General features: G+C 71.1%; 51 protein-coding genes and 3 pseudogenes (2 of these 54 running past the window's edge). 29 read left to right on the top strand and 25 right to left on the bottom strand.

What is annotated here, in order from left to right; translation table 11 throughout:
- The 4 genes from MOTC310_RS11395 to MOTC310_RS11380 form a co-directional block, all read right to left on the bottom strand.
- A protein-coding gene (locus MOTC310_RS11395) for a 2-hydroxycarboxylate transporter family protein (protein WP_331301819.1) crosses the window boundary here: on the bottom strand, positions 1-1,147 show its 5' portion. The gene continues 248 nt to the left of window position 1, outside the view; the window shows 1,147 of its 1,395 coding nt (coding positions 1-1,147); it begins with the start codon at positions 1,145-1,147; the stop codon falls past the left edge of the window.
- A 309-nt stretch (positions 1,148-1,456) separates the two neighbouring features.
- The gene (locus tag MOTC310_RS11390; RefSeq protein ID WP_331301818.1) at positions 1,457-3,052 is read right to left on the bottom strand and encodes a porin; all 1,596 of its coding nucleotides are present in this window, start codon (positions 3,050-3,052) and stop codon (positions 1,457-1,459) included.
- Between the two features lie 963 nt (positions 3,053-4,015).
- Complete coding sequence (locus tag MOTC310_RS11385) at positions 4,016-5,668, bottom strand: porin (RefSeq protein WP_331293211.1); 1,653 nt, start codon at positions 5,666-5,668, stop codon at positions 4,016-4,018.
- A 446-nt stretch (positions 5,669-6,114) separates the two neighbouring features.
- Entirely contained in the window at positions 6,115-6,804 is a 690-nt protein-coding gene (locus tag MOTC310_RS11380; RefSeq protein WP_331301817.1) for a metal ABC transporter permease, read from the bottom strand.
- A gap of 220 nt (positions 6,805-7,024) precedes the next feature.
- On the opposite strand from MOTC310_RS11380, the pseudogene MOTC310_RS11375 reads away from it, so the two are divergent.
- A pseudogene (locus MOTC310_RS11375) lies at positions 7,025-7,222 on the top strand (D-alanyl-D-alanine carboxypeptidase); the annotation flags it as partial.
- A gap of 19 nt (positions 7,223-7,241) precedes the next feature.
- On the opposite strand, the pseudogene MOTC310_RS11370 reads toward MOTC310_RS11375, so the two are convergent.
- Together MOTC310_RS11370 and MOTC310_RS11365 are read right to left on the bottom strand one after the other, a co-directional pair.
- Positions 7,242-7,847 (bottom strand): annotated as a pseudogene (locus MOTC310_RS11370) (HupE/UreJ family protein); the annotation flags it as partial.
- A 119-nt stretch (positions 7,848-7,966) separates the two neighbouring features.
- Positions 7,967-8,506 carry a PilZ domain-containing protein gene (locus tag MOTC310_RS11365; RefSeq protein ID WP_331293199.1) on the bottom strand — a complete coding sequence of 180 codons (540 nt, stop codon included), beginning with the start codon at positions 8,504-8,506 and terminating at the stop codon, positions 7,967-7,969.
- A gap of 408 nt (positions 8,507-8,914) precedes the next feature.
- On the opposite strand from MOTC310_RS11365, the gene MOTC310_RS11360 reads away from it, so the two are divergent.
- From MOTC310_RS11360 to MOTC310_RS11335, 6 genes are all read left to right on the top strand, one after another.
- The gene (locus tag MOTC310_RS11360) at positions 8,915-10,402 is read left to right on the top strand and encodes an ABC transporter substrate-binding protein (protein WP_331293198.1); all 1,488 of its coding nucleotides are present in this window, start codon (positions 8,915-8,917) and stop codon (positions 10,400-10,402) included.
- A gap of 13 nt (positions 10,403-10,415) precedes the next feature.
- Positions 10,416-11,360, top strand: coding sequence for an ABC transporter permease (locus MOTC310_RS11355; protein ID WP_331293197.1), 945 nt, complete (start codon positions 10,416-10,418; stop codon positions 11,358-11,360).
- On the top strand, positions 11,357-12,286 hold the full coding sequence (locus tag MOTC310_RS11350; protein WP_331301816.1) for an ABC transporter permease: 930 nt from the start codon (positions 11,357-11,359) through the stop codon (positions 12,284-12,286). Before MOTC310_RS11355 ends, MOTC310_RS11350 begins: the two co-directional genes overlap by 4 nt.
- Entirely contained in the window at positions 12,283-13,299 is a 1,017-nt protein-coding gene (locus MOTC310_RS11345) for an ABC transporter ATP-binding protein (RefSeq protein ID WP_331301815.1), read from the top strand. Before MOTC310_RS11350 ends, MOTC310_RS11345 begins: the two co-directional genes overlap by 4 nt.
- Entirely contained in the window at positions 13,296-14,219 is a 924-nt protein-coding gene (locus MOTC310_RS11340; protein WP_331301814.1) for an ABC transporter ATP-binding protein, read from the top strand. Before MOTC310_RS11345 ends, MOTC310_RS11340 begins: the two co-directional genes overlap by 4 nt.
- A 195-nt stretch (positions 14,220-14,414) precedes the next feature.
- Positions 14,415-16,016 (top strand): gamma-glutamyltransferase family protein, encoded by a 1,602-nt coding sequence (locus MOTC310_RS11335; protein WP_331301813.1) that lies wholly within the window; start codon positions 14,415-14,417, stop codon positions 16,014-16,016.
- Positions 16,017-16,212: 196 nt separating this feature from the next.
- Here MOTC310_RS11335 and prfB read toward each other — a convergent pair.
- Positions 16,213-17,341, bottom strand: a protein-coding gene (prfB, locus tag MOTC310_RS11330) for a peptide chain release factor 2 (RefSeq protein WP_331293192.1) whose coding sequence is annotated in 2 segments (ribosomal slippage) — positions 16,213-17,271 and positions 17,273-17,341 — 1,128 coding nt in all. Because the reading frame shifts where the segments join, the coding sequence is not laid out codon by codon here.
- Positions 17,342-17,540: 199 nt separating this feature from the next.
- Between prfB and MOTC310_RS11325 the strand changes: the two genes are divergently transcribed.
- Positions 17,541-17,876: a DUF3140 domain-containing protein gene (locus MOTC310_RS11325; protein WP_331293191.1), complete on the top strand. Its 336-nt coding sequence runs from the start codon at positions 17,541-17,543 to the stop codon at positions 17,874-17,876.
- Between the two features lie 21 nt (positions 17,877-17,897).
- On the opposite strand, the gene MOTC310_RS11320 is transcribed toward MOTC310_RS11325, so the two are convergent.
- The 4 genes from MOTC310_RS11320 to MOTC310_RS11305 all read right to left on the bottom strand — a co-directional run bounded on the left by MOTC310_RS11320 (position 17,898) and on the right by MOTC310_RS11305 (position 20,396).
- A complete protein-coding gene (locus MOTC310_RS11320) occupies positions 17,898-18,257 on the bottom strand; it encodes a hypothetical protein (protein ID WP_331293190.1) in 360 nt (119 codons plus the stop codon).
- Positions 18,258-18,370: 113 nt separating this feature from the next.
- Positions 18,371-18,583, bottom strand: a complete 213-nt coding sequence (locus MOTC310_RS11315) for a hypothetical protein (protein ID WP_331301812.1) — start codon at positions 18,581-18,583, stop codon at positions 18,371-18,373.
- A gap of 134 nt (positions 18,584-18,717) precedes the next feature.
- Entirely contained in the window at positions 18,718-19,935 is a 1,218-nt protein-coding gene (locus MOTC310_RS11310; RefSeq protein WP_331293188.1) for an LL-diaminopimelate aminotransferase, read from the bottom strand.
- A 68-nt stretch (positions 19,936-20,003) separates the two neighbouring features.
- Positions 20,004-20,396 carry a hypothetical protein gene (locus MOTC310_RS11305; RefSeq protein WP_331301811.1) on the bottom strand — a complete coding sequence of 131 codons (393 nt, stop codon included), beginning with the start codon at positions 20,394-20,396 and terminating at the stop codon, positions 20,004-20,006.
- 282 nt (positions 20,397-20,678) lie between these two features.
- Between MOTC310_RS11305 and MOTC310_RS11300 the strand changes: the two genes are divergently transcribed.
- Positions 20,679-22,448, top strand: a complete 1,770-nt coding sequence (locus MOTC310_RS11300; RefSeq protein WP_331302223.1) for a PHA/PHB synthase family protein — start codon at positions 20,679-20,681, stop codon at positions 22,446-22,448.
- A 181-nt stretch (positions 22,449-22,629) separates the two neighbouring features.
- Here MOTC310_RS11300 and MOTC310_RS11295 read toward each other — a convergent pair whose 3' ends face one another.
- A complete protein-coding gene (locus MOTC310_RS11295; RefSeq protein ID WP_331301810.1) occupies positions 22,630-23,919 on the bottom strand; it encodes an OmpP1/FadL family transporter in 1,290 nt (429 codons plus the stop codon).
- Between the two features lie 437 nt (positions 23,920-24,356).
- Between MOTC310_RS11295 and MOTC310_RS11290 the strand changes: the two genes are divergently transcribed.
- From MOTC310_RS11290 to bioB, 3 genes are all read left to right on the top strand, one after another.
- Positions 24,357-25,241 (top strand): fumarylacetoacetate hydrolase family protein, encoded by an 885-nt coding sequence (locus tag MOTC310_RS11290; protein ID WP_331301809.1) that lies wholly within the window; start codon positions 24,357-24,359, stop codon positions 25,239-25,241.
- Between the two features lie 191 nt (positions 25,242-25,432).
- Positions 25,433-25,702 (top strand): hypothetical protein, encoded by a 270-nt coding sequence (locus tag MOTC310_RS11285; RefSeq protein WP_331301808.1) that lies wholly within the window; start codon positions 25,433-25,435, stop codon positions 25,700-25,702.
- The gene (gene bioB / locus MOTC310_RS11280; protein ID WP_331293182.1) at positions 25,699-26,712 is read left to right on the top strand and encodes a biotin synthase BioB; all 1,014 of its coding nucleotides are present in this window, start codon (positions 25,699-25,701) and stop codon (positions 26,710-26,712) included. The genes MOTC310_RS11285 and bioB overlap by 4 nt, the downstream gene beginning before the upstream one ends.
- A gap of 96 nt (positions 26,713-26,808) precedes the next feature.
- On the opposite strand, the gene MOTC310_RS11275 is transcribed toward bioB, so the two are convergent.
- From MOTC310_RS11275 to mnmA, 4 genes are all read right to left on the bottom strand, one after another.
- The gene (locus tag MOTC310_RS11275) at positions 26,809-28,296 is read right to left on the bottom strand and encodes a sensor histidine kinase (protein ID WP_331293181.1); all 1,488 of its coding nucleotides are present in this window, start codon (positions 28,294-28,296) and stop codon (positions 26,809-26,811) included.
- 209 nt (positions 28,297-28,505) lie between these two features.
- A complete protein-coding gene (locus MOTC310_RS11270) occupies positions 28,506-29,300 on the bottom strand; it encodes a TVP38/TMEM64 family protein (protein WP_331301807.1) in 795 nt (264 codons plus the stop codon).
- Positions 29,297-29,950, bottom strand: a complete 654-nt coding sequence (locus MOTC310_RS11265) for a class I SAM-dependent methyltransferase (protein WP_091774963.1) — start codon at positions 29,948-29,950, stop codon at positions 29,297-29,299. The genes MOTC310_RS11270 and MOTC310_RS11265 overlap by 4 nt, the downstream gene beginning before the upstream one ends.
- 25 nt (positions 29,951-29,975) lie before the next feature.
- The gene (gene mnmA / locus MOTC310_RS11260) at positions 29,976-31,130 is read right to left on the bottom strand and encodes a tRNA 2-thiouridine(34) synthase MnmA (protein WP_331301806.1); all 1,155 of its coding nucleotides are present in this window, start codon (positions 31,128-31,130) and stop codon (positions 29,976-29,978) included.
- 501 nt (positions 31,131-31,631) lie between these two features.
- On the opposite strand from mnmA, the gene MOTC310_RS11255 reads away from it, so the two are divergent.
- From MOTC310_RS11255 to flbD, 8 genes are all read left to right on the top strand, one after another.
- Positions 31,632-32,180: a flagellar hook-length control protein FliK gene (locus tag MOTC310_RS11255; protein WP_331301805.1), complete on the top strand. Its 549-nt coding sequence runs from the start codon at positions 31,632-31,634 to the stop codon at positions 32,178-32,180.
- 89 nt (positions 32,181-32,269) lie between these two features.
- Positions 32,270-32,956 (top strand): flagellar hook assembly protein FlgD, encoded by a 687-nt coding sequence (locus MOTC310_RS11250; RefSeq protein ID WP_331293177.1) that lies wholly within the window; start codon positions 32,270-32,272, stop codon positions 32,954-32,956.
- A 91-nt stretch (positions 32,957-33,047) separates the two neighbouring features.
- Positions 33,048-33,323 (top strand): CtrA inhibitor SciP, encoded by a 276-nt coding sequence (gene sciP, locus MOTC310_RS11245; RefSeq protein WP_007569077.1) that lies wholly within the window; start codon positions 33,048-33,050, stop codon positions 33,321-33,323.
- Between the two features lie 369 nt (positions 33,324-33,692).
- A complete protein-coding gene (gene fliF, locus MOTC310_RS11240; RefSeq protein WP_331301804.1) occupies positions 33,693-35,324 on the top strand; it encodes a flagellar basal-body MS-ring/collar protein FliF in 1,632 nt (543 codons plus the stop codon).
- A 25-nt stretch (positions 35,325-35,349) separates the two neighbouring features.
- Positions 35,350-36,408, top strand: coding sequence for a flagellar motor switch protein FliG (locus MOTC310_RS11235; protein ID WP_331301803.1), 1,059 nt, complete (start codon positions 35,350-35,352; stop codon positions 36,406-36,408).
- Between the two features lie 64 nt (positions 36,409-36,472).
- Positions 36,473-37,006, top strand: a complete 534-nt coding sequence (locus MOTC310_RS11230) for a FliH/SctL family protein (RefSeq protein WP_331301802.1) — start codon at positions 36,473-36,475, stop codon at positions 37,004-37,006.
- A 10-nt stretch (positions 37,007-37,016) separates the two neighbouring features.
- The gene (fliN, locus tag MOTC310_RS11225; protein WP_012321962.1) at positions 37,017-37,349 is read left to right on the top strand and encodes a flagellar motor switch protein FliN; all 333 of its coding nucleotides are present in this window, start codon (positions 37,017-37,019) and stop codon (positions 37,347-37,349) included.
- 58 nt (positions 37,350-37,407) lie between these two features.
- The gene (flbD, locus tag MOTC310_RS11220; protein ID WP_331293174.1) at positions 37,408-38,769 is read left to right on the top strand and encodes a sigma-54-dependent transcriptional regulator FlbD; all 1,362 of its coding nucleotides are present in this window, start codon (positions 37,408-37,410) and stop codon (positions 38,767-38,769) included.
- A gap of 175 nt (positions 38,770-38,944) precedes the next feature.
- On the opposite strand, the gene MOTC310_RS11215 is transcribed toward flbD, so the two are convergent.
- Together MOTC310_RS11215 and MOTC310_RS11210 are read right to left on the bottom strand one after the other, a co-directional pair.
- On the bottom strand, positions 38,945-39,229 hold the full coding sequence (locus MOTC310_RS11215; RefSeq protein WP_020090837.1) for a hypothetical protein: 285 nt from the start codon (positions 39,227-39,229) through the stop codon (positions 38,945-38,947).
- A 102-nt stretch (positions 39,230-39,331) separates the two neighbouring features.
- Entirely contained in the window at positions 39,332-40,642 is a 1,311-nt protein-coding gene (locus MOTC310_RS11210; protein WP_331293173.1) for a KpsE/RkpR family capsule polysaccharide export protein, read from the bottom strand.
- A 191-nt stretch (positions 40,643-40,833) separates the two neighbouring features.
- Between MOTC310_RS11210 and MOTC310_RS11205 the strand changes: the two genes are divergently transcribed.
- The 3 genes from MOTC310_RS11205 to fliP are packed head-to-tail and all read left to right on the top strand — an operon-like array spanning position 40,834 to position 43,185.
- The gene (locus tag MOTC310_RS11205; RefSeq protein ID WP_331301801.1) at positions 40,834-41,265 is read left to right on the top strand and encodes a hypothetical protein; all 432 of its coding nucleotides are present in this window, start codon (positions 40,834-40,836) and stop codon (positions 41,263-41,265) included.
- A 55-nt stretch (positions 41,266-41,320) separates the two neighbouring features.
- Positions 41,321-42,388, top strand: coding sequence for a flippase-like domain-containing protein (locus MOTC310_RS11200; protein WP_331301800.1), 1,068 nt, complete (start codon positions 41,321-41,323; stop codon positions 42,386-42,388).
- 14 nt (positions 42,389-42,402) lie between these two features.
- On the top strand, positions 42,403-43,185 hold the full coding sequence (fliP, locus tag MOTC310_RS11195) for a flagellar type III secretion system pore protein FliP (RefSeq protein WP_419539889.1): 783 nt from the start codon (positions 42,403-42,405) through the stop codon (positions 43,183-43,185).
- 19 nt (positions 43,186-43,204) lie between these two features.
- Here the strand turns inward: fliP and MOTC310_RS11190 are convergent, their stop codons facing one another.
- The 4 genes from MOTC310_RS11190 to MOTC310_RS11175 form a co-directional block, all read right to left on the bottom strand.
- Entirely contained in the window at positions 43,205-43,684 is a 480-nt protein-coding gene (locus MOTC310_RS11190; protein ID WP_331301799.1) for an AAA family ATPase, read from the bottom strand.
- A complete protein-coding gene (locus MOTC310_RS11185) occupies positions 43,681-47,037 on the bottom strand; it encodes a hypothetical protein (protein ID WP_331301798.1) in 3,357 nt (1,118 codons plus the stop codon). Before MOTC310_RS11185 ends, MOTC310_RS11190 begins: the two co-directional genes overlap by 4 nt.
- A gap of 137 nt (positions 47,038-47,174) precedes the next feature.
- Positions 47,175-47,882: an invasion associated locus B family protein gene (locus tag MOTC310_RS11180; protein WP_331301797.1), complete on the bottom strand. Its 708-nt coding sequence runs from the start codon at positions 47,880-47,882 to the stop codon at positions 47,175-47,177.
- Positions 47,883-47,981: 99 nt separating this feature from the next.
- Positions 47,982-48,158 (bottom strand): hypothetical protein, encoded by a 177-nt coding sequence (locus MOTC310_RS11175; protein ID WP_331293167.1) that lies wholly within the window; start codon positions 48,156-48,158, stop codon positions 47,982-47,984.
- Between the two features lie 376 nt (positions 48,159-48,534).
- On the opposite strand from MOTC310_RS11175, the gene MOTC310_RS11170 reads away from it, so the two are divergent.
- A complete protein-coding gene (locus MOTC310_RS11170) occupies positions 48,535-49,980 on the top strand; it encodes a homospermidine synthase (RefSeq protein WP_331301796.1) in 1,446 nt (481 codons plus the stop codon).
- Positions 49,981-50,207: 227 nt separating this feature from the next.
- On the opposite strand, the gene MOTC310_RS11165 is transcribed toward MOTC310_RS11170, so the two are convergent.
- The 3 genes from MOTC310_RS11165 to MOTC310_RS11155 all read right to left on the bottom strand — a co-directional run bounded on the left by MOTC310_RS11165 (position 50,208) and on the right by MOTC310_RS11155 (position 52,732).
- On the bottom strand, positions 50,208-51,101 hold the full coding sequence (locus MOTC310_RS11165) for a transporter (protein ID WP_331301795.1): 894 nt from the start codon (positions 51,099-51,101) through the stop codon (positions 50,208-50,210).
- A gap of 141 nt (positions 51,102-51,242) precedes the next feature.
- Entirely contained in the window at positions 51,243-52,094 is an 852-nt protein-coding gene (locus MOTC310_RS11160; RefSeq protein ID WP_331301794.1) for a metallophosphoesterase, read from the bottom strand.
- Positions 52,095-52,126: 32 nt separating this feature from the next.
- Positions 52,127-52,732: a cation efflux transmembrane domain-containing protein gene (locus MOTC310_RS11155; protein WP_331301793.1), complete on the bottom strand. Its 606-nt coding sequence runs from the start codon at positions 52,730-52,732 to the stop codon at positions 52,127-52,129.
- A 189-nt stretch (positions 52,733-52,921) separates the two neighbouring features.
- Between MOTC310_RS11155 and croR the strand changes: the two genes are divergently transcribed.
- From croR to MOTC310_RS11130, 5 genes and pseudogenes are all read left to right on the top strand, one after another.
- On the top strand, positions 52,922-53,395 hold the full coding sequence (gene croR, locus MOTC310_RS11150; protein WP_091775021.1) for a 3-hydroxybutyryl-CoA dehydratase: 474 nt from the start codon (positions 52,922-52,924) through the stop codon (positions 53,393-53,395).
- Between the two features lie 64 nt (positions 53,396-53,459).
- Positions 53,460-54,246, top strand: a pseudogene (locus tag MOTC310_RS11145) (TrmH family RNA methyltransferase).
- Between the two features lie 228 nt (positions 54,247-54,474).
- The gene (crtI, locus tag MOTC310_RS11140) at positions 54,475-56,064 is read left to right on the top strand and encodes a phytoene desaturase family protein (RefSeq protein WP_331293160.1); all 1,590 of its coding nucleotides are present in this window, start codon (positions 54,475-54,477) and stop codon (positions 56,062-56,064) included.
- Positions 56,061-56,528, top strand: coding sequence for a DUF2141 domain-containing protein (locus MOTC310_RS11135; RefSeq protein ID WP_331293159.1), 468 nt, complete (start codon positions 56,061-56,063; stop codon positions 56,526-56,528). The genes crtI and MOTC310_RS11135 overlap by 4 nt, the downstream gene beginning before the upstream one ends.
- Positions 56,529-56,532: 4 nt before the next feature.
- On the top strand, positions 56,533-56,664 hold the beginning of the coding sequence (locus MOTC310_RS11130) for an ABC transporter ATP-binding protein (RefSeq protein WP_331301792.1). It continues 846 nt past the right edge of the window; the window shows 132 of its 978 coding nt (coding positions 1-132); its start codon is at positions 56,533-56,535; its stop codon lies beyond the right edge, outside the window.

The following is a 56,664-nucleotide window of genomic DNA, read 5'->3' as shown; positions in this document are numbered from 1 at the left end:
TGATCAGGTTCACCAGCGTGAAGGCGGCCATCAGCTCGTGCCAGGGGGTGAGCGCCACGCCGATGGCGAACAGCAGCGGGTAGGTCATCGAGACCTGCACGAACTTGTAGACCACGAAGCCGCCGGCCTGGAGATGGGGCGATACCGCGCTGGCGAGCTTCGCCAGGACGGCGAGGAACAGCATCGCCACCGGCGCCGGCAGGCCGACGAGGTGGTGGGCCATGACGCCGAGCAGGTAGAGGGTGATCGCCGTGAGCCCGGCCGCGCCGATCGTGGCGGGGTCGATCTGGCCCTTGGCCGCCTCGGTCTTGGCCTGCGCGTCGCTCGACGTGATGCCGTCCGAGTCGGGCTGGAGGCGGCCCTCGCCGGTGAGGTGCGGATAACGCTTCCCCACGGAGTTCAGGGTCCCCGACAGGATGATCGCGGTCAGGGAGCCCAGCATCACCGGCGGCAGCACCTGGGCGAAGACGACGCCCTGTTGCAGGCCCAGGATCGCCGCGTATCCGATGGAGAGCGGGATCGCCCCCTCCCCGACGCCGCCGGCCATGATCGGCACGACGATGAAGAAGAACGTCTTGTAGGGGCCGAGGCCGAGGAGCGTGCCGACCAGCGTGCCGACCAGGGCCGCCGCCACCGAGCCGAGGGCGAGCGGCGCGAAGATCTTGAGGAAGCCCTTGATCAGGACCTCCCGGTCCATGCCGAGGATCGAGCCGACGATGATCGTGGCGATGTAGATGTAGAGGAAGTTGGTGAACTTGGTGAAATCGGTGATCGCCTTCACCATCTGCGGCGGCACCAGGGCGTAGTAGACGAGCGCCGAGGGGATGAAGGTCGCGAAGATCGCCCCGGCGCCGATGTTCCTCAGGATCGGGATCCGCTTGCCGATCTCCGCGCAGGTGAAGCCGCCCATCACCAGCACGGCGATCATGGTCGGCCCGTCGGGCTTGATCTCGCCCTCCTGAACCAGAACGGTGAGGAGGATCGCCAGGACGGCGAAGATCGGCAGCGGTATGATGCCGATCTTGAAGTCGATCAGGCGCCACCAGACGTCCGGCCAGATCCGGGTCGCGCGCCCGTCCTCGACCCGGCTCCCCGCGGCGGCTGGAGCCGGCGCTGGAAGCGGGCTCGGCGAAGCGGTGCTGGTCATGGCGTCCCCCGGGTATCTGACCGCTCGCGGGCCGTTTCGCCGCGCCCTCGCGGCCGCGTCCTGAGCCGCGGTCCGTCGAGTCCCGCACGATCGGCGGAGATAAAGTGACATCCGGCGTATCAGCGCGGATGAGGGGCGGCAACGCGATCCGGGGAACAAAGGGCGCGACCTGTCCCGCGGGCCGGGATTAAGACCGCGCCTGCGTCGTGGCACGGCACATAAAAAAGGGCCTGGCGCTGAACCGGGCCTCGCAGGTGTCGTGCACGGGGACAGGCGGCGGGATCGAGACCCCGCCGCCGGTACCGTCGATCAGAAGTCGCGCTGGACGCGGAAGCGGACCTGCGAGACCGAGTCGTGCGTCACGGTGTGCGGGACGAACGTGCCGTTGTTGATGCCGGCGACGTTCGCGTAGGCGGTCGGGCTCTTGTCGGAGTCGATCGCGCGCCCGCGCTTCACGCCGATCTGCGTGTAGAAGGCCTCGACGCCGATATCGAGGTCGCGCACGGGCGACCAGATGATGCTGCCGCCCGCCGCGAACTGGTAGGTGTCGCGCAGAGCTTGGCTCAACTGGTAGAAGCGTGTTCCGGGCGCGCCGACGGCGTTGGAACCGAGATTGGCCGCGCCGTTGACATTCAGGACGTTGTAGAGCGCGCCCTGGGCGAGGCGGGCGTTGCGGGAGAAATCCTGCTCGCCGTAGGAGCCGAAGACCGCCGAGCGCCATTCCGGCGTCCAGTAATGCAGGAAGGAGGCGACCGCCGAGAAGGATTGCGATGTCTGCAGCTGGCCGGTGAACGGATTGATCGTCGCGTCCGAGAAGCTCTGGGATATCTTCTGGCCCTGGAAGCCGTTGTTGAGCTGCGTGTAGCAGCCGGTGAAGGCGCAGTACCCGGTGTACATCTGCGCGCCGTCGGCATAGGCGCTCTGGAGATAGAGGGCATCACCCGGCGCGATGAAGGGCGTGTTGATCTTCAGGCCGCCCTGCACCGCCCAGCCCTCGACGCTCCTGGTATGCGCGATCCTGACGTCGGCGCCGGCCGCGTGCGTCGCCGCGCTATCGCCCACGTTCAACTCGTGCGCCGCGGCGGAGAGTTGCGCCGAGCCCCAGACCTGATCGACGCGCAGGACGCCGACGACGTCGGGCAACCGCTCGCGCTGGATGCTGTCGATGCTGCCGACACTGATCGGCGCGCCTTCGAAGTAACCGACGAAGACGGGGCTCACCGGCGACGCGGTGCCGGCCGGCGCGTAGATCGGGCTGCGCCGGAAGACCGGGTCTTCGATCGACAGCGTGGCCGAGAGGCCGGCGCCGGCCGCGACCGTGTAGGCGAGAAGGTTGGTGGAGGAGACATCCGAGCCCGCGGTCGCGCCGTAGATCTCGAAATCGTGGGCGTAGAAGTCGAAGAACGACGCGGCGCGGCCGGCGGTCAGGCCGGCGAACTGGATGAACGCCTTGTCGACGTTCATGAATTGCTGCGCATGCCCGGCCTGATCGACACCGGTGGCGTCGTAGGCCTGACCGATGCGCGCCTGCGTGCCCGAGCGCGCGTACCCGGTGCGGGACCCGGCATCGAGGCGCACGAAGGCGCGCAGCGTGCCGTAGGCGGTCTGGGTGCGGGCATCGAGGTTGATGCGCAGGCGGGCCTGATAGCCCGCACTGTCGCCGGCGTTGGTGCCGGCCTGCCGCGTGAACGCCGTCATGTAACCGCCCTCGTACCGGGCGCGGCCCGAGATGCGCAGGCAGGTGTCGGTGCCGGGAATGTAGAAGAAGCCGGCGCCGTACGCGCCGCAGACGCGGACGTACTCGACCGGGACAGTCTTCTTGACCGGCAGGTCGGCGGCGTTCGCGGCGCCCAGTGCCGCGAAGGCGGCAGCAGACCCCAGCAACGACGATCTCAGCAATGCCATCGATGTCTCCGTAATTTGAAGCTCAAATCTCGCAAACGGATGAGCAAACTCGGACACACCAAACACATGCCGTGAATTATTCACGGACCATCGGCACGATCTTGCTTGCCACAACGGCTTTGAGGCCCATTTGCCCGGATACACTGTGCAGACGCGCCCGCGTCCGCAACAAGGATTCAGTTTTTTGCCAATCCCTGCAGATAATTGTTGTAACTTAGCAACTTTTCTAAATAAAAGTCATCGGCATAAAACAACTCCTACTGGGGAGAAAACCATACGAGAAGACATTTAATCTTAAACATCTATCATTATTACTTTTGCTTTCAGTCGATATCGACCACCCGACAAGCGATCGCGCAGGAGCGGGCTCAGGGCGGCGGCACAAGCCGCGCCTGATGCGACAGGCAAGGCGGCGGCGGCCGAATCCCTCCCGGTACCCCCTCACCGGGACGCGGCCGTCGGCACGCGATTCGAAGCTCGAGCCGCGCGTGCCCGACTCGTCGCACCGGACTGAGATCATCTGCCGGAGGGCGTGCGGCGGAGGACGCGGCGAACTGGCCCGGCTCGATTATCGCGGAGAGGGTCCGGACGGGGGCTCACGGGAACGGTGCCGCGCACCGGTAGCCGGACCCGCGCGGCACAGAGCGTCGCGGTACCCCTCACTTGCTTGTCTGCGGGCGACCGGAACACGCGCGGCGAGGCGCCCCCTACCGGGCAGCGGAACGCGTCCGGCCCAAGGGCCGCCCGGCGAGCGGCACCGCGCCCGCCGACGCACCGCGCCGTGTCACGGCGGCACCGGGCGCACCGGGACGCGCGGCCGATCTCGTCCGCTGGCGGCGCGCGGCGTCGCTGGCCCGGGGCAACGGCGCAAAACGAAAAAGGCCCGGCCGAAGCCGAGCCTTGAGGTTCCTGAAGCACGGGGACCGGCGCTGAGGCCGAAGCCCCGGCGCCGGCTTGAGTGGCTTAGAAGTCGCGCTGGACGCGGAAGCGGAAGGTGGACACGCTGTCCGCCGTCGTGGTCCGCGGCACGAAGGTGCCGTTGTTGATCCCGGCGACGTTCGCGTAGGCCGTCGGGCTCTTGTCCTTGTCGATCACGCGGCCGTTCTTGACGCCGATCTGGGTGTAGAAGCCCTCGACACCGATATCGAGGTCCTTGACCGGCGACCAGATGATGCTGCCGCCCGCCACGAACTGGTAGGTGTCGCGCAGCGCCTCGCTGAGCTGGAAGAACCGGGTGCCCGGCACGCCGACGCCGTTCACGCCGAAGGAGTTGGCACCGGCCGGATTGACCACCGAGAAGGCCGCGCCCTGGGCCAGACGGGCACCGCTTCTGTAGTTCATCTCACCGTACGAACCGAAGAAGGCCGAGCGCCACTCCGGCGTCCAGTAGTGCAGGTACGACGCCGTGGCGGTGAAGCTCGTCGACTGCTCCATCTGACCCGTGAACGGGTTGACCGTCGCGTCATTGAAGTACTGGTTGAACTTCTGGCCCTGGATGGTGGCCGCGTTCTGCGAGTAGGAGCCGCTGAAGGCGGAGTAGCCGGTGTAGAGCTGCGCGCCGGAACCGTAGGCGCCCTGCAGGTAGAGGGCGTCGCCCGGCGCGATGAACGGCGTGTTGATCTTCAGGCCGCCCTGCACCGCCCAGCCGTACGAGTTGTTCGTGTGCGGGATGCTGATGTTCGAGCCGGTGCCGGTGCCCGCGCCGTTGGCGACGTTGCCGACGTTCAGCTCGTGCACGGCGGCCGACAGCTGGGCCGAGCCCCAGGCCTGGTCGAGGCGCAGGGCGCCGACGACGTCGGGCATGCGCGAGCGCTGGATCACGTCGACGAAGCTGTACCGGGTCGGCGTCGCACCGGTGTAGCCGATGAACACCGGGGCCGGCGAGTTGCCCTGCGCGAAGTTGGCGATGTTGGCGTTGACCGTCACACCCGCCGGGTTGTTGGTCGGCGAGAAGATCGGGCTGCGGCGGAAGACCGGGTCTTCGGCCGAGATCGTGGCGGACAGGCCGTTGCCGAGGGTCGCCGTGTAGGCGAGCAGGTTGGTCGAGAACACGTCCGAGCCGAGCGTGGCGCCGGCGAACTCGAAGTCGTGGGCGTAGAAGTCGAAGAACGACGAGGCGCGACCGGCGGTCATGCCGGCGAACTGGATGAACGCCTTGTCGACGTTCACGTACTGCTGGTCACGACCGAAGCTGTCGATACCAAGGCCCGGGAAGGCCTGGCCGATGCGCTGCTGGGTGCCGGAGGTGCCGACGCCGGAATAGCCGGTGCGGGCGCCGGCATCGAGGCGCACGAAGGCGCGCAGCGTGCCGTAGGCGGTCTGGGTGCGGGCATCGAGGTTGATGCGCAGGCGGCCCTGGTAGCCCGACGTGTCGCCGCCGTTGCCGTTCTGGCGCGAGTAGCTGGTCATGTAGCCGCCCTCGAACCGGGCGCGGCCGGAGAGACGCAGGCAGGTGTCGGTGCCGGGGATGTAGAAGAAGCCGGCGCCGTACGCGCCGCAGACGCGGACGTACTCGATCGGAACCGCCTTCTTGACCGGCAGGTCGGCGGCATGAGCAGCACCCACCGCCGCGAACGCAGCAGCAGACCCGAGCAATGAGCTCTTCAAGAGCTTCATAGACATCTCCAAAGCTTCGAGACCCAATGATGCGGACGTGCCCGGTTTTCCGGGTCTAGCCGCACGTTCTGTAGGTTTGGCCTGCGTCTTGAGTGGCAGGCTCCTGCGGGCTCTCGCTTGGCGATGCCCCCGTGCACGATCACCATGTGCGAACGGGTTTCTGCGAGCAACGAGGATTCGCGGCCGGCTTGGCAGTTCCAGCCTGATGTTGCGGCCTGGCAACATTCTCGGGGTGCTTTAGTCGGCAACGGTTCGCCGAATGTGCACGAATGCTGTCGTGAGCGGCTGATCTGCCGCCTCGACGAGCAGAAGCCCGCCCGGCCTCGGGCCGGGACCGGGCTGCAACCCCGCCTCAGGCGATTCGCCGGCGAGGCGGCGCCGAGCGGCCGCCACGCGCGGAGAGTTCAGGTGGGCGGCCTCGGATGGCCCGCCGTCACATCGTCCGCTCACATGGGCGGCGTCAGCCCGTCCTTGCCGACGGCGACGCGCCGGGCAGTGAAGCGGCCGTCATCCCCGCGCGCGGCGATCACGAAGACCTTGGCGCCGGGCGCCACGGCCGAAGCGGTGGCGGGCTCGAAGCTGACAACCGGCGCCTGCGGCGGCACCAGAACCTGCAGGGACTGGCCCTGGCCATAATCGACGGTGAGGGTCCGCTCCGCCCCGCCGCCGGTGGCCTTCACCGTCCCGTTGGTCATCGCGCTCTTCACGCGGGGCGCGTCCGGCGCGGTCGAGCGCAGGTCCGCCTTCACGGTGCCGTTGGTCATGGCGCTCCGAACCGGCGCGCCGCCCGCCGTGCGGTCGGGGATCATGTCCCAGTCGTAGTGCCCCTCCCCGGTGCCGCGCATCGCCTCGGGAAACAGGACCACCTCCAGGGCCACAGGCGGCTCGCCCTTCGTGGCGGTGCCGATGAAGACGCCGTCCTTGATCGCGTCGAGGCTCGACGGGACGACCCAGGAGACTTTCGCATCCGGGGCGAGCGCCACGGTTTCCGCCGCGCCGTCGAGCGTCTTCAGCGTGAAGCCGCCGCCCGAGACCGCCTCGACGGTCCCGCGCAGGCGCTCGACCTTCGGAGCCGCCTGCGCGCCCGTCGTGACGGCCAGCAGGCCCATCAGGGCGAGGGTCGTGAGTTTTGCCATGGGGGTTCTCTTCTCGATGCCGGGATTGTTGCGACCGGCGGGACGTGGGGCGGGATGGGGCGACGTCAGCCCGGCGATCCGGCACGCGCCGCGATCGCATTAACGGGCCTGTAACTGCACCTGCCTAAGTCTCCACTGATGCAGCGGGGCCACGCGATCGGCGGGAGGCTCCGCAGGGGATACGACCGGCCAGACCGGTCTCGCGAGGCAATCAGGCGTGATGCGTAGCGTAGTAGGCCGCTCCCGGACGATTCCAGCGCTCCCGGCCGCGATCCTGGCCGCCGCGGTCCTGACGGCCCTGGCCTCGCCGGCCGAGGCCAAGCGCGGAAGGCACCATCACCACGCACGCGCCACCGGCGGCTACAACCCGCCCTACGCCGCGATGGTCGTGGACGTGAAGAGCGGCAAGACCCTGCACGTGTGGTGCCACCCGTCCCACCCTCCGCNGCCAGCAGGGCGAGACCGGCCGCGGCCAGGCCGGCGCCGAGGGCCGGGGCGGCCCGGGTCGCCCCGATCCGCGCCGCCGCGATGCCGAGGCCAATGCCCGCGACGTGCAGGAGCGCGGTGGCCGCGAGGAAACCGAGGCCGAAGGACAGGCCGGACGCGGTCTCCGGCATCTCGGCCCCGTGGGCGTAGCCGTGGAACACCGCGAAGACGCCGACCAGGGCGGCCAGAAGGGCGACCGGCGCGCGCAGGCCGACGATGGCGGCGAGGCCGAACGCGACGATCGACAGCGCGATCCCGACCTCGACATGCGGCAGGGCGACGCCGGCCATGCCCAGCCCCGCCCCCACGCTCATCAGCGCCAGGAACGACAGGGGCAGGGCCCAGAGCGCCCGCCCGCCGCGCAGGCAGGCCAGGAGGCCGACCGCCACCATCGCGAGCACATGGTCGGCACCCAGAAGCGGGTGGAGAAAGCCCGCCTCCGCGCCCGTCGCGACGCCGTGGCCCGGATGGGCGAGCGCCGCCTGGGGCAGCAGCGTGAGCGCGGCCGGCAGGAGCGCCAGAGATGCGGCGGGTCGGGCGGAGAGCAGGCGCTTCATCGGGGATCCTTCGCTGGACCCGCGAAGATGTAGCGCCCTTCCGCCGCCTCTGCGAGGGGCCGGCGACCGATGATCGCCGCCGCGCAGCGCCGCCCCGTGCCGGAGCCGGAGCCGGAGCCTCAGAGCGACATCGCCTCGTGGACGGCGGACGGCGCGAACGGCTCCGCGAAGGCGGCCCCGACGCCGTGCGTGAAGTGGCGCATCACCGTGGCGGTCTTTCGCCCGACCTGGATCCTCGCGCCGATCTCCAGTTCGTGGTCGACGAGCAGCGCGACGCCGGAGGCCGAAACGTTGAGGACGTGCCCCTGGAACGCCTCGCCGGACGCCGTCGTGACCTGAACGATCTTCTGCTTCGGCACGATCCGCCGGTGAGCCCGGATCGGCTCGGGCTGCAGGTCCTGCGCCCGCGCCAGCGTCACGAACTGACGGGCGAGATCGGTGAGGATCGCGCGCCCACCGCGGACACAGACGATGAACTCCTGACCGGCGACGCGGGCGATGCGCGCCTCGAGCATCCCGATATGCCGGATGCTGCAGGTGAGATCCTCACCCGGCGCCAGGAGCGAGGAGGAGCGGAACCGGATTCCCTCCGTCGAGACATCGGCCGTCACGGCGTAGAAGTCGCGACGCCGCTGGTTCCAGCACAACGCAGGCAACATGACGATGTGCCGCCCGACCATCGCGCCCGTTTCATCACGTGAAATACATCGGAGAGCTTGTGCGGCAGAAATTTTTTCCGCGCTGTTCAACCAATCATTAAAATTTGACTTGTCCCGATCTATGTCGATCCGCGTCCGCGATCCGGCGCGCACGGGACGGAACGCGCCGGTCCGATCCGCGGCCGTGGCGACGCCGGCGCGACGTCGCGCGCCGCGCACGCCAGCCCGTGCCGGCAGATGCCCCGACGGGGTCCCGGCAGGGATTGAATACAAGATGCATCTTGACCGTATGGCATGGATGCTGCCTGGGATTGTGCATGCCACACGGTCGGGCAACATTGTCGGCCGCCCCAGGAACGGAGGTGGCCGCCCTGCTCCGTTCCTCCCGCCGCCATCCGGACCGGTCTCATGTTGCGTCTCGCCGCCTGCCTCCTCGCCGGGTTCGCCCTTACCGGGCCCGCCGCCGCACAGACCCTGCGCTACGGTATGATGGAGGATCCGGACGCCCTCGATCCGACGCTCGCCCGCACCTTCGCGAGCCGGATGGTGTTCGCCGCCCTCTGCGACAAGCTCGTGGATATCGGGCCCGACCTGAAGCCGGTGCCGCAGCTCGCGACCTCCTGGGAGCTGTCGCCCGACGAGAAGGCGCTGACCATGCACCTGCGCCCGGGCGTGCTGTTCCACGACGGCGAGAAGCTCGACGCCGCGGCGGCCAAGTTCTCGATCGAGCGGCACATGAAGATGCCGGGCTCGCAGCGCCGCTCGGAGATCGCGCCGATCGACTCGGTGGACGTCGTCGACGACCTCACCTTCCGCATCAACCTGAAGCAGCCGTTCGCACCGCTGCTGGCACAGTTCACCGACCGGGCCGGCATGATGGTCTCGCCGAAAGCCGCCGAGCGGCTCGGCGACAAGTTCGCGTCGGCCCCCGTCTGCGCCGGTCCGTACAAGTTCGTCGAGCGGGTGCCGCAGGACCGGATCGTGGTCGAGCGCTTCCCCGACTACTGGAACAAGGACGCGATCCACATCCAGCGGATCGAGTTCCGGCCGATCCCCGACGCCACCGTGCGGCTCACCAACCTGCGCGCCGGTCAGCTCGATCTGCTGGAGCGGCTCGCCCCGACGGACGTGCCGCAGGTGAAGCGCGACGCGAAGCTGAAGCTCGACTCGACCTACGAGCTCGGCTTCCAGGAGATCCTGTTCAACCCCAACAAGGCCGGCTCGCCGGTGTCCGACCCGAAGGTGCGGGCCGCCTTCGAGGCGGCCATCGACCGCAACGCCATCAACCAGGTCGTCTACAACGGCGAGTTCCTGGCCGGGAACCAGTGGGTCAACCCGAAGAACCCGAATTACGTCGCCGAGTACCCGATCCCGAAGCGGGACGTGGCCAAGGCCAAGGCCCTGCTCGCCGAGGCCGGCAAGCCGAACCCGCAGATCACGCTGACCGTCTACGCCAACAGCGAGTCGCCGCAGGTGGGCCAGGTGATCCAGGCCATGACCAAGGAGGCGGGCTTCGACGTGAAGATCCAGGCGGTGGACTTCACGACGGCGCTCGACGCCGCCGACAAGGGCAATTACGAGGCGCAGCTGTATTCCTGGAGCGGCCGCTCGGACCCGGACGGCAACACGTTCAGCTTCCTGTTCTGCAAGGCGGCGCTGAACTATCCCAAGTACTGCAGCCCGGAGGCCGACGCGGCCCTCCAGGCCGAGCGCGGCACGGTCGATCCGGCCAAGCGCAAGGCCGCCTGGAAGGCCCTCGCCGATCAGGTGCTGAAGGACCGGCCGGGCATCTACATCCTGCACCGCAAGCTGCTCTGGGCCTACAGCCAGAAGATCACGGGTTTCGTGCCCTACCCGGACGGGCTCGTGCGCTTCACCGGGCTGAAGCTCAACTGATGCTGCGCTCCTGATGCTCCGATTTCTGGCCCGACGTCTCGCCCTCGCGGTCCCGACGCTGATCCTCGCCTCGATGATCATCTTCGCCCTGCAGCAATTGCTGCCGGGCGACGTCGCCACGGCTCTGACCGGCGAGGAGCGCGACCCGCAGGTGATCGCCTTCATCCGCGAGAAGTACCACCTCGATGAGCCCCTTCCGGTCCGCTACGCTTACTGGGCCGGCGGCGTGCTGCGGGGCGATCTCGGCGAGTCGATCCGGCTGCAGAAGCCGGTCGCCGAGCTGATCGTCGAGAAGCTGCCGGTGACGCTGGAGCTTGCCTGCCTCGCCATGCTGGTGGCGCTCGCCATCGGCGTGCCGATGGGGGTGCTCTCGGCGGTCAAGCGCGGTCAGGCCGCCGACACGATCGCCAACGGCGTGGCGCTCTGGGGCCTGTCGGTGCCGAATTTCTGGCTTGGGATCCTGCTGATCCTGCTGTTCTCGGTGGAGCTCGGCTGGCTGCCGGCCTCGGGCTACGTGTCGCCGTTCGAGAGCCTGTCGGAGAACCTCGCCGCCATGGTGATGCCGGCCTTCGTGCTCGGCAACGCCATCGCGGCGGTGATGATGCGCCACACCCGCGCGGCGATGCTGGGCGTGCTCGGCTCCGACTACGTCCGCACCGCGCGCGCCAAGGGCGTCTCGCCGCTGCGGGTCACACTGCGGCACGCGCTGCCCAACGCCGCGATCCCGATCATTACCCTGGGCGCGCTCGAGTTCGGGCAGCTCCTGTCGGGGGCGGTGCTCACCGAGCAGGTCTTCTCCGTGCCGGGCTTCGGCAAGCTGATGGTCGATGCCGTGTTCAACCGGGATTTCGCCACCGTGCAGGGCGTCGTGATCTGCACGGCCGCCACCTACATCGCCCTGAACCTCGCCGCCGACCTGCTCTCGGCGGCCGTGAACCCGAAGCTGAGGCGGGCATGAGCACCGGCAGCGAGATCGCCCGCGCCGAGGCCGTCGGCCTGGAGGCCGCCCCGTCCGGCACGCCCGCCCAGCCCCTCCTTCAGGAACCCGGCACCCTCGCGGCGTTCTGGCGACGCCTGCGCGCGCGCAAGAGCGCGGTGGCGGGCCTCGTCATCGTCGGCCTGCTGATCCTGATGGCGGTGTTCGCCCCCTGGATCGCCCCCTACGACCCGACCGCCACCGACTGGGGCAATGTCCGCGGCGCGCCGAGCCTCGCGCACCCGTTCGGCGGTGACGAGGTCGGGCGCGACGTGCTCTCGCGGATCATCTTCGGCGCCCGCGCCTCGCTCGGGGCCGGCCTCGTCTCGGTGGCGCTGGCCGTCTCCCTCGGCCTGCCGCTCGGGCTGCTCGCCGGCTACGCGGGCGGCTGGATCGACGGAGCGATCTCCCGTCTCACCGACGCGCTGCTCGCGATCCCGTTCCTGATCCTGGCGATCGCCCTCGCCGCCTTCCTCGGCCCGAGCCTCGTCAACGCGATGATCGCCATCGGCCTCTCGGCGACCTCGACCTTCATCCGGCTGACCCGGGCGCAGGTGCGCGCCGTGGCGGCCGAAGAGTTCGTGGAGGCGGCCCGCGCCATGGGCAACCCGCCCTGGCGGATCGCCCGCGTCCACATCCTGCCCAACATCGTCCCGGCGATCCTCGTCCAGGCGACGCTGACCATCGCGGCCGCCATCATCGCGGAGGCGAGCCTGTCGTTCCTCGGCCTCGGCCAGCAGCCGCCCGAACCGTCCTGGGGCGCGATGCTCAACACCGCCAAGAACTTCATGGACGAGGCCCCCTGGATGGCGATCTGGCCCGGCCTGTCGATCTTCCTGGCGGTGCTCGCCTTCAACCTGTTCGGCGACGGCCTGCGGGACGCCCTCGACCCGAGGCAGCGCACATGACGAAGCCCCTCCTCGACGTCCGCGACCTCGCCGTCGCCCTCGACACTGACGGCGGCGCGGTCCACGCGGTCAACGGTGTCTCCTACACCCTGCATGAGGGCGAGACGCTGGGGATCGTCGGCGAGTCCGGCTCCGGCAAGAGCGTGCACGTGCTCGCCATGCTGGGCCTGATCCCGCGCCCGCCGGGCCGCATCACCGGCGGTCAGGTGCTGTTCGAGGGCCGCGACCTGCTCGGGCTGAAGGAGCGGGAGCTGCGAAAGATCCGCGGCGGCGCGATCGGCTTCGTGTTCCAGGACCCGATGAGCTCGCTCAACCCCGGCATGACCGTGGCGGCGCAGATCGTCGAGCCCCTGCGGATCCATCTCGGCCTCGACGCCCGCGCGGCCCGCGCCCGGGCCAAGGAGCTGCTCGACCTCGTGCGCATCCCGAACGCGGCCGCGCGCCTTGACCAGTACCCGCACGAGTTCTCCGGCGGCCAGCGCCAGCGGGTGATGATCGCGATCGGTCTGAGCTGCCGGCCGAAGCTGCTGATCGCCGACGAGGCGACCACGGCCCTCGACGTCACCGTCCAGGCCGAGATCGTCGCGCTGGTGCAGGAGCTGAAGCGCGAGCTCGGCATGGCGATCATCTGGATCACCCACGATCTCGGCGTGGTGGCGGGGATCAGCGACACCGTGCAGGTGATGTATGCCGGCCGGATCCTGGAGCGCGGCCCGGTCGACGACATCTTCTCGGATCCGCGCAACGCCTACACGCTCGGCCTGCTGCGCTCCCTGCCGGATCTCTCCGGCGGCCGCGCCGGGCGGCGGCGCCTTCACCAGATCGAGGGGGCGCCGCCGGATATGCGCCACCTGCCGCCGGGCGACCCGTTCGCGCCGCGCAACGCCTACGCGACGCCCCGCTGCCGGAGCGAGATGCCGCCGCTGGCGCAGGCGCCCGGCGCCGCACCCGGCCACCTCGTCGCCGCCTGGTACGACCTGCCTGAGCTGTTGAGCCGGGAGGCCGCGCGATGAGCGAGCAGGATCATCCGGTCGTCTCGGTGCGCGACCTGTCCAAGCACTACCCCCTCCGCTCCTGGTGGGGTGGCAAGAGCGCGGTGTTCCGCGCCGTCGAGGGCGTGAGCTTCGACATCCGTCCCGGCGAGACCCTGGGCCTCGTCGGCGAGTCCGGCTCCGGCAAGTCGACGATCGGCCGGGCCGTGACCATGCTCAACCCGCCGACATCGGGCACGATCGCCTTCGAGGGCACCGACCTCGCCAAGCTCTCGGCGGGCGCGATGCGGAAGATGCGGGCCCGGATCCAGACCGTGTTCCAGGATCCCTACGCGGCCCTCAATCCGCGGATGAGCGCGGGCGAGTACGTCGCCGAGGCGTTCAGGCTGCACCGGCGCGACATGCGCGGCCCGGAGCGGCGGGAGGCCGTCGCGGCCCTGTTCCAGCGGGTCGGGCTCGATCCGCGCTTCATGGGGCGCTACCCGCACCAGTTCTCGGGCGGCCAGCGGCAGCGCATCTGCATCGCCCGGGCGATCGCCCTGAAGCCCAGCTTCATCGTCGCCGACGAGCCGATCGCGGCGCTCGACGTCTCGATCCAGGCGCAGGTGGTGAACCTGCTCCAGGACCTGCAGGACGAGATGGGCCTGTCCTACCTGTTCATCTCCCACGACCTGCGGATGGTGCGCTACCTCTGCCACCGGGTCGCGGTGCTCTGGCGCGGGCGGATCGTCGAGCTGGCCGAGGCCGACGCCCTCTACGACGACCCGCGCCATCCCTACACGCGCCGCCTGCTCGCCGCGGTGCCGGTGCCACACCCGGCCGAGGAGCGCGCCCGCCTCGCCGCGCGCGACCTCGCCGGCCACGACCAGCCGCCCGACGGGCCGCTCACCGAGGTGGCGCCCGGCCACTGGGTGGCGATGCCGGAGCTAAGGCACGCATGAAAGCCTCGCATGATCTTTCCCACCCTCCTCCCTCATCCTGAGGTGTGAGCGCAGCGAGCCTCGAAGGAGGGCTCCAGCCAGCCGCCCGAACCCTGGAGCCCTCCTGCGAGGCCTCCGCTTCGCTCCGTCACCTCAGGATGAGGCCGCTTCTTGGATCAAGCAGCCTCTAAACCGTTCAGCACAGCAGGACATCCCGTGAGAGACTTCTCCGCACCCGGCCGCTCCCCGGTCTACGCCGCCAACGCCGCCGTCGCGACCTCGCACCCGCTCTCGACGATCGCCGCCATCGAGGTTCTGCGCGGCGGCGGCAACGCCGTCGATGCCGGCATCGCGGCGGTCGCCGTGCAATGCGTGGTCGACCCGCTCATGACCGGGATCGGCGGCGACTGCTTCGCCCTCTACGCCCCCGCGGGCGCCGCCAAGCCGATCGCCCTCGACGGCTCGGGTCGGGCCCCGGCCGCCGCGACGCCCGACTGGTACGCCGAGCACGGCGTCGCCATCACGCCGACCTCGCCGCACGCGGTCACGGTACCGGGCGCGGTTGCGGCCTGGGACCTGCTGGTGCGCGAGCACGGCACCCGCTCCCTCGGCGAGTTGCTCCAGCCCGCGATCCGCTACGCGGAGGACGGGTTCGTCGTCCAGCAGCGGGTGGGATGGGACTGGCTGCGGGGCGCCGAGCGCGTCGCCGCGGACCCGCACGCCGCCGAGACCTACCTGCCCGGCGGGAAACCGCCGGCGATCGGCAGCGTCGTCCGCCTGCCGAAGCTCGCGGCGACGCTGCGGCACATCGCCGAGCAAGGTGCGCGCGCCTTCTACACGGGCCCCGTCGCCGCCGACATGGTGAGCCGCCTCAACGCTCTCGGCGGCCTGCACACCCTCGACGACTTCGCTGCTGCCAAACCCGACGTGGTCGTGCCGGTCTCGACCCGCTACCGCGGCTACGACGTCTACGAGTGCCCGCCCGCCGGCCAGGGGCTGGCGGCGCTGATGATGCTCAACGTCCTCTCCCACTACGACGTCGGCGCCCTCTCGGACCTCGACCGCCTCCACCTCTTCGCGGAGGTGTGCAAGCAGGGCTACCACCACCGCGACGTCCTATTCGGCGACGCCGCCCTCGCCAACGTGCCGATCGAGCACCTGCTCTCCGACGCCTGGAAGGCCGCCGCCCACGGGGCGATCGACATGGGCCGGGCCCGCGAACCGGAGATCTATCCCGAGATCGCCCGCGAGATGGCCGAGGGCCGCGCCCACAAGGACACGGTCTATCTCTGCGTGGTCGATCGGGACGGCAACGCGCTGTCGCTGATCAACTCGATCTTCCAGGGCTTCGGCTCGGGCATCCTGGCGCCCGAGAGCGGCGTGCTGCTGCACAATCGCGGCCTGTCCTTCCGCACCGAGGGCGGCCACCCGAACAGCGTCGGGCCGGGCAAGCGGCCGATGCACACGATCATCCCCGGCATGCTGATGAAGGACGGGCAGTCGGTCGCGCCCTTCGGCGTCATGGGCGGCCACTACCAGGCCATGGGCCATGTCGAGCTGCTCTCCGGTCTCCTCGACCGGGGCCTCGACGTGCAGGAGGCGCTCGATGCGCCGCGCAGCTTCGCCTACGGCGGCAGCCTTGAGGTGGAGGGCGGGATCCCCGACGCGGTGATGGCGGGGCTGGTCGAGCGAGGCCACCCGGCGATCCGGGCGCCCCTGCCGCTCGGTGGCGGCCAGATCATCTGGATCGACCGGAAGGCCGGCACGCTGGCGGCCGGCTCGGACCCGCGCAAGGACGGGGCGGCGCTGGGGTATTGAGAGGCGTGCGAGGGGGGGGGGGTGGGCGCTGCCCCCCTCTCATCCTCGGGTGCCCGCGAGGGTGAGCGTCAATCGGCACCGCCGTCACGGCGAGCGGAGCGAAGCAATCCAGACAGCGCCACGCTGATCGACGGCGCGCTGCCCTGGGTCACCTCGCTGCGCTCGTGATGACGGTGAGGCAGCCCACGTCGCTGCCTCAGTCGATGTCCTCGACCGCCTCGACGCCGCCGTAGACCCGCTGGGCGAGCGAGGCCTCCATGAACGGGTCGAGGTCGCCGTCGAGCACCTCGTCCGGATCGGTGGACTGGGTGCCGGTGCGCAGGTCCTTCACCAGCTGGTACGGCTGCAGCACGTAGGACCGGATCTGGTGGCCCCAGCCGATATCGGTCTTGGAGGCGGCCTCAGCGTTGGCCTTCTCCTCGCGCTTCTTCAGCTCCGCCTCGTAGAGCCGGGCGCGCAGCATGTTCCAGGCGGTCGCCCGGTTCTTGTGCTGCGAGCGCTCCTGCTGGCACGCCACCACGATCCCGGTCGGATTGTGGGTGATGCGCACCGCCGAGTCGGTTGTGTTGACGTGCTGGCCGCCGGCGCCGGACGACCGATAGGTGTCGATCCGGCAGTCGGATTCCTTGATCTCGATCTCGATCCGGTCGTCGATCACCGGGTAGACCCAGACGCTGGCGAAGCTGGTGTGCCGCCGGGCGCTGGAATCGTAGGGCGAGATCCGCACCAGGCGGTGCACGCCGGACTCGGTCTTGAGCCAGCCATAGGCGTTGTGGCCCTTGATCAGGAGCGTGGCGCCCTTGATCCCGGCCTCCTCGCCGTCGGTCATCTCTACGACCTCGACCTTGTACTTCCGGCGCTCGGCCCAGCGGGCGTACATGCGCTGGAGCATGTTGGCCCAGTCCTGGCTCTCGGTGCCGCCGGCGCCGGCGTGGACCTCGAGATAGGTGTCGAACCCGTCGGCCTCGCCGGACAGCAGGGTCTCGACCTGCCGGCTCGCGGCCTCCTTCTCGACGGCCAGGATCGCGGCCTCGCCCTCGCGGATCGAGGATTCGTCACCCTCCATCTCGCCGAGCTCGATCAGCGTCGCGCCGTCCTCGAGGTCGCGCTCGAGCTTCTTGATCGCCGTGACGGCCTCGTCGAGCTGCTGGCGCTCGCGCATGACCTTCTGGGCGGCCTCGGCATCGTTCCAGAGGTCGGGATCCTCGGAGGCTGCGTTCAGCTCCGCGAGGCGTTTATCGACTGTGTCCCAGTCAAAGATGCCTCCTCAGCAGCCCTATAGACTGCTTGGCGGCATCCGAGGCTTGCTCGATCTCGGCGCGCATCTGGCTTTTCGGGAATGGGGTGTGGGGAAGGAGTGGAGCTTCGTCGGGTCGGGGTGATACCCCCCGGGACCCGGCCTGTAAACGCTCCCGCGCCGCGACGCCCGCCGCCCGTGCGGCGCCCGACCGCAGGGACGGCTGCGAGCCGGCGAGCCTCGGGCGCGTTGTCGGGCACGAGCGACACGGCCCAGGAGGCAGGCGGATGGCGGACGATCACGCGGCGACGTGGAAGGACTTCAACGAGGCCGTCAACATGACGCCGGCGGCGCTGAGGAAGCACCTCGACAGCGAGGCCAGCCGGGAGGTCGGCCAGAAGAAGGATGGCGGCGAGTCGACCGGCCACGAGATGGGCCGGCGGATCCTCGCGATCAAGGACACCAAGAAGGCCGACCTGACCGATGACGACTACGCCGCCATGCGCAAGGTCGTGGGCTACGTCCACCGCCACCTCAAGCAGGGCGGCGAGGCGCGGAAGGACCCCGACTCGCCGTGGCGGATGTCGCTGATGAACTGGGGCCACGATCCGCACAAGGATTGAGGCCCCGGAGCGCCCGGCGGCTCAGTAGCGCGGCGGCACGATGTAGGACGGGGCGATCACGTACTCCTTCGGCCGCTTGCGCGCGCCGAACCGGCCCTCGGTGATCTGGTCGTTGTAGTAGTCGAACCCGGTGTAGCCGAAGCCGCCGCCGTTCATCACCTCGGCCACCGGCACCGGCGGCACGGCGAGATCGGGGCGGCCCGGCGGCACGACGACTTGGCAGCAGCCCTCGGTCTCCAGAACGGTCGGCCCGTTCGGCGCGGTGAACACGAAGGCGCGGGGCTGGTACGGCGCGGGCGGGTAGGCGGCGTCGGAGGCCGAGGCGCCCTGCCCCGCCAGCAGGGCGAGGAGTCCGGCGGCGATCAGGGTCTTGGTGCTCACGCGATGCTCCGTCAGGGGGCCGGGCGAGCCGGCATCTGGCCTACAGTCTAGCTGATCGCGGGCGGCTTGTCCGGCGCATCCGAATCGACCGGTTACCGAAATCCCGGGCGGGATCAGCCGCGCGCGCGCAGCACGACCTGCGGGCTCGCCGGAACGGGACGGCAATCCGTCATGAAGGCGTTGACCGGCAACGGCTTCGAGTCGCACGCGTACACGTCCGCCGGTCCCGGCGCGGGGATCGGATCCCGGGCGATGATCGGGTTCGGCGCGCAGGCCGAGCCCGCGGCGGCGAGCAGCAGGGCGGCGATCAGGTTCAGGCGGCGCATGCGACACTCGGGACGCGGGAAGACCCCCGCACCTGACCCTGGCCATCGCGCCCCGCCCTGACAAGCGCTGGCGCGGGGAGTCGGCGCCTTTGGCGGCGTCTGTCGCCCCGCGGCAACAATCGGCGCGGACCCGGCTAACCGACCCGGGCCATCGGCACGACGTTGTGCAGGGTCTTGTCGGTGCCGTCGAAGAACCGCCGGATGTTGCGCGCCGCCTGCCGGATGCGCTGCTCGTTCTCGACGAGCGCGATGCGGACATACTCGTCGCCGAACTCGCCGAAGCCGATGCCGGGCGCGACCGCCACGTCGGACTTCTCCAGGAGCAGCTTGGAGAATTCGAGGCTGCCCAGCTCCCGGTAGCGCTCGGGGATCGGCACCCAGGCGAACATCGAGGAGGCGGGCGACGGGATGGTCCAGCCGGCCTTGCCGAAGGATTCCACCAGCGCGTCGCGGCGCTTCCGGTAGATGCTGCGCATCTCGTGGATGCAGTCGTCCGGCCCGTTGAGGGCGGCGGTCGCGGCGACCTGGATCGGCGTGAAGGCGCCGTAATCGAGGTAGGACTTCACCCGGGTGAGCGCCGCGAGCAGGCGCTCGTTGCCCACCGCGAAGCCCATGCGCCAGCCGGCCATCGAGTAGGTCTTCGACAGCGAGGTGAACTCCACCGTGCAGTCGATGGCGCCGGGCACCTGCAGCACCGAGGGCGGCGGGTTGTCGTCGAAATAGACCTCCGCGTAGGCGAGGTCCGACAGCAGGATCAGCTCGTGCTGCTTCGCGAAGGCCACGAGATCCCGGTAGAAGTCGAGGCTCGCCACGTAGGCGGTCGGGTTCGACGGGTAGCAGACCACCAGGGCGACCGGCTTCGGGATCGAGTGGCGCATCGCCCGCTCCAGGGCGGGGAACATCGCCGGGGTGGGCTCGGCCGGCACCGAGCGGATGACGCCGCCGGCCATCAGGAAGCCGAAGGCGTGGATCGGGTAGCTCGGATTCGGCACCAGCACGACGTCGCCCGGCGCGGTGATCGCCTGGGCCATGTTGGCGAAGCCCTCCTTCGAGCCGAGGGTCGCTACGACCTGCGTGTCGGGGTTGAGGGTCACGCCGAAGCGGCGCTGGTAGTAGCCGGCCTGGGCCTTGCGCAGGCCCGCGATGCCCTTGGACGCCGAGTAGCGGTCCGTGCGCGGCCGCCCGGCCGTCTCGCACAGCTTGGCGATCACGTGCTTCGGCGCGTCCAGATCCGGGTTGCCCATGCCGAGATCGATGATGTCGGCGCCCTGCGCTCGGGCGGCGGCCTTGATCCGGTTGACCTGCTCGAAGACGTAGGGCGGCAGTCGCTTGATGCGGTGGAAGTCGGTCATGGGCGTGTCCATCGGCGCGTCCCGGATCCGGCGTCTCTCGTCTGGGCCGGTCGGGCGAACCATTTGCTCTAGCAGAGTTGCGGGCCGGCGCCGACCCTGAAAACGGGCCGGCTACTGCGGCGCCGCCGGGGCCGGCTTGATGGCGGCCGCCGCGCCCCGCCCGGCGCTCGCGGCGGCCCGGCGCTCGCGGCGGCCCGTCCCCGGGCCTCGTTGCGGCCGCGGGCGCCCTCCAGCTCCGCCTCCAGGGCCTTCTGGCCCGTGACCGACTTGGCCCGGACCGGCCGCTTCGGCGCGTCGACGCCCACCGGCATGAAGTCGGGCTGCGCCTTGCTGCGCGTGTCCGTGACGAAATCCGGGGCCGCGACGACCCGCGGCCCGTAGCCTGCATCGGAGGCCAGCGAGCGGACGACGTCGCCCGAGCAGGCCCCGAGCGCGCCGACCAGAAGCGCCAAGCCGACCACGCGAGTCAGTCGGGGCAGCGGACCGGCGCGATGCGGGCGGACGGCGGGGTTCAAAATGGCACGATCCATCGTCACATGCGTATGAAAAGATCGGCCGGATGTTTCGGCGACGTCCAGAGCCGGGCTGGCGAAAACTCTGGCTCGCTCGTTATTTTGTCGGAAACGAGGCCCGCGCCATCGGGTCAACAGGTGAACCACAGGGAGGCACGTTTGACGAGCCCGCAGGCGCCGGATCGGACCGCCCCTCCGAAGTCGGTCTCGAACGGCGCGGTGCCGGACGGCATGGCCGCCGCGATGCCGGATATCGAGGCGCTCTCCCGCAATGCCGGACAGTACATCGAGGCGATGGGGCGGAACGTCGCCCGCCTCCTCGGACCCGAGGGTCAGGCCGGTGCGCCCGGCAGCGAGATGAGCGAGGCCGCCAAGGTCCTCGGTCAGGTGGCCGAGGCGTGGCTCGCCGACCCGAACCGCAGCGCCGAGGCGCAGGCCCGCCTGTCGCAGGCCTTCCTGTCGCTCTGGGGCTCCACCTACCTGCGCCTGCAGGGCCAGCCCGCCGATCCGGTGGCGCTGCCCGAGCCCCGGGACGCGCGCTTCGCCCATGCCGAGTGGTCGACCAACCCGTATTTCGATTTCATCAAGCAGGCCTACCTGCTCGCCACCCGCTGGGCCGAGAGCCTCGTGGACGAGGCCGAGGGACTCGACGCGCATACCCGCCACAAGGCGCAGTTCTACCTGCGCCAGCTCACCAGCATGCTGTCGCCCTCGAACTTCCTGCCGACCAACCCGGAGCTGATCCGCCACACCCTGCAGGAGAGTGGCGCCAACCTCGTCCGCGGCCTCAAGATGTACGAGGAGGATCTGCAGGCCGGCGGCGGGCAGCTGCGGGTGCGCCAGACCGATCCGAGCGGGTTCGAGGTCGGCCGCAACATGGCGGTCACCCCCGGCGAGGTGGTGTTCCGCAACGACCTGATCGAGCTGATCCAGTACGCGCCGACCACCGAGACCGTGCTGCGGCGCCCGTTCCTGATGGTCCCGCCCTGGATCAACAAGTTCTACATCCTCGACCTCAACCCCCAGAAGAGCTTCTTCAAGTGGATGGTCGATCAGGGGCTGACGGTCTTCTGCATCTCCTGGGTGAACCCGGATACGCGCCACGCCGACAAGGACTTCGAGTCCTACATGCGCGAGGGGATCGAGGCGGCCATCGACGCGATCGGCGTCGCCACCGGCGAGAACGAGGTCACGGCGGCGGGCTACTGCGTCGGCGGCACGCTGCTCGCCGTGACGCTCGCCATGCAGGCCGCGACCGGCAACCGCCGGATCAAGAGCGCGACGCTGCTCACCACGCAGGTCGACTTCACCCATGCGGGCGACCTGAAGGTCTTCGCCGACGAGGAGCAGATCCGCCAGGTCGAGGCGCGCATGGCCGAGCAGGGCTATCTCGAGGGCGCCCGGATGGCGAACGCCTTCAACATGCTCCGGCCGAACGACCTGATCTGGCCCTATGTCGTGAACAACTACATCAAGGGCAAGGCGCCCTCGGCCTTCGACCTGCTGTACTGGAATTCCGACGCCACCCGGATGCCGGCGGCCAATCATTCCTTCTACCTGCGCAACTGCTACCTCAACAACACGCTGGCGCAGGGCCGGATGGTGCTGGGCAACGTCCGCCTCGACCTCAGGAAGGTGCAGGTTCCGATCTTCAACCTCGCCACCCGCGAGGACCACATCGCGCCGGCGCTGTCGGTCTTCGAGGGCTCCAAGGTGTTCGGCGGCAAGGTCGATTTCGTGCTCGCGGGCTCGGGCCACATCGCCGGCGTGATCAACCCGCCGTCCAAGCCGAAATACGGCTACTGGACCGGCGGCCCCGTGAAGGGGACGCTCGAAGAGTGGATCAGGGCCGCGGTCGAGACCAAGGGCTCGTGGTGGCCCTACTGGTTCCAGTGGATCGAGGCGCAGGCGCCGGAGCGGGTGCCCGCCCGTCAGCCGGGCGGCGACGCGCTCCAGTCCCTGGGCCCGGCGCCCGGCACCTACGTGCGGATGCGCGCCTGAGGCGCGCGACGCGCTCGGATCGATGGGTGATGGGCCGCGACGATCACGGCGCCGCCCCGTCATCACGAGCGGAGCGACGTGACCCGGGGCGGTGCGACATCTGTCAGCATGGCGCCGTCCCGGATTGCTTCGCTGCGCTCGCAAAGACGGCGGCAGCGAAGCAACCAAGCAGAGCGGGCCGTCAGTACTTCCGCACGAGCGGCGCCGGGGCCGGGGCCGGCGGCGCGCCGAACACGTAGCGGAAGCCGACCGAGACGATGTCGGCGCTGGAATCCACCACGCCCGCGAAGGCGATATTGCTGATGTTGTAGTCGCGTCCGACGCCCGCGAGGATCCGCGAGCGGTCCAGGAAGAAGTGCGAGTAGGCGAGGTTCAGCGTCAGCTGCTGGCTCCAGCGGTAGCTCGCGCCGACCGAGACGTTGTACCGGTCGCCGTCCGGCAGGCGCACCGATCGGTTCCGGAAGTCGATGGGCGAGGTCTCGTAGGCGAAGCCCGTCCGCAGCGTCAGGTTCGGCGAGGCGTCGTACTCGGCGCCGATCGCGTAGGTGAACCCGTCCTTGTAGTTCAGCGGCAGGTTGTTTACCGGCAGCCCGATCGTCTTCGACACGATGCCGATCGTGCCGAGCCTCGACCAGTTATCCCACTCGAAGCCGAGATTCACCCGCGCCACTGGCGAGACCGCCTGGGTCAGGCCGACGCTCAGCTTGTCGGGGGTGTTCAGCCGCGCGCGGACCTGACCGGCGAGCGACGCCAGGGCGACGAGCGGCACGCCGATCGAGCCGTCGATGTCGTGGTGCACCGAGGAGCGGTACCCGATGCCCAGCACGGTCCCGTCGCGGGGCGTCAGCGTGGCGCCGGCGGTGAAGCCCGCCCCCCAGGATTCACCCTTGAGGAAGGAGCTCGGATACGCGGTCGGCAGGATGCCGGGGATCGGCAGCGCCTGCCGCAGGGTCAGGCGGAAATACTCGATGTTCGGGCCGGCCGCGATCGAGAGCCACTCGTTGACCTTGAAGCCGATGACCGGGTTGATCGCCAGCGAGAAGATCCGCGACGAGCGTCCGTAGACCTCGCCCGCCCACACGTCGCGCGGCTTGGTCACGAGGCCGAACGGGGCTCCGGTGGAGAGGCCGAGCCAGAGGCGGTCGTTGAGCTGGTAGGAGGTGGCGCCCGCCGGCACGACCGCGCCCTGGCCGATCTCGCCGGAGCCGCCCAGCCGCGCGAAGCCCGGATTTGTGCCGGCCTCCGGGCGGATCGTGGAGGACAGGCCGATATAGGTGAAGTTCTGCTCCGCGACGAAGCCCGGGTTCATCGTGATCGTCGCGGGATTCCAGAAGATCGACGAGACGCCGCCCGATCCCGAGGCCGCGCCCGCGAAGGCCAGCCCCTGGGCCTCGGTGCTCTGCTCCCGGATCCCGAACGCTCCCGCCTGCACCTGCCCGGCGCCGAGGATCACCGCCGTCGCCGCCAGCATCGCAGCGCGAACCGTCCCGCCCATCTCTTCCCCCAAGCCTTCTCGTTCTGCTGGGCGCCGTCGATTATTCGAGACCCGTTATGCGGCGACCTTTCGTGCATGGTGCCGGTTTAAGGGGCAGAACCGCAATGACCCCGATCATTTTCGGTGCCGAATGGAATAGCAGTAGAGCAGCAGAGGTAAACGGTGCCTTCACGCGCGAAAGCGCGTGGTCAGCGGAGCTTTTCAGTTTTGATCTGAACTGTTCTTCCGAGACGGCGACAGGAACAATAAATCCATACGTCGCCGACCCTGCACTTTTCCGCCGTCCTGTGGCCCGGCTGCGACACCCGACGGGCGGACGCGTAGCCCCGTCCGGCCTTGCACCCGGGTCGAGGCCCGGCCATGGTCCCGGCGTCCGGCGCAGACCGGTTCAGGGAAGGATGAGGAGTGCGACCATGAAGCTCTTCCGGCACGGCCCGAGCGGCGACGAGAAGCCCGGCCTCGTGGATGCCAGCGGGGGGCTGCGCGACCTGTCGGGCATCGTGCGCGACATCGCCGGGCCGGCCCTCTCGCCCGACTCGCTGGCGCGGCTGCGCGCCCTGGATCCCGAGACCCTGCCGAAGCTGCCGCCGGACGTGCGCCTCGGCCCCTGCGTCGGCGGCACCCGGAACGTCGTCGCCATCGGCCTGAACTTCGCCGACCACGCCGCCGAGACCGGCTCGCCGATCCCCGCGGAGCCGATCATCTTCAACAAGGCCCCGTCCAGCCTGTGCGGGCCGAACGACACGGTGATCATCCCCAAGAGCTCGCACAGCACCGACTGGGAGGTGGAGCTCGCCGTGGTGATCGGGCGACGCGCCAGCTACGTTCACGCCAACGAGGCGCTGAGCTACGTGGCTGGCGCCTGCATCTGCAACGACGTCTCCGAGCGCGAATGGCAGATGAACCGCGGTCCCACCTGGACCAAGGGCAAGAGCGCGCCGACCTTCGGCCCCCTCGGTCCCTGGCTGGTGACGCTCGACGAGATCCCCGACCTGAAGAACCTCGCCATGACCCTCGACGTGAACGGCGAGCGCCGCCAGACCGGCTCAACCGCAACGATGATCTTCGACGTTCCCCAGCTCGTTGCCTACACGTCGCACTTCATGCTGCTGGAGCCCGGCGACGTGATCACCACCGGCACCCCGCCGGGCGTCGGACTCGGCATGAAGCCGCCGCGCTACCTCAAGGCCGGGGACGAGATGGTCCTGCGGATCGACCGGCTCGGCGAGCAGCGCCAGAAGGTCATCGCCTTCGACAACTGGACCGCCAAGGTCTCGGCCGGCGAGCCGACGGGCTGAGACCGCGGGCCGCCGCCCGGGCCCGGGCGGCGGCACGGCGTCCGGGAAAGCTCACCGCCATCGGCGATCGCTTCGCGCCGCGGCCACTCGGGACGTCTCCATGTCCCCGATTGAATCCCGATTTGATTTCGGATTTCACGGTTCATCACCGATCTTGAACGATTAAGGCCGCGTTATACTACAGATGCGACATGCCCGGATCGCGGTTCGGGCCGGGCACGGCCGCGACGATCGATATTCCGAAGGACCGGATTTCCGGCTCGGCGCCCGAGCCGCCGACGCTCCGGCCGAGCGAGATCCTGGCCGATGCCATCGAGCAGGCGACGCAGGAAAAGACCGGCCGATCCGGCGGCTTGGCTGGGCTGGTACGGCATGATCGTCCAGACCGACCCCGCGGCCGGGCGTTCGGGCGCGCGGCCCGCTTGATTTCTGGCCGCCGATCCGGCTCAAACACCGGATGAGCGCGACTTCCCTCCCCGGTTCCCAGAAGCCTGACCACGGCGACATCCGCCACGACTGGAGCGTGGCGGAGATCCGCGCGATCCACGACCTGCCGCTGATGGACCTCGTGTTCCGGGCCGCGCAGGTGCACCGCCGGCACAACGACCCCGCCGACATCCAGCGGGCGTCGCTCCTGTCGATCAAGACCGGCGGCTGCCCGGAGGATTGCGCCTACTGCCCGCAATCGGCCCATCACAAGGGCGCGGGCGTCGCCCGCGAACGGCTGATGCCGGTGGAGACGGTGCTGGCCGAGGCGGCCGCCGCCAAGGCCGCCGGCGCCCACCGCTTCTGCATGGGCGCCGCGTGGCGCCAGCCGAAGGACGGCCCGGAATTCGACGCGGTGCTCGCCATGGTGCGCGGCGTGCGCGGCCTCGGCATGGAGGCCTGCGTGACGCTCGGCATGCTCACGCCCTCGCAGGCCGGACGCCTCGCCGAGGCCGGGCTGACCTCCTACAACCACAACCTCGACACCGGCCCGGATTTCTACGAGGACATCATCTCCACCCGGACCTACGACGAGCGCCTGCAGACCCTCGCGAACGTCCGGGAGGCGGGGATCGGCGTGTGCTGCGGCGGCATCGTCGGCATGGGTGAGGGCGTCACCGACCGCGCCGCGATGCTCCAGGTGCTCGCCAACCACGCTCCCCATCCGGAGAGCGTGCCGATCAACGCCCTGGTGGCGGTGCCCGGCACCCCGCTGGAGGACCAGCCGGCCGTCGATCCGTTCGATCTCGTGCGCATGTGCGCCACGGCGCGGATCGTGATGCCGCGCTCCCGCGTGCGGCTCAGCGCCGGCCGCAAGAGCCTCACCCGCGAAGCCCAGGTGCTGTGCTTCCTCGCCGGCGCCAACTCGATCTTCTACGGCGAGCGGCTGCTCACTACGGCCAATAACGGTCAGGACGACGACGCGGCCCTGCTGGCCGATCTGGGCATCCGGGTCGGCGAGCCGGTCCGGGCCGCGGCCGAGTAGGCGGCGGGGCGCCTTCGCAGCTCTCCGGTCCAGCGCTTCGGCGCCACAGAGACCGGGTGCCCGCACCGGGCCGCCCCGCCGCGCGCGGCGACCGCGTCAGCCCTCGGGCAGCACGATGCGGAAGCGCGCCCCGCTCATCCCCTCGGCCTGGCAGGCGTCGAGCGTGAGGGTGCCGCCGTTGATCCCGATCAGTTCGGCGGCGATCGGCAGGCCGAGGCCCGTGCCGCCGGACCGCATGGATCCCTGGAAGGGCGCGAACAGGTTCTCCCGGGCGCGCGCCGGCAGGCCGGGGCCGTTATCGGTGACCAGGATCGTGACCCGGCCCGCCGCCGTGCGGGAGGCGACCACGCTCACGGTGGCTTCCGGCACGGCGGCCTGGTCCAGCGCCTGCACGGCGTTGCGCACGAGATTGGCCAGCGCCCGCCCGAGCTGCTCCGGATCGGCCTGCACGGAGAGATCGGCCGCCGCGGCCTGTACGGTGACCGGATGCGCCGCCAGGGCGGCGAGATCCGGAAGCTCCGCGAAGATCGGCGCCAGCGGCGTGCTGGCCAGGAGCGGCGCCCGCTCGGAGACGCGCCCGTAGGCGAGTGTCGCCTCGCAGAAGCGGATCGCGCGGGCCAGTGTCCCGACGAGGCGGGGGGCCACGCGCTGGACCGTCGGATCCTCGGTACCCTCCAGGCGGTCGCCCAGGAGCTGCGCGCCGGTCAGCAGGTTGCGCAGCTCGTGGCTGATCTTGCTGACCGCGAGTCCCAGTTCGGCGAGCCGCCGCTTCTGCCGGAGCTGGTCGGCGAGGCTGCGCTGCATCCGCCCGAGCGCCCGCTCGGCCTGGCCGATCTCGTCGCTGCGGCGGGACGGCGCGATGATCCGCCCGGCATCCTCCGGATCGTCCGCGAAGGCCGTGATGCTGGTGGCGAGCCGCCGCACCGGCCGCACGATCAGCACCTGCAGCACCACGAAGACGAGCCCCGCCGCGGCGGCCGCGATGATCAGCGAGGAGACCAGCAGGCGCAGGGCGTAGTCGATCATGGCGGTGCGCAGCGGCGCCTCGTCGAGCAGGATCTCGACCCTGTCGAAGCCGATCCCCCCCTCCCCGACCACGCGGATCGGCTCGTGGACCGGGGCCACGAGGGTGCGCCACGCCCCGCGGATCGCCGACAGGGCCGTGACGTCGCGCAGGTCGACGGTGTCGGCGACCTGCTCGGGCATGGGCTCGATGGCGAGCAGGCGCTGGGCACCGCCGCCGCGGACGGCGATGGCCCGCGCGTTCACGCCGGCCAGCAGCCGGCTCTCGAGCGCCTCGGAGACCGGCTCGCCGGTCCGGCCGTCGAGGACCAGGGCGGCGACCTGCGCGGCCGCCAAGCGGTCGGACATCCACTCGATCCGGTAGTTGGCCACCGCCGGCACGTAGGTCAGCACCTCGGCGACCACCACGAACGCGACGGTGACGAGGAACAGCCGTCCGGACAGGCCCAGGCGCGCGGTGCGCCGCTCGGGCAGGTCGCGGGCGGGAGCGGGCGCCGGTACCGCCGGCGCCGCGGCCTGATCGGGCTCGACGGACACGCCGGTCATGCTCCGCGCGGGCATCGCGGACGCGGACCGGCGGAGGGAGGATTGAGAATGCTCGAGCCGGGTCCGGCCTTCGCGGGATACATGTTCGCAAGCCACAGATTCGCAGGCGGCAATACAGGCTCTCGGCGGCGAGCACTATACGATATCAACCCGCGGGCGGCTGCATGTGCCCTTAGACACGGAAAAACCGGGCCGGCGGAGGAATGCGTATCGCGGCCCCGCCCTCAGCTCCGTCTGGCGCGCCGGCTCAGCAGCATGCTGACCAGGGCGAAGACGGCCAGCATCGCGAGGCCCGCCACCATCTTGGGCGTGACCAGAGCGCGCAGGGTCAGGGCATTGTCGCAGCCGCCCGCCCCCGCCGCGAGGCAGGCGGCCTTGGCGGCCTCGTGGGCCGCGACGACGTCCTCGATGCCCGCGCCGGTGGTGGCATACACGACGGCGCCCGGCAGCAGCCCCAGGAAGGTGGCCAGCACGAAGACCCGCATCTTCACCCCGAAGGCGGCCGGCGCGAGGTTGGTCACCCAGAACGGGAACAGGGGCAGGAGGCGCAGCACCGCGATGTAGCCAAAGGCATCGCGCCGGAAGCCCTCGGCCAGCCCGGCGAGGCGCGTGCCGCCCATGCGCCGGAGCAGGTCGGCGCCCGGGCCCCGGCCGATGGCGAACACGATGGCGGCCCCCGAGGTGGCGGCACAGACCGCGGTGAGCGCCCCCGGCACGATGCCGAACAGGAAGCCGCAGACCATCGTCAGGATCAGCGTGGCCGGCACCGAGACGACGACGGCCCCGACATAGAGGCAGTAGGCCGCGACCAGCGCGCGGAGATAGCCGGCCTCGACGAAGCCGCGCAGCCAGAGACGCGACGCGAGCAGGCGGTCGAGGCTGAGGAGCTGCGCGGCCCCCGACACCAGGACGATCGCCGAGACCGTCAGGAGCAGCACCAGCGGGAGCCAGCGCCGCAGCCGCTTCCAGCGTCCTTCGCCGCCCCTCTCGACGGCGGGCGCGGGGCCGGTCCCGCTCACCCGGGCTTGCGCATCCGCAGGATCTTGAAGAACCCGCCCGGGAAAGTCGGCTTCAGGCCCAGGACCTCGACGCCGTTGCGCCGGGCCCACGCCTCGATCCGCGTCGCCTTGAAGTCCGACGACCAGCCGATCTTCGTGCAGAGCGGCGCCACGATCTCCTCGACCCGGGCAACCGGCCCCTCGCTCTGACCGAAATGGTTGGCGAGCACGATGCCGCCGCCAGGACGCACCACGCGCAGGAACTCCGACATCGCGGCTTCGGGGTCGGGCACCAGGGTGATCAGGAACTGCGCCACCACGGCGTCGAAGCTCGCGTCGGCGTAGCCCAGGTGGCAGACATCCATCACCTGGAGGCCCTTCACGTGGGACAGGTTCCGGCGACGGACCTTGGCGCGGGCGCGCTTGAGCATGTCCTCGGAGAGATCGACGCCGCAGACGAAGCTGGCTTTCGGGTAGTAGCCCAGCGCCAGCCCGGTACCGACGCCGGCCTCCAGGATCCGCGGCCCGTGCTCGGCCGCCGCCTCCACGGCCGCGCGGGCCGCCGGCTCCGTGAGCTTGTCGTAGACCACGTCGTAGACGGGCGCCCAGCGGGCATAGGCCTTGCGCATCAGGGCCGTGCTCGGCCCGGCCATCTGCGGCTCGCTCAGCATCGTTCGAAGGTTCCAGAGATAGAGATCAGGCGGCCTCGCGGGGCCGGGCCGACAACGCGTCGACACGCCGGATGGTGCCGCCGCCCAGGACCCGGGCCCGGGGGCCGTCATCCGCGTAGATCGCGCAGGCCTGGCCCGGGGACACGCCGTCCTCGGGCTCGGCGAGCACGACCTCGGCCGCGCCGTCCGGCCCGACCGTCAGCGTTGCCGGGCGCGGCGGCCGGGTCGAGCGCACGCGCACCGCCACCGGCAGGTCGCGCACGGCCTCCACCGCCCCCTCGCCCAGCCAGTTCAGGTCGGAGAGGCGGATCCGGGTCGTGGCCAGCGCCGTGCGCGGCCCGACCACCACCCGAGCCGCATCCGGCTCCAGCCGCACCACGTAGAGCGGCTCGGGTCCGGACAGGCCGAGGCCCTTCCGCTGGCCCACCGTGTAATGCACGATCCCGTCGTGCCGGCCGAGGACGTGGCCGGCGAGGTCGACGATCTCGCCGGGCCGCGCCGCGTCGGGGCGCAGGCGCGCGATCACGTCGCTGTAGCGGCCCTGCGGCACGAAGCAGATGTCCTGGCTGTCCGGCTTCTCGGCGAGGGACAGGCCGAGATCCTTGGCGAGCGCGCGGGTCTCGGTCTTCTCCATCTCGCCCAGGGGGAAGCGCAGGAAGTCCAGCTGCTCCGCCGTGGTGGCGTAGAGGAAGTAGCTCTGGTCGCGGGCGGGATCGAGGGCGCGGTGGAGCGCCCGGCCGCCGCCCGGAAGCGCCCGGCTCGCCACGTAGTGGCCGGTGGCGAGCGCGTCGGCGTCGAGGTCCCGGGCGAGGCCCAGGAGATCCCGGAACTTCACCGTGCGGTTGCATTCGACGCAGGGGATCGGCGTCTCGCCCGCGAGGTAGCTCTCGGCGAACTTCTCGATGACCTCGTCGCGGAAGCGGTCCTCGTAGTCGAGGACGTAGTGCGGGATACCGAGATGCTCGGCCGCCGCGCGGGCGTCGTGGATGTCCTGTCCGGCGCAGCAGGCGCCCTTGCGATGGCTCGCCGCGCCGTGGTCGTAGAGCTGGAGCGTCACGCCGACCACGTCGAAGCCCTGCCGCTTCAGCAGGCCCGCGACCACGGAGGAATCGACGCCGCCCGACATGGCGACGACGACGCGCGTCTCGTGGGGGGCTCTGGGAAGATCGAGGGCGTTCATCGCGAGGGTCCGCAGCCGCCGGCCCGGAGGCTCCCTGGCTGCACGGGCCGTCTATAGCGGGACTTCGCCCGGCTTTCCAGGGCAGCCGGGCGGGACACTCGGCAGATCCTGCCGGGCGGGCGGCAGCTTCGATCAGGCCCGCACACGCGCCGCAGAGAGAGAGCGAGATTTTTCAGCACCTTAGACGGTCGGCCCGGTGGCGCGCGCCTTGCTGCGGAGCGGCCGAGAGGAGTCCGGTATGGCAAGCGGTGCGGCGGATCGTTCGGATGTCACCACCTGGATTCCGTCCGCGCGGAACGCGTCCGCCCAGCGTTCGGGCTGGGAGGCCGCGGGCGTTGCGGCCCGGGCCGGCGATTCCGTGCAGGACCGCTTCGGCGCCGCCTTGAGCGCCGCCCAGGCCCGCGACGCCGCGGCGTCGGCCCGGGCCCGCTCCGCCGATCAGCGCGACATGGCCGACGCGTCCCGTGCCCGTCAGGCCGACCAGCGCGAGCAGGCCGNCCCATGCCCGCGGCGGCGCAGGCGGGCCCGACGCCGCCGGTGCCGTCCGGCCAGCCCGCGACCCGTGCCGCCCAGGAGACCGCCGCCCCGACCCAGACCGCCGCGCCGGCCCAGACCGATCCGGCCATTCCGATCGGTCAGGTGCCGATGACCATCGGCCTGCGATCCCTGCGCGGATCCAACGAGTTCCAGATCCGGCTGGACCCGGCCGAGCTCGGGCGCATCGACGTCAAGCTGGAGATCGACAAGGCGCACGGCCGGGTGATGACCCACTTGGTGGTCGACCGGCCCGAGACCCTCGCGCTGCTCCAGCGCGATTACGGCCAGCTCCAACAGGCACTGTCCCAGGCGGGCTTCGACCCCTCGGCCGGCGGCATCAACCTGTCGCTTCGGGGCGACGGAAGCGCCCAGAGCGGCGGCAGCGGCGGTCAGCCGGGCGACGCCCCGCGCGGCGGCGGCGGTGGCTGGTCCCGCGATCCGGCGGAAACTCCGCAGGAGGTCGCGCCGATCCGCTACCTGCGCGGCTACGGCGGCGTCGACATGAGAATCTAGGCGGTGCGCGCAGCGCCCGCATCGCGGACCCACACGGACACAGCGCCCCTCCGGCCCCTGCGCCAGGACGCGGCACGGGAGAGATCAGCATGACCAGCGGCATATCCAGCCTGACCAGCACGACGAACACGACGGGCTCGTCGACGAGCAGCAGCGGCAACGCCACCGAGATCGCCAGCAACTTCACGCAGTTCCTGACGCTGCTGACCACGCAGCTCAAGAACCAGAACCCCCTCGACCCGATGGATACCAACCAGTTCACGCAGCAGCTGGTGCAGTTCGCCGGCGTCGAGCAGCAGCTCAAGACCAACGACCGCCTCGACAGCATCCTCGGCGCCTCGCAATCGGCGAGCTCGGCCTCGGCCACGAGCTACATCGGGAAGACCGTGACGGCGGACGGCAGCGCCTCCCGGCTGTCCGGCGGCTCCGCATCCTGGACGCTGAACCCGGCCCGGGCCGCCTCGAAGGCGGTGATCACGATCCTGGATTCGAAGAGCAACGTCGTGGCCACGCAGACCACCGCGCTCAGCGCCGGCAGCCAGACCTACACGTGGAACGGCAAGACCTCGGCCGGCCTGACCGCGCCCGACGGGAACTACTCGGTCAAGGTGGCGGCCACGGATGCCACCGGCTCGAGCGTGTCGGTCGACACCAGCCTGACGGGCACCGTGGACGAGGTCGATCTCAGCGGGACGACGCCGGTGCTGATGATCGGCTCGCAGAAAGTGCCGCTGTCCAGCGTGCAGACCATAGGGTTGTCCACAAGTGGCACTTAACGAATCACATCCGAGTGACTCGCTTCAACATCTCTTAAGCGGGCACAAGTACCTTCAATGCTCGACAGGTCAGTCGAGTGTAGAGCGTATCATGACCGAACCGAGCCGCCCGAGAGTGAAGTACGTGATCGGGCCCGACGGCAGCCCCCTGACGATCGCGGACCTTCCGCCCCCGAGCACCCGCCGCTGGGTGATCCGGCGCAAGGCCGAGGTCGTGGCCGCGGTGCGCGGCGGTCTCCTCAGCCTGGAGGAGGCGTGCAAGCGCTACACGCTGACCACCGAGGAATTCCTGAGCTGGCAGTTCTCCATCGACCAGCACGGCCTCGCCGGCCTGCGGACGACCCGGATCCAGCATTACCGTCACTGATACCCGGCGCCCCTGTCGGGCGCCACCGTTCCGGGAGGCCGCAGGCGATCCCGGAACCCGTCAGGACCGTGGGTGCCGAAACGCGGCGCCTCGGCGGCACTGGATCAGGGTCCCGCTTCGCGGCCCCGGACCGACGCGAAGGCCTCCCGCCCGCAGCGACGACCTGAGACGGCGCCGAGGGCCTGGCCCGGTCGAATCCGAGAACCCACGAAGCCGCGCCCGGACCCCGGGCGCGGCTTCGTGCCGTTCCGGTCCCGCCCTCGAGCGCGCCGGACGCCCGGCATTAACGACCCGCTAACCACGACCTGGGCAATTTCTGCCGAGCGCGCCGCCGGGGCCCGCCAGCGTTAGAGTGCAGCGAATCCTCCCGTGAAGCCGGTTCTCGATCTCGTCACGAAGTTCGGACCGGCCCGAATCGCCGCCATGGCGGCGGTGACGCTGACGCTCATCGGCTTCTTCGCCTTCATCATCCTGCGGGTCTCGCGCCCCGATATGGGCGTGCTGTTCTCCGACCTGTCGATGCAGGATTCGGCCGCCGTGGTCCGCGAGTTGGACAGCCGCGGGATCCGCTACGAGACCCGGGGCGATGCCGGGCAGACGATCATGGCGCCCCGCCCGGACCTCGCCAAGCTGCGCATGGACCTCGCCGGCAAGGGGCTGCCGACCCAGGGCGGCGTCGGCTACGAGATCTTCGACAAGGGCGACGCGTTCTCGTCGACCAACTTCGTTCAGAACGTGAACCACCTGCGCGCCCTCGAGGGTGAGCTGGCGCGCTCGATCCGGGCGATCGGCCGGGTCCAGGCGGCCCGTGTCCACCTCGTCCTGCCGGAGCGCCGCCTGTTCGAGCGCGACCGGGAAAGCCCGAGCGCCGCCATCGTGCTGAAACTGATGGGCGACCTCGATGCCGGGCAGGTCCGGGCGATCCGGCACCTCGTGGCCTCCGCGGTGGAGGGTCTCAAGCCTGAACGGATCTCGATCGTCGACGAGCGCGGCCGGCTCCTGGCGGACGGCGCCCGGGACGCCGCGACCGACGCCGCCAGCGGGTTCGAGGACCGGCAGGTCACCCTCGAACGGCGCCTGCGCGGCCAGATCGAGGACGTCGTCGCCGGCATCGTCGGCCCGGGCCGAGCCCGCGTGCAGGTCAACGCCGAGCTCGACCTCAACCGGATCGAGAGCCGCTCCGAGACCTTCGATCCCGAGAGCCGCGTCGTGCGCTCCGCCCAGACCCGCACGGAATCGGCGGTCACGGGCAATGCCGAGGGCCAGGTCAGCGTCGGCAACGAACTGCCCGGCGCCAATGGCGGCGACAAGGCGCCGACGCCCAAGGACGCGACCAACAAGAACGAGGAGACCACGAACTACGAGATCTCCCGAGTCACCAAGACCGAGATCGCCGAGGGCGGGCGAATCAAGCGCCTGTCGGTCGCCGTGGTGCTCGACGGGGTCTACGCCACTGCGCCCGACGGCAAGCAGACCTACAGCCCGCGCACGCCCGCGGAGATCGAGCGGATCACCGCCCTGGTGCGCGGCGCGGTCGGCTTCGACAAGGCCCGCGGCGACCAGATCGAGGTGGTGAACCTGCGCTTCGCGGAAGCGCCGAGCGTGCCGCAATTCACCGAGCCGACGCTGATCGAGTCGCTGCTCGCTCCCACCAAGGAGGACGTTCTGCGCATGGCCGAGCTCGCCGTGCTCGCGCTCCTCACCCTGATCGTCCTGCTCACCGTCGTGCGCCCGCTGGTGCGCCAGATGCTGGCGCCGATGCCGGACGCGCCGGCCCTGGCCGCATCCGGGATGAGCCTGCCCGGTGAGGCCGCCGCGCTCGCGACTCCGGGCGGGACCGTGACGGTCATCGACCGCGACAGCCCGACCGCGCGGTTGATGGAGTTCGCCAAGATCAACGGCCAGGTCCAGGCGGAGACGGTCCAGCGCGTGGTCGACATGGTCCGGGCGAGCCCGTCCGAGACCGTCGAGGTGCTGCGCACCTGGATCCAGGAAGAGTGAAGCGTAGGACGTCGAGGGCAACACGATGGCGGCAGGTGCGGGACAGGGTCTGGCGAACACGCTGGCGACGGCGGGCGGCGATTCCTACGCGGCGATGCCCGGTCCGCAGCGCGCCGCCGCGCTCCTGCTGATGCTCGGCGAGGAGGAAGGCGCGCCGATCTGGCAGATGCTCGAAGAGGAGGAGATCAAGAAGGTCAGCCACGCGATGGTCCAGCTCGGCACGCTGGAGGCGACCACCGTCGAGAAGCTGATCATCGAGTTCGTGACGAAGCTCGGCAACAGCGGCGGCATCTCGTCGAACTTCGAGCGGACCGAGGCGCTGCTCCTCAAGATCTTCCCGAGCGACCAGGTCTCGCTGATCATGGCGGAGATCAAGGGCGCGTCCGGCAAGCGGGTCTGGGCCTCGATCGCCCAGGTGGACCCGGAGATCCTCGCCTCGTTCCTGCGGAACGAGTACCCGCAGACCGTGGCGGTGGTGCTGTCGCGGGTGCGGGCCGACTACGCCGCGAAGGTGCTGACCATCCTGCCCGAGGATTTCGCCATCGACTGCCTCAACCGGATGCTGCGCATGGAGACGGTGCAGAAGGAGGCGCTGCGCCACATCGAGGAGACGCTGCGGGTCGAGTTCGTGTCGACGATCGCCCAGACCCAGCGCCGCGACGCCCACGAGATGATGGCCGACGTGTTCAACGCCTTCGACCGGCAGACGGAGGGCCGCTTCCTCGCCGCCCTCGACCAGGCGAACCGCGGCTCGGCCAAGCGGATCCGGGAGCTGATGTTCACCTTCGAGGACCTGCTGAAGCTCGATCCCGGCAGCGTCCAGACCCTGCTGCGCAGTATCGACAACGAGACCCTGTGCCGCGCGCTGAAGGGCGCCAACGAGCCGACCCGGGCCTTCTTCATGCGGCAGATGTCGACCCGCGCGGCCAAGAACCTCACGGACGAGATGTCCTCGCTCGGGCCGGTCCGCCTCAAGGAGGTCGACGAGGCGCAGGCGAAGATGACCGAGATCGCCAAGGACCTCGCCGAGAAGGGTGAGATCATGATCGCGAAGAACAGCGCCGAGGAGGAGCTGGTCTATTGAGCGCCCAATCCGCCCGGAGCGCCAAGCCGTTCCTGTTCGAGACCGATTTCTCGCCGGCTACGAGGTGCCGGTCCACGCCGACATCCCGCACCAGGAGGTGATCTTCCTCGACGAGGTCGACCCGATGTCCTCGCCCATGAAGGCGAAGGGCGTGGGCGAGCTCGGCATCTCGGGAGTTGGCGCCGCGGTGGCGCTCGCCGCCGCGGGCCTGATCGCCCAGGCCGACGCCCGCGACGCCGAGCGCGAGGCGCAGGCGGTCGAGGTGGCCATGCTGATCGCCCGCAAGGTCGCGGGCGACGCCCTCGACGCCGCCCCCCTCGCCGGCATCGGCGAGGCCGCCCGGACGGCGCTCCAGCACCTGCGCGGCGTGCCGCACCTGGTGGTGCGGGTGCACGACAGCCTCGTCGAGGAGGCCGAGACCCTGGTGAAGCGCCTCGCCCGCGAGCGCGGCTACGAGGGCCGTCTCGTCGTCCTCGGCGACCCCGACATGGCGGCGGGCGACGCCCGCATCGAGTGGGCGGACGGCGGCATCGTGCGGGAGCGCGCCCGCATCGAGGCGGCGGTGCTCGACGCCCTCGGCCTGCCGACGAGCCCGTGAGGAGATCCTGATGTCCGACGATTTCAGCCTGCCCCAGCTCGGCGAGCACGACACCGACTACGCGGCGGGCTCGATCCGCGACGCGCCCACCACGCCGAAGACAGCCGCCGACCTCGAGCAGCTCTTCGACGTGCCCGTGATGGTCTCGGCCGTGCTGGGCTCCGCCCGGATGCCGATCGGCGACCTGCTCCGGCTGGCGCCCGGCGCGGTGCTGGAGCTCGACCGGAAGGTCGGCGAGGCGATCGACGTGTTCGTCAACAACCGGCTGGTCGCCCGCGGCGAGGTCGTCCTCGTCGAGGACCGGCTCGGCGTGACGATGACCGAGATCGTCAAGGGCGAGTGATTTCTCGGCGCGGACGCCGGGGGGCTGTCCGCGCCACGGGTTTTGAGAGGAACGAACCATGCGGCTCCTGATGATCGGGCGGCTCAACGGCGAGTTGATCACCGCCTCGAAGATCGCCATGCAGCGCGGCGCCGCCGTGACGCAGGCCGACGCCGTGCCGCAGGGCCTCACCGTCCTGCGCGCCCGCGGCGCCGATCTCATCATGATCGACGTCGGGCTGCCGATCCGGGAGCTCGTCACCGCGCTGGAGGGTGAGCGGATCCGCACCCCGGTGGTCGCCTGCGGCGTCTCGGCGGACGCCTCGGCCGCCGTCGCGGCGATCCGGGCCGGCGCCAAGGAGTACATCCCGCTCCCGCCCGATCCCGAGATGATCGCGGCGGTGCTGGAGGCGGTCGCCACCGACCGCGCCGCCTTCGTCTGGCGCGACCCGTCGATGGAGCGGGTGGTCAAGCTCGCCGAGCAGGTCGCCCGCTCCGAGGCATCGGTGCTGATCACCGGCGAGAGCGGCACCGGCAAGGAGGTGCTGGCCCGTCACGTCCACCAGAAATCCAACCGGGCGAACAAGCCCTTCGTGTCGGTGAACTGCGCGGCGATCCCCGAGGCCCTGCTCGAGTCCGAGCTGTTCGGCCACGAGAAGGGCGCGTTCACCGGCGCGGTCGCCCGGCGCATCGGCCGGTTCGAGGAGGCCAACGGCGGCACGCTGCTCCTCGACGAGATCTCCGAGATGGACGTGCGCCTGCAGGCCAAGCTCCTGCGGGCCCTGCAGGAGCGGGTGATCGACCGGGTCGGCGGCTCCGCGCCGGTGCGGGTCGACATCCGCGTGCTCGCCACCTCGAACCGCAACCTCGCCGAGGAGGTCCGCAAGGGCACGTTCCGCGAGGACCTGCTCTACCGGCTCAACGTCGTCGGCCTGCGGCTGCCGCCGCTGCGCGAGCGCCCGGCCGACATCATCGAACTCGCCACCCATTTCGCCCGGAAATACGCCGCGGTGAACGGGATGCCGGTCCGCCCGCTCTCCGCGGAAGCGAGGGCGCTCGTGCTGCGGAACCCGTGGCGCGGCAACGTGCGCGAGTTGGAGAACACCCTGCACCGGGCGGTGCTGCTCGCCTCGGGCGACGCGATCGGCCCGGAGGCGATCCTCTCGCCCGAAGGCGAGACCTTCGCGGCCGAGGGACCGGCCGCGCGCGCCGCGCAGGTCGCCGAGGCCGCCACGCGCGGGCTGGTCGGCCGGACCGTGGCGCAGGTCGAGTGCGACCTGATCCTCGACACGCTGGACCATTGCCTCGGCAACCGGACGCACGCGGCCAAGATCCTCGGCATCTCGATCCGGACCCTGCGCAACAAGCTCAACGAGTACGTCTCGGCGGGCCTCGACGTGGCCGAGCCCGGCAGCGTCCGGGCGAGCGTCGCCTGCGGCTGACGCGCGCTTCCGCGGAGCCGCCGCCCAGCGGCTTCACCCCGGCGTTCCGGGACGGCGCGGCGGAGCCCGGGCGACGCGCCGGTACCGGGCGCCGACGGCGGCCGACGGGACACGTCACGGATCGGAAGGGTCGGGCGCACCCGTGCCGTGACGGGGACGGACCGGGAGCGGGGCCCTAGCGCCGCCCGCTCTGGGCCGCCTTGTGGGCTTCGGCCTGGGCCGCGAAGGCGGCGTCGAGCTTGCGCAGGGATTCGTAGCGGGCGACGTCGCCCTCGACGTCGCGGATCGTCTCCTCGACGAGGTGGCGCTGGAGGGCGACCCGCGGATCGTCCGGCGGGAACGCCTCCCGCTCCTGAAGCCGGAGCACCGCCTGCCGCACGACCGTGTAGACCGCCTCGCGCTCCTCACGGGTCATCGACGGCTGGATCGCCTTCGCGACGAGATCGGAGAAATCCGACATGGACCGTTAGACTTCGCTCATCCAGGGGCGCCCGGTTCGCCGGGCCGCCTCCCTCTACAGATCGCGCAGCCCGGGATCCAGATCCCGGTGCTGCGGTCGCCGCTACATCCTCTGGTCGCGGATGCCGGCGAGCAGCAGCGCCGACGAACTCCAGATCACCAGGAAGCAGAAGAACGACACCAGGAGGGAGTGGCCCCGCTCGGGATAGAGGCTGTCGGTCGGCAGGACCGGCGGCACGAAGGTGGCCAGGAAGATGTGCTGCTTGCTCGCCGAGATGCGCGCGCGGTCGAGCAGGCTGTGGGCCGATTCCTCGAGCTTTTCGGCGATGGTCCGCTCGACCAGCAGGCCCTCGTACTGGAGGAGCGCCTCGGTCATGTTCTGGCCGCCGGCGGCGGCGTTGGCGCTCGTCAGCTCGTCCTGGAGCGCCTTCATCTGCTGGTCGATGGCCGCGATGTTGGCCACCAGCGTCTGGATCGAGCGCGAGCGCTCGTCGAGATTGGAGCTGCGCAGGACCTGCAGGTCGTTCTCGGCCTTCAGCTTGTCCTTCCGCAGGAGGGTCAGCGTGGTCAGCGTGCCCTCGGCGGTCTTGATCGGATCGATCACCCCCCACTGATTCCGGAACGCCTGCAGCGCCACGTGCGCCTTGCTCAACCGATCCTGCGCGACCTTCGCGTCGGCCTCGGCCTGCGAGACCATGTCGGCCTGCGCGCGCTTGGAGATGTCGTTGATCAGCGCCTCGGAGCGCGACACCACCGCCTGCGCGATGGTCAGGGCGTCCTCGGGCGTGAAGGCGCGCACAGACAGGCGAATCACGCCCGAGATCGAGTCGATATGCGCTTCGACGTGCTTGCGCCAGTACTTGGTCAGGTCCTCGATCGGGTCACTGGGGTCGAAGCGCGTCCAGAAATCCGCCTCGGAGCGGGAGAACATCTTGGAGATCCCGATGCTCTTCTCGAGCGCTTCGACCAGTGTCTGGCTGTTGATGTAGTCGCGGACGATGAAGCTGTCCTGGCTGTTATGCTTTTGAATCAGGTTCGTGTACTGGCCGAGCGAGATGTTCTCCATCGGCTCGACATTGCCGCGAACCGCGAACTGGGCTTCCGCGATGTACTGGTTCGACGCGAAGGCGAACAGGTAGAGCCCGACCACGAGGGTCGGCAGGAGGACGAACAGGCCGACGCGGCGGATGATCCGCGCGCCGTAGGTCGAGGTGTCCTCCTCGCGGGGGCGCAGGCCCGGCAGACGGCTCCAGTCCAGACGCTGCCGCACCGTGGCCACGAGGGCGCGCGCGCTGCGCTTCTCCGGCACCGGCCGGATCGTCTCCGCGCTCCGCCGCAGCTCCGTCATGGTCGGAGCGGCGAACGTCACGATCTCGCCTTCGCGCGTGTCGTCCTTGACGTCGTCGAAGCTCATCCGCTCATTGTTCCTGGGTCTGCGCCGGTTCCGCTGCCGCGGCGCCGGCCGAGGGGCGGCCCGTGCGCGGTTACGGGAATCCCGTTCTTTTAGGCCCTTTTTATGGCACCCGGTCCGGCCGCCCGCCGTCTGCTGCACCGCGGCGACGGGCGCCGTAGCCCTGGCCGGGTATCGCGTCCTACAGTCTCCGAATGATGACAGAACCGCGTGTCACGGCCCTGGATGGCCGCCCGGCCGGCCGCTCGGCCAAGACCAAGCTCTCCGAGATCGTCGTCGTCTGCTCGAAATGCGCCAAGCGGCAGGGCCTCCGAGGGCGGGACCTCCGCGCGCTGCTGAAGAAGGCCGGGAAGCGGGCCGCCCGCGACGGGGGATCCGGACGCCGGCAGAAGCTCTGCATCGTGGAATCGGGCTGCCTCGGTCCCTGTCCGAAGCGGGCCGTGGCGGTCGCCACCGGGGCGAGCCTGGCCGCGGGCCGGGTCGTCCTGCTCGATCCCGCCGCCGAGCCGGCCGAGGCGCTCGCCGCGGTGCTCAATCCGGTCCTGCCGCGTCGTGCGGTCCCCGAATTCGGCCCCAATACCGCACTAGCGGCGATACGACCCGACGAATCGCCGCCGGTCCGCTGATCGGCACAACCTGGAGCGCGCTCTTGCCCGCCTCTCGACGCGAGGCCCGCACACCGTGACCGGCGACCGTGTTTCCCGGAAGCGGCGGGCGGCCCACGCCGTGCTGCGTCGCCTGCCGCTGTTCGGCACCCTGATCGGCCTCGGCCTCGCCGTCTGGCTCGTGGCGACCAACGATCTCGCCGCGGTGGCGGCGGCCTTCGGGCGGATCGGCGTGGCGGGCTTCGCCGGCGTCACGCTGGTGCGGATCCTGGTCATCCTGCTCTGCGGGCTCGCCTGGGCCCGCATCCTCGACGGTCTGGCGCCCGCGACGGCTCCGGCCTGCCTGATCCTCCGCTTCGTCCGCGAAGGCATCAACGTGCTTCTGCCCGTCGCCTCGGTGGGCGGGGACGTTCTGGGCGCCCGCCTCCTCACCTTCTGGGGTGTCGCCGGCTCCCTGGCGGCCGCCTCCGTCCTGGCCGACATGCTGTTCCAGGTCGGAACGCTCGCCCTCTTCGCCGGTCTCGGCGCGGGCCTCCTGAGCCGGGTCGAGGGCGCCGAGGCGGCCGCGCTCGCCAGCTGGACGCTGCGGACGCTCGTCGTGGCCGGGCTGGCGGTGGCGGCGTTCTTCGCCCTCCAGCGGACCGGCATCGTGCGGGTGATCGAGGATCGCCTCGCCGCCCTCGGCCGGCGCTTCGTGCGCGAGGCCGAGGCGCGCCCCGAGCCCAACCGCAGGATCCAGGGCGCCCTGGACACGGTCTGGGCGCCGGGCCGCCGGGGTCATCTCGCCCAGTCCTTCGCCCTCCACGCCCTGGCCTGGCTTCTCGGCACGGCCGAGGTCGCGGTCGTCCTCACCTGCATCGGCGTCGACCGTGTCGGCTGGGCCGACATCCTGGTGATCGAGGCACTGAGCCAGGCGATCAAGGCCGCCGCCTTCCTCGTCCCGAGCGGGCTGGGCGTCCAGGAAGGCGGGCTCGTGCTGGTCTGCGGCCTGTTCGGCATCGATGCGGGGACCGCCCTCGCCCTGTCGCTCGCGCGCCGCGTGCCCGACGTGGTGCTCGGCCTGCCGGCCCTGCTCGTCTGGCAGAACCTCGAGGCCCGCCGCGCCGGCGTCCGCCCGGCCACACCCAGCTGCGACCGACCGTGACCCGAGACCTCCCCGTGCCGACACGCCCGTCGCGCCAGACGCGCAAGGTCCCGAAGCCGCGCCCGCGGCCGCTCGCGCTCGCCGCACTGGGCGCCCTGGCGGGCGGCCTGCTCGCCGCCGGGCCGGCCCTCGCGCAGAGCGTCACCCTCGATCTCGGCGCCGGCGGCACCACCGAGCGCGCCCTCCAGCTCGTGGCGCTGATCACCGTCCTGGCGGTGGCCCCCTCGGTGCTGGTGATGGCCACGGCCTTCACCCGCATCGTCGTGGTGCTGTCGATCCTGCGGTCGGCGCTGGGCACCCAGACGGCGCCGCCGACCGCGGTGCTCGTCAGCCTCGCGCTGTTCCTGACCGCCTTCGTGATGGCCCCGACCGGCCGCGCCGCCTACAGCACCGGCATCGAGCCGCTGATCGCCGGTCGGATCACCCAGGCGCAGGCGTTCGAGCGCGCCTCGGCGCCGTTCAAGACCTTCATGCTGCGCAACGTGCGCGAGAAGGACCTGAAGCTGTTCCTCGACCTCGCCAAGGTGCCGACGCCGAAGGGCCCCGAGGATGTCGGCCTGGAGATCGTGACACCGGCCTTCATGATCTCGGAACTGCGCCGCGCCTTCGAGATCGGCTTCCTGCTGTTCATCCCGTTCCTGATCATCGACCTCGTGGTCGCCTCGGTGCTGATGGCCGTCGGCATGATGATGGTCCCGCCGGCCACGGTCGCGCTGCCGTTCAAGCTGATCTTCTTCGTGCTGGTCGACGGCTGGACCCTGGTCGCCGGCTCCCTCGTCCAGAGCTACGGCGGGTGACGGCGGCCGTGCCGGGCCGTCAGCCGGCGCGGGAGGTCGCGCCGACGATCCGGACCGCCGCGAAGCCCTCCGCGCGCGACGGCGGCTCGAACAGGCGGTCGACCGAGCGGATGCTGGCTTCGGGAACCTGCCGGTCGGAGGCGCGCCGCCTGTTCCGCTCGAGGGCGACCGCGAGCGGTGCGCGGATCCAGACCGCCTCGGCGGCGACGCCGCAGGCTCGCGCGATGGCGAGGATCGGCGCTCGGTGCCGCCGGCCGGGCAAGGCGGCGTCGAAGTAGACGCGGCCGAGCCGGGGCCGTTGCCGGGCGATCCAGGTGGACTTGCCGGCCCCCTGCAGCCCGCACACGACCACGAGCCGCTCGACCGAGTCCGCGGCGAGCGCCGCGCGCAGCGCCGCGAGGGCCAGCCGCCACGCCTCGGCGTTCCGTTCGGGCGTCCAGACGCGGCCGCGCTCGGTCTCGAGGAAGGCGTCCGGGTCGATGACGACCGCCGCGCTCACCCGGGGGGCGCACCAGACGTCTCGGCGCTGCTCTGCTGCTGGCCGCCCTGCGCACCGTCGGCGGGGGCCTCGGGCCGGCCGCGATCGGGCGCGGCGGCATCCGGGTACCGCTTGCGATACTCGGCCAGGAAGGCCGACAGCGTCTGGACCCTCGTGGCGCGCGCCGCGATGTCCCGGAAGCCCGGCGCCCGGGTCGGGTCGGTGCCGGTCAGCAGCGCGAAGGTGCGGGCATCCGGGCTCGCCGCCATGCCCTCGGAGAACTTGGCCTTGAGCCGCTCCAGGCCAATGACCTCGTGCGCGAGATCGTAGGCGATCGCGGCGCGCACGATGTCGGCGCGCGCCTGATCGTCCAGCGGCTGGCCGGACTGCCACGAATCGCCCAGCAGCGCCTCGTGGGCCTCCCCGGCCTCGCGCCAGCGGCGCGCGCGCCAGTAGATGTCGGCGCGCAGACGCTCGATATCCGGGCCGCTCTCGTCCTCGATCGTCTCCAGCGCGAGGTCGGTGCGGGTCAGGTCCGACAGGGCCCTGGCGCGGATCAGCCCGCGGGCGCGCTTGAGCTCGCCCGGAAGCTCGGGCAGCTCGGTCGCGTCGAGGACCTTCAAGGCCTCCATGGGCTTGTCGTCCATCAGCCGGACCGTCGCGAGCCGCGCCGCCACCGAGGACCGCGCCGGGCCGGTGAGGCGGTTGTCGATCTGGTACTGCAGCAGGTCGGCGGCCGGATCGAGGAGGTCGAGGGTCACGAGGCGGTCGGCCAGGCGGCGCACCACCTCGTCGCCGCGCCGCCCGATCGGGTTCATCTCACGGAAATCGAAGAACAGCGCCACGGCCTCGACCCCGGGCAGCTTATCGCCTTTGTCGGTGAGGTAGAGGTTCTCGAAGGCCGTCTGCGCCTCGCGCGCCAGGGCCGCCGTCCCGGGGGCGTCGGGCGCGGAGGCGTTGGCGCGGCGCACCGCCGTGAAGGCGTCGCGCCACCGGCCGGCGGCGAGATAGAGGCGGGCGAGACCGGCGGTGATGCCATCCTCGATCGGGCCGCCGTGCCAGGTCAGAGCGAGCCGCTCCAGCCGCTCGATGGCGGCGTCGGGGGCCAGCTTGCCGGAGGCCTGGGCCAGGAGCGCGCCCCTCAGGGCGGCCTCGACCGAGACCGGGCGCACGGCCGACGCGTCGAGCCGGGCATAGGCGTCCAGGGCCGCCTCGGTCTGGCCGGTGGCCTCGGCCACGCGGGCGCGGACCAGGGCCAGCCGATCGCGGATCCAAGGTGGCAAGTCGCGCTCAGCCTCGGCGCGGGCGGCAGCGGTCTCGGCATCGCCGTTCTCGATCGCCGATTCGGCGGCCCGCGCCCGGATCAGCTGCGCGACATCCGCCGGATAGCCGTCGGCCAGCGGCAGCACCTTGAGGAAGCCCGTCTCGGCCGTCTTCCAGTCGCCTGCCCCGGCCGCCGCCATCGCCCGCCACAGGGCGGCCTCGCGATCATCGGTCAGGAGCGGGACGCTGAGGGCCTTCAGCGCCTCGGCATTCCGGCCGATCCGCACCAGGGCGATGCCCCGCAGGAGGGCGGTCTCGCGCTGCGTGGCCAGGAGCGGATCGTCGGCGGCCGCGATCTCGAGCGCGGTGAGGCCCTCGTAATCGAGGCCGTTGGCGAGATCCGCGCGCGCCAGCGCGAAGCGGGCGGGCCCGCGCTCGGACGGCGTCGCCGCCACGGCCGCATCGAAGAGGCCGCGCAGGGTCGCGCGGACATTCCCCATCCGGGCGCGCTCCCAGGGCTCCTTCGCGATCGCGAGGGCCCCCGCGTCGGTGAGCGCCACATCCGGCTTGCGCGCCGCCATCGAGGCGGCGAGGCCGCCCTCGCGGCCGATCGAGACGCCCTCGAGTTCGGGCCGCACCGCGAGGTCGTCGGCGCCGGCGAGCACCGCGAGGCCGTGCCGGCTCGGCAGGATCTCGAAATCGACGAAGCGACGGTTCTTCGGATTGCCGACGGGGCGCTGCGCGGCCGACGTGACCACCGCGATCCGCTCGCCGTCGAGGGCGAGCCACGTCGTCGATCCGGGACGCGGCAGCGACAGGGTGACGGCGATGCGGCCGGACGGGTCCGGCTTGCGGACGGGGTCGATCGTGTCGCTCGGGCTCAGCGTGCCGCCCGCCGAGAGTTCCCAGGCCATGCCGGTGCCGGTGGTGACGGCGTTGAGGTCGACGAGGCGGCCGGGTGGGACCGGGAACCGCATGACCGTGAGCGGGCCCGTCCGCGTGGGCGCACCCGTCGGCGCGAGGCCCTGGCTCGACGGCGGAACGACCACCGGCTCGGCGGTCTCGAAGGCCAGCGTCGCGACGCCGCCGCGCTCGAACAGGACCGCCGGCGGAAGCGTCTGGAACGGGAAGAGCAGGCCGCCGCCGGCGCGGCGCGTCGGCGGGGGCTCGGGGGGGCTGGGCGCGACCACCGGCGCCGGGGCGGGGCGCGGCGCGACCGGCGGCGACGGGGCCGGCTTCGCGGCGGCCGGACCCGGCACGTCCACGGTAGCCGTGACCGGCTCGGGCGGCTTGCGGCGGACCACGTCCACGAACATGGCACCGTCCTCGCGCTCGGTGCCGATCGTGAACCCGTCCTCGGGCGTGATCAGGAGGCTCGCCGAATTCGCGTCTGTCTCCGTCGCCAGCTTGGCGATCCCGGGGCGCGGACGGCCGCGGGTGCCGCCCGCATCGATGGTCCAGGCGCCGATCACCCGCACCCGCGTCACGGGGCCCTCGGCGGTCACCGTCGAGACGGCCTCCGCGGGGAGGCGCAGCGACAGCCGCGTCAGGGTCGGAAGGAGCGACAGCTCGAGCGACAGCGGCCGGCGCACCGGTTCCGGCGTGCGCGCCCTGAGCGCCTCCTCGGCGACCCGGGCCCGACGGGCGAGCTCGGCAACCACCTCGGGCGGCAGGGGCGGCACGAGGCCGGACCACCCTTCCGGAAGCAGGTCCACGAACACGCGCTCGCCGGCCGACTGGACGTTGACCCGGAAGGGACGCTGGAGGGCGAGGCGGAGCCCCGTGCCGTCGGGATCGCGGCGGACGCTGGCGATGAAGGCCGGCATCTCGTCCACGAGATGCTCGGGCGCGGGCGCGACCCGCTCGCCGTAAGCGACGAGCAGCACGCCGCCGGCGAGCTTGGCCCGGACCGAGACCGGCTTGTCGAAGGTGAGCTCGATCCGGCCGTAGCCACCGGCGCCGGTGCCCGCCTCGCTGCCCTTCATGCTGACGAGGCGTGCGGCCAGCGCCGGAGCGAGCCCCGCCAGAAAGGCGAGCAGCGCCAGCGACGCGGTCAGCAGCCGTGCGCCACGTCCTCGACCGACCCGGGGTCGCCCGCCCACCGATCTCATCGCCTCGCCGATCCGAACCCGGCGCGCGGCGCCGGAGGGGCCGCGGCGCGCGGCACCACATCTCGGCGGGATCCTGATCCACCGCGACTAACGCTGGCTTAACCGTAACCGGAAAAGGCCGCGGGCCGCGGCGCGGCTCAGCCGCTGAGGGCGACGGCCCGGTCGAAGGCCTGCGAGAAGCCCGTCAGCGGCACCGTGACGGTGGCCGGCTCGGTGCCGCCCGCCTTCTCACCGGTCACGGTGAGCGCCTTGGCGGTGCGCATGCCGTCGAGGGCGAGCGTCGGGAAGCTGATGGCCACGATGCAGCCCTCGGCGCTGCAGGTCGTGTAGGGCGCCCCCTTGCCGAGAGTCTGCTCGTCGAGCTTGAAGGTCACGCCCGGCTCGATGGCGAGGCCGAAGGGCATCAGCACGATCCCCTCGGATCGGCCGTTGGCGGGGGTCTGCAGCTCGAAGCCGAACTTGCGCCGGCCGGTCCGCGAGTCGCCCTGCGCCTGAGCCACGATGCAGGTGACCTTGTCGCTCGGGCGCGTGCAGGTCATCGTCCAGTCGCCGTAGCTCTCGCTGACGGTGCTGGCCCCGGCAGGCCACTCGGCATGCGCCGGCGCGGCCGCAGGGCGGGCGGCCTCCTCGGGCTTCGCCGCCTCGGCGGGCTTGGCGGCCTCGGCGGGCTTGGCCGCCTTGTGGGGAGCCGGCTTCGGCCGGGGCTTGGGCCGCGGCTTGGCGGGCGCTTCGGCGGCCGGCGCGGCCTCGGGCTCGGCATCCTGCGCGCGCGCCGCCAGGATCGGGACGGCCGTGAGCGACGTCGCGATCAGGCTGAGACGCAGAAGCGCACGAAATGTCGGCATGGAATCACGATCCCCGGAAGCCATTGAGCGGCAGAGCCGCCTAATGCTCAAGCCGGGGCGACGCAATCGCCCGGGGCAGCGTCGGTGGGTTGCGCCCCCTCAGAGGGGATTCGGGCCGCCGACGGCGCGGGCGAGCGCGCAGCGGCGCGCGAAGGCGGTCTCCGCGCCGCCGCGCAGCGTCCGGGCGACCGCGAAGACGAGGGTCAGGAAGCCGGGATCGCGGTCGGCGGTCTCGACGGCGGGGCCGGGGATCCGGGATGTGATGAGCGCGAGCATGACGGACTCCAATGCGAGGTCCCGGGCGTTTTGAAGCTCCCCAGTTCCCGCGGTCTTCTGAGCGACCTTGCTGCACCGCAATATGAGACCTGCGCCGGAGGCCTGCCACTGACCAGATGTTGGGGGACGCATGCGTCACATTCATGGTTCGGACCGATGTCGAGTAAGGCCAGGTTAACGAAGGGCGGAAAGGGCGCGGTTGACCGGCGACGGGCAAGCCGCCATTGAGCGCGTTTCCGGCGACTCGGACCCTGGACCGCACCGGCACCGCACCGGCGGCGCGGGCCTGTCGCCGCACTGTCACACGCGCGCCATAACCCGCCCGCGAGCCAGATGAGCGGACGCGCCCGGCATCCGCCAGACGAGGATATCCCGCATGACCGATCAGCCGACCCGTCACCCGATCCATGGCCGCATCACCGGCCCCGTCGTGATGATCGGCTTCGGCTCGATCGGCCGGGGCACCCTGCCGCTCATCGAGCGCCACTTCGAGTACGACCGCGCCCGCTTCACCGTGATCGACCCGGTCGACACCCATCGGCCTCTCGCCGAGAAGCACGGCCTGCGGTTCGAGAAGGTGGCCCTGACGCCGGAGAACTACCGCGACGTGCTCACGCCGCTCCTCACCGAGGGCGGCGGCCAGGGCTTCTGCGTGAACCTGTCGGTCGACACCTCCTCGCGCGCCATCATGGAGCTCTGCCGCGAGCTCGGCGCCCTCTACATCGACACCGTGGCCGAGCCCTGGCCGGGCTTCTACTTCGACAAGACCAAGAGCCAGGGCGACCGCACCAACTACGCGCTCCGCGAGAACATCCTCGACGCCCGCGCGCAGAAGCCCGGCGGCACCACGGCGGTGTCGTGCTGCGGCGCCAATCCCGGCATGGTCTCGTGGTTCGTCAAGCAGGCGCTCCTGAACATCGCCCAGGATACCGGCCTGCAGCGGCCCGAGCCGAAGACCAAGGCCGAGTGGGCCGCCCTGATGAAGGATCTGGGCGTGAAGGGCGTCCACATCGCCGAGCGGGACACGCAGCGCGCCAAGACCCCGAAGCCGCGGGGCGTCTTCGTGAACACGTGGTCGGTCGAGGGCTTCGTCTCCGAGGGCAACCAGCCGGCCGAGCTGGGCTGGGGGACGCACGAGACCTGGAAGCCCGCCAACGCCCGCGAGCAGGAGAAGGGGTCGCGCTGCGCGATCTACCTGCTGCAGCCGGGCGCCGACACGCGGGTGCGCACCTGGGTGCCGACCGCGGGGTCGCAGTTCGGCTTCCTCGTCACCCACAACGAGGCGATCTCCATCGCCGACTACTACACGGTGCGCGAGGGCGACAGGCCGGTCTTCCGGCCGACCTGCCACTACGCCTACCACCCGGCCGACGACGCCGTGCTGTCGCTCCATGAGATGTTCGGCAAGGCGGCCCAGGTGCAGGAGCAGCATCACATCCTCGACGAGACCGAGATCGTCGACGGCATCGACGAGCTCGGCGTGCTCGTCTACGGCCACAAGAAGAACGCCTACTGGTACGGCTCGCAGCTCTCCATCGAGGAGACCCGCCGGGTCGCCCCCTACCAGAACGCCACCGGCCTGCAGGTGACCTCGGCGGTGCTCGCCGGCATGGTCTGGGCCCTGGAGAACCCGGAGGCCGGCATCGTCGAGGCCGACGAGATGGACTTCCGCCGCTGCCTGGAGGTCCAGATCCCGTATCTCGGCCCGGTCGTGGGCGTGTACACGGACTGGACGCCGCTCACCGACCGCCCGGGCCTGTTCCCGGAGGACATCGACACCAGCGATCCCTGGCAGTTCCGCAACGTGCTGGTGCACGGCTGAAGGCTCTGCCGCGCCCCGTCAGCCGGGGCGCCGTTTTGCCGCCTGATCGGCAGCGCGATCCTGCGCGAAGGGGGGCCTTCGAGATCCGAAAATCTCGGAGGCCCCTCTCGTACGGGCGTCCTGCCCGGACATAAGGGCCTGGGTTCGACGCGCGGCAGCGTTCCGCAACCCGGACCCGCCGCCTGCGCCGGGGATGACGCCAACCCGGACAGTCTCAGCCGGCTTGGCTACTCGGCCTGCCGCCGCGTCACGAGGGTGCGGCCCGGCTCGACCTCGTTCCTGTCCTGGTACAGCGGCACGATCGCGCGCAGCCAGCCGCGGACCTCGCGGCCGCCGTAATTGCGCTCGACCACGTCGTGCGTGAGGTAGGCCTGCAGGTTCACAGGCCCGAAATTGTAGCCGACGAGACCGCCCACCGCGATCTGGCCCTGCGGACGGTAGCTCGCCACGCCGGTGGGAAGGTCCGTCGACCCGAAGGCCACCGCCCCGATCTGCCAGGAGCCGAATTTCTTCGTCATGGTCAGGTCGAGGTTCATGTAGTCCGGGTAGAGGGTGCCGCTGGGCGAGCGCGTGTCGAGGAAGACGCCGTAGAGCAGGTTCGCCGTCAGATTCCAGCCCTGGCCGGTGTAGCTCAGCGCGAAGCGGTGGCTCAGCGAGGCTGACTGCGTCAGGAACCGCGTCTGGATCGGCAGGTAACCGCCGAACAGGTAGCTGAAGCCGACATCGCCGCCGAGGTCCCAGGCGAGCTGGGCCGCCAGCAGCTGCTGCCCGACGCCGCTCTGGTAGGGCGCCCCCTGACTGCTCGCCGCCGCGATCGGCTGGGTGAAGAAGAACTGGAGGCGGGCGCCCGCGACATCCCAGGGCGTCGCCCACGCGAAGGTCGGCAGGTTGACGTTGGTCGACGAGTCGCGCGGAAGGGTGCCGCGAACGCCGAAGCTGGACAGGTTCACGAAATACAGGCCGACCGGCAGCTGATCGCCCACCGGCAGGCCGACCGTCTGTCCCGGCTGCGCCGCGGACGCCGCCCGCGCGGTCGTCGCCGTCGACGCGGCGGCGATCGGAACCGAGACGGCAAGAGCCGCCGCCGCGACCCAACGTGACGTCAGGCTATATCCGGCCATGGGAACCCCGAACCTGAGCCCCGTCATTCGGGGCCGATCAGGGTTTGACGGGCGTTCACTCCGACGGCATCCCGCCGTTACGGCCAAGCCGTGCGCGATCGCACCGCGTCGACAGCCCGATCTCTTGGCGGGAGGACTAAATCACGGATCCTCGACTTCGACGACGAAGTCGCCCCGGTAGGTCGCGCCCTCGACCGGGTTCGAGATCCAGCGGCAGCGGCCGACCCGCAAGTCGTGGCCGGCGTGGAAATGCCCGGAGATCCAGAGGTCCGGCCGCTCGGCCTCCGCGAGGTCGTCGAGGGCCGTGCTGGCGTAGAAGGCGGGCACCCACCAGGGAACGCCGGGCGCGTCCCGGAACCGATCGGCCGCGAGGGGGCTCGCCGGATGGTGGGTCACCACCACGGTCGGCCCGTCGTGCGGGGTCCGGAGCGCCGCGTGCAGGGCCGCCCGCTCGATCCGGTGTTCCGCCATCGCGTCCGCCGGCAGCCAGGGGCTGCCGTCGGCCTTGCGGATCGAGCCGCGATATTCCCGCGAGCCCGTCACCGGGTCGGTCATGCGGGACGCCGCGTAGGCCACCGGATCGTCGGGCAGGTTCGGCGCGTCCGGTGCGAGCCAGCGCCCGGCGAGGGTCCAGTCGCTCCAGAGGGTGGTGCCGACGAAGCGGACGCCGTCGATGACGCAGCTGCGCGCGCGCTGGAGCAGGTGGATCCGCGCGCCGAGCCCGTTGAGGCGGCCGACCTCGGCCTCGAGGGCGGCGAGCAGCTCCGGCGCGGTCCGCCGATCTCCGGTCGGGGCGTAGCGCTCGTGGTTGCCCGGTACCAGGACGATCGGACGCCCCTGCGCGAGGTGCAGCAGCGCCGCGAGGCCCCGCTCGGGATGCCCCTCATGGAGGTCGCCCGGGCAGGCGAGCAGGTCGAAGGGCTCCGCGGGCGGCGCGATCAGGTCGAGGCGCCGCCGCTCCAGGTGGAGATCCGAGATGGGGAAGATGCGCATGAGGGTCGCTACCGTGTCGCCGCTCGGGGCCGCTATCGCGCCGCTCGGCGCTCGGCCGCGGCCGCCTTGAGGATGTCGGCGGCCGAGTCGGCGTTGAGAATCGCGATCCCGGCCGCCACGACGAGGTCGGGCCAGGGGGATGGGTGGAGCGCGGTCACGAGGCCGGCGGCGATGATCGCCAGGTTGGCGAAGGCGTCGTTGCGCGCCGACAGATAGGCCGCGCGGGTCAGGCTGCCCGAGCCGGAGCGGTGCCGGGCGAGCATGAGCGCGCAGGTGAGGTTGACGGCGAGCGCCCCGAGCCCCGCGAGGGTCAGGGGCAGAGCGGCGGGGGCGGTGAAGTCGGCGATCTTGCCGTAGGCGGCCCAGGCCCCCGCCAGCGCCGGCAGGAGCAGGATCCCCGCCATGGCGGTGCCGAGCCGGGCGCGGTTGCGCGCGCTCCAGCCGAGGCCGGCGAAGATCAGCAGGTTGATCGCCGCGTCCTCGAGAAAATCGAGGCTGTCGGCGATCAGCGCCACCGAACCGATGGCGAGCGCCACCGCGATCTCGATGCCGAAATAGCCGAGGTTGAGCGCCGCCACGCGGGCGACGACCGGACGGAGGGCGGGCGGCGCGGGCCGGGGAGTGTCATCGGCGATCACGGGACGCCTCTTCGCCGACGCGCGCGGCCCTGTCGAGCGGCCGTTGAGAAAAGCCTCTCCGCGGCTCAAGAAAGTTCGAGGCCGTTACGCCTTTGTCCGGGTGGATTCGGCGCCGCGATCGTGCGACGCCGTTGCCGGAGCCGGCCGCACGAGACGAATGACCGGCCGGAACCGGAGGTCTGCCGCGTCATGCTGCCCGAACTGCGCGTGCTCTATTTCGAGGATCTCGAGGTCGGCCTGTCGGAGACCCTGTCCAAGACCATCGCCTCCTCGGACGTGGTCGGCTTTGCCGAGATCACCGGCGACCGCAACCCGATCCACCTGTCCGAGCACTTCGCCGCGCGCACGCCGTTCGGCACCCGCATCGCCCACGGCCTGTACACGGCCGGGCTGATCTCGGCGGTGCTCGGCACGCGGCTGCCCGGACCGGGGGCCGTCTACATCTCCCAGACCCTGAACTTCCGCGCCCCGGTGCGGATCGGCGACGTGGTCGACGTGACCGTCACGGTGGCCGAACTCATGCCCGAGCGGCGGCGCGCGCGCCTCGCCTGCCGGTGCTCCGTCGGCGGCGAGACGGTCCTCGACGGCGAGGCGCTGGTGAAGGTGCCGACCAAGGCCGAGGCGGACCCGCTGGCGAGCCGCACCGAGCGGTCCCAGGGCTGAGGTGACCCCGGTCCCGGAGACCCTCACCGACCCGGACGATCCCCGCCTCGAGCCCTACACCCGGATGCGCGAGCGCGACCTCGTCGGCCGCGCCGGGCGCTTCATCGTCGAGGGCGAGGTGACCCTGCGGCTGCTCCTCGGTCGCCGCGGCCGGTTCCGCGCCGAATCGATCCTGGTCGCGCCCGAGCGCTGGCCGGGCCTCGCCGCCGACGTCGCCGCCTGCCCGGAGCCGCCGCCGGTCTACAGCGCCGGCAAGGCGGTGATGAGCGCGGTGACGGGCTTCCCGATCCACCGCGGGGTCCTGGCCGTCGGCCTGCGCGGCCCGGCGCCCGAGGCGGCCGCCCTCGGCGCCCGAGGCGGCCGCCCTCGTGCCGCCGCCGCCCGCCCCGGCCCTGGTGGTCGGCCTGGCCGGCCTGACCAACCACGACAATGTCGGCGCGGCCTTCCGCAACGCGGCGGCCTTCGGGGCCGACGCGGTGCTCCTCGACGGGGAGAGCTGCGATCCGCTCTACCGCAAGAGCATCCGCGTCTCGGCCGGCGCCGCCCTGATCCAGCCCTTCGCGCGGCTCCCGGACGGGCAGGACTGGCTGCGGCTCGCCGAAACCCTCGACCTTCAGCCGCTGGCCTTCAGCCCGGGGGCGACCGAGACCCTGGACCTGCTCGCCGTCCCGGCGCGGGCGCTGCTGATCCTCGGCACCGAGGGGCCGGGCCTTGACGCGGCGACGCTGGCCCGGGCGCAGCCTATCCGCATCCCCATGGCCGCCGGCTTCGATTCGCTCAACGTCGCCACGGCGGCGGGCATCGCCCTCTACACCATCGCCCGCGGCCAGGGCCGCCTCGGCCGGCCGTGAATCCGCCGCACCGGGCGGCGCGGTCGCGGGCCGACCATTCGGAGCAACCCGCACCGCGCGGTGCGGCCGGCCTCGGCGCGGCCCGCATGCACAAACCTTGCGAATGCGTGTCCACGGTATGATCGTAGACCACATTCTGCGCGCGACAAACGGCTGCAATTGCCGCGCGAGGATGCGAAGCTAGCTTGGCCGCATGGGGTATCGGGATTCTGTGAGGAGTCGGGGACGTTGCTTCAGTCTGGGGATGGGTTGCGGGCGCTGACCGGACGCCGGGTGGCCGTGGTCGGAGCCGGGCCGGGCGGACTGGCCGCCGCCCTGCTGCTCGCGCGGGCGGGGATCCACGTCACCCTCTTCGAGAAGGACGCACAGGTCGGGGGCCGGACGAAGACCGTCGAGGCGCCCGGCGGCTACCGGTTCGATATCGGCCCGACCTTCTTCCTCTATCCACAGATTCTTGCGGACATCTTCGCGAGCTGCGGGGAGCGGCTGGAGGATCATGTCAAGCTCGAGCGGCTCGACCCGCAGTATCACCTCGTTTTCGAGGGAACGGAGGGAATCTCGGGATCGATCCGCGCCACCGGTGACGTCGAGCGCCTGGAACGCGAGATCGCCCGCCTCGCGCCGGACGACGCCAAGAACGTCAAGGCCTTCTTCGCCGAGAACCGGACCAAGCTGAACTTCTTCAAGCCGGTCCTCGAACAGGCCTTCCACACCCTGCGCAGCATGGCGAGCCCGGCTATGCTGGCCGCCCTGCCCTACCTGCATCCCGGCCGGAGCGTCGACCGCGACCTCAAGCGCCACTTCGCCGACCCGCGGGTGCGCCTCGCCTTCTCATTCCAGACCAAATACCTCGGGATGTCGCCGTTCCGGTGCCCGAGCCTGTTCACCATCCTGTCGTTCCTCGAGTACGAGCACGGCGTCTACCACCCGGTGGGCGGCTGCGGCGCCGTCTCCGAGGCGATGGCGGGCCTGGCCGGCCGCATGGGCGTCGACCTCCGGCTCAACAGCACCGTCGAGCGGGTGCTGTTCGACGGCAAGCGCGCCAGTGGATTGGTCGCGGACGGCGAGACCTTCAACGCCGATGCGGTGCTGATCAACGGCGACTTCGCGAAGGTCGTCCGCGCCCTCGTCCCGGAGCGGCACCGGCCGCGCTGGCGCGATGCCAAGATCCGGAAGGCCCGGCTCTCCTGCTCGACCTTCATGCTCTATCTCGGCCTCGAGGGTAAAATGCCCGACAGCCTCGGGCACCACACGATCCTCCTGGCCGACGGCTACGAGAAGAACATCCGCGAGATCACGGAGGGCACGCTGCCGATGCAGCCGTCCCTGTACGTGCAGCACGCGGGCTACACGGATGGCGGCATGGCGCCGCCCGGGCATACGGCCCTCTACGTGCTGGTCCCGGTGCCCAACCTTAAAGCGGGGATCGACTGGGCGTCGATACGGGAGACCTACCGCGCCCTGATCTTGGAGCGGCTGAAGCTCCTCGGGATCGACGATCTCGAGTCCCGGATCCGCTACGAGCGGATCATCGATCCGACCCAGTGGGAAGAGGATTTCGCCGTCCACGAGGGCGCCACCTTCAACCTCGCCCACGATCTGCTGCAGATGCTGTATTTCCGGCCTCACAACCGTTTCGGACCGGGCCTGTACATCGTCGGGGGCGGCACCCATCCGGGCTCCGGCCTACCGGTCATCTACGAGGGCGCCCGGATCTCGGCCCGGCTGCTGATCGAGGAACTGGCCGGCGCACGCGCCGCCGCCACGGCCGGTATCCCCGAGACCGCCCCGCTGGCGACCTCCGGCGAGGCCTCGTGAGCGCGGCGACGGGCCGGGGACATGTCCGCGGACCGGCAGGCCGCGCGACGGTCGCCCTGGCCGCCTGGCTCTGCGCCGCGACCGTGCCCGCCTGGGCCGCCGCCGTGCAGGTCGAGGTCGACGGGATCGAGCCGGGCGGCGGCCAAGTGCGCGTCGCCCTCTGCCAGGGCGGTCTCTCGGAGACGTCGTGCCTGCGGGGCGACGACGCGCCGGCCACAGCCGACCGGGCACGGTTCACCTTCCGGGATGTTCCGCCGGGGCTCTACGCGGTGGCGGCCTATCAGGACGCCAACGGCAACGGACGCCTCGATCGCACCGGCCTCGGCCTGCCGTTGGAGCCCTACGGCTTCTCGGGCACCGCAGGGCGCCGGGCGCGGCCCGATTTTGCCGAGGCGGCCTTCGCCCTCCGGGAGCCCGGCGCCGCCGTGCGCGTGCGCCTCGGCCGTGCCCTGCCGAGACGGTGAACCGATGGACGATCCCCTCGTCCGGCTCGCGGGCGTCGGCCTCGACCTCCGCGGCCGCCGGGTGCTGGATCAGGTCGATCTCGACCTCGGGGCCGGCGAGACCCTGGCGCTGCTCGGACCGAACGGGGCCGGCAAG

This window comes from Methylobacterium oryzae, from assembly GCF_036441375.1.
GTDB classification, from domain to species: Bacteria; Pseudomonadota; Alphaproteobacteria; order Rhizobiales; family Beijerinckiaceae; genus Methylobacterium; species Methylobacterium oryzae_A.
Note: the sequence above shows the minus strand (reverse complement) of the source record. Positions and strands in the feature narration are given on the sequence as shown.

Coding starts and splice junctions, on each gene's coding strand:
- MOTC310_RS11345 (WP_331301815.1), top strand. CDS start 12,283: ATGACGAAGCCCCTCCTCGACGTCCGCGACCTCGCCGTCGCCCTCGAC.
- flbD (WP_331293174.1), top strand. CDS start 37,408: ATGCGGCTCCTGATGATCGGGCGGCTCAACGGCGAGTTGATCACCGCC.
- MOTC310_RS11340 (WP_331301814.1), top strand. CDS start 13,296: ATGAGCGAGCAGGATCATCCGGTCGTCTCGGTGCGCGACCTGTCCAAG.
- MOTC310_RS11300 (WP_331302223.1), top strand. CDS start 20,679: ATGGCCGCCGCGATGCCGGATATCGAGGCGCTCTCCCGCAATGCCGGA.
- MOTC310_RS11275 (WP_331293181.1), bottom strand. CDS start 28,296: ATGCCCGCGCGGAGCATGACCGGCGTGTCCGTCGAGCCCGATCAGGCC.
- MOTC310_RS11385 (WP_331293211.1), bottom strand. CDS start 5,668: ATGAAGCTCTTGAAGAGCTCATTGCTCGGGTCTGCTGCTGCGTTCGCG.
- MOTC310_RS11390 (WP_331301818.1), bottom strand. CDS start 3,052: ATGGCATTGCTGAGATCGTCGTTGCTGGGGTCTGCTGCCGCCTTCGCG.
- fliN (WP_012321962.1), top strand. CDS start 37,017: ATGTCCGACGATTTCAGCCTGCCCCAGCTCGGCGAGCACGACACCGAC.
- mnmA (WP_331301806.1), bottom strand. CDS start 31,130: ATGAACGCCCTCGATCTTCCCAGAGCCCCCCACGAGACGCGCGTCGTC.
- MOTC310_RS11235 (WP_331301803.1), top strand. CDS start 35,350: ATGGCGGCAGGTGCGGGACAGGGTCTGGCGAACACGCTGGCGACGGCG.
- MOTC310_RS11355 (WP_331293197.1), top strand. CDS start 10,416: ATGCTCCGATTTCTGGCCCGACGTCTCGCCCTCGCGGTCCCGACGCTG.
- MOTC310_RS11255 (WP_331301805.1), top strand. CDS start 31,632: ATGCCCGCGGCGGCGCAGGCGGGCCCGACGCCGCCGGTGCCGTCCGGC.
- MOTC310_RS11365 (WP_331293199.1), bottom strand. CDS start 8,506: ATGTTGCCTGCGTTGTGCTGGAACCAGCGGCGTCGCGACTTCTACGCC.
- MOTC310_RS11215 (WP_020090837.1), bottom strand. CDS start 39,229: ATGTCGGATTTCTCCGATCTCGTCGCGAAGGCGATCCAGCCGTCGATG.
- MOTC310_RS11315 (WP_331301812.1), bottom strand. CDS start 18,583: ATGCGCCGCCTGAACCTGATCGCCGCCCTGCTGCTCGCCGCCGCGGGC.
- MOTC310_RS11175 (WP_331293167.1), bottom strand. CDS start 48,158: ATGCTCGCGCTCATCACATCCCGGATCCCCGGCCCCGCCGTCGAGACC.
- sciP (WP_007569077.1), top strand. CDS start 33,048: ATGACCGAACCGAGCCGCCCGAGAGTGAAGTACGTGATCGGGCCCGAC.
- MOTC310_RS11210 (WP_331293173.1), bottom strand. CDS start 40,642: ATGAGCTTCGACGACGTCAAGGACGACACGCGCGAAGGCGAGATCGTG.
- MOTC310_RS11325 (WP_331293191.1), top strand. CDS start 17,541: ATGGCGGACGATCACGCGGCGACGTGGAAGGACTTCAACGAGGCCGTC.
- MOTC310_RS11170 (WP_331301796.1), top strand. CDS start 48,535: ATGACCGATCAGCCGACCCGTCACCCGATCCATGGCCGCATCACCGGC.
- MOTC310_RS11180 (WP_331301797.1), bottom strand. CDS start 47,882: ATGCCGACATTTCGTGCGCTTCTGCGTCTCAGCCTGATCGCGACGTCG.
- MOTC310_RS11350 (WP_331301816.1), top strand. CDS start 11,357: ATGAGCACCGGCAGCGAGATCGCCCGCGCCGAGGCCGTCGGCCTGGAG.
- MOTC310_RS11165 (WP_331301795.1), bottom strand. CDS start 51,101: ATGGCCGGATATAGCCTGACGTCACGTTGGGTCGCGGCGGCGGCTCTT.
- MOTC310_RS11290 (WP_331301809.1), top strand. CDS start 24,357: ATGAAGCTCTTCCGGCACGGCCCGAGCGGCGACGAGAAGCCCGGCCTC.
- MOTC310_RS11205 (WP_331301801.1), top strand. CDS start 40,834: ATGATGACAGAACCGCGTGTCACGGCCCTGGATGGCCGCCCGGCCGGC.
- MOTC310_RS11265 (WP_091774963.1), bottom strand. CDS start 29,950: ATGCTGAGCGAGCCGCAGATGGCCGGGCCGAGCACGGCCCTGATGCGC.
- MOTC310_RS11380 (WP_331301817.1), bottom strand. CDS start 6,804: ATGGCAAAACTCACGACCCTCGCCCTGATGGGCCTGCTGGCCGTCACG.
- MOTC310_RS11285 (WP_331301808.1), top strand. CDS start 25,433: ATGCCCGGATCGCGGTTCGGGCCGGGCACGGCCGCGACGATCGATATT.
- MOTC310_RS11160 (WP_331301794.1), bottom strand. CDS start 52,094: ATGCGCATCTTCCCCATCTCGGATCTCCACCTGGAGCGGCGGCGCCTC.
- MOTC310_RS11295 (WP_331301810.1), bottom strand. CDS start 23,919: ATGCTGGCGGCGACGGCGGTGATCCTCGGCGCCGGGCAGGTGCAGGCG.
- MOTC310_RS11185 (WP_331301798.1), bottom strand. CDS start 47,037: ATGAGATCGGTGGGCGGGCGACCCCGGGTCGGTCGAGGACGTGGCGCA.
- MOTC310_RS11360 (WP_331293198.1), top strand. CDS start 8,915: ATGTTGCGTCTCGCCGCCTGCCTCCTCGCCGGGTTCGCCCTTACCGGG.
- croR (WP_091775021.1), top strand. CDS start 52,922: ATGCTGCCCGAACTGCGCGTGCTCTATTTCGAGGATCTCGAGGTCGGC.
- MOTC310_RS11310 (WP_331293188.1), bottom strand. CDS start 19,935: ATGACCGACTTCCACCGCATCAAGCGACTGCCGCCCTACGTCTTCGAG.
- MOTC310_RS11250 (WP_331293177.1), top strand. CDS start 32,270: ATGACCAGCGGCATATCCAGCCTGACCAGCACGACGAACACGACGGGC.
- bioB (WP_331293182.1), top strand. CDS start 25,699: ATGAGCGCGACTTCCCTCCCCGGTTCCCAGAAGCCTGACCACGGCGAC.